The organism is Microbacterium dauci, assembly GCF_030065535.1.
GTDB lineage: Bacteria > Actinomycetota > Actinomycetes > Actinomycetales > Microbacteriaceae > Microbacterium > Microbacterium dauci.
The window spans coordinates 447,809-505,479 of the sequence record NZ_JASJND010000001.1 but is presented as its reverse complement, the minus strand read 5'-3'; the positions used below and the strand labels follow the sequence as shown (position 1 = coordinate 505,479).

The window sequence follows — 57,671 nt, the reverse complement described above, 5'->3', positions numbered from 1 at the left end:
CGGCGGCGAGCTCGGCTTCGCGGTCGTCATCGACGGCGAGGTCCAGGCCGGCACCGCCGACGAGCCGCTCAGTGCGGCCGGCGCCGCACCGGCATCCGGTGCACCGACCGCTGTCGACGGCTGGAACGTCGTCCCGCGCAACACGATCATCAGCGACCAGGCACTCCAGCAGCAGGTCGTCGACCTGCGCGTGCCGGTCTCGGACGACCCGAACGACGGATCGATTCGCACCCGCGACGGATCGAGCGGTGCCGTGTACCTGTCGACGATGACGTGGGATGCCGAATCCCAGACGATCAGCGACAGCGCGACCGGTCTCGTCTACAGCGCCACCGAGGGCGGCAACTTCGTCGCCGAGGACGGCACGGCCCTCCCCACCGGGTGGATGGTGCACGTCGGCTTCGACAACTTCATCGAGCTCTTCACGAACCCCGACATCATCGAGCCGCTCGCGCTCGTCGGCGGCTGGACGTTCGTGTGGGCGTTCCTCTCGGTCGCGATCCCGTTCGCGATGGGACTCCTGTTCGCACTCATCTTCAACGACCCGCGTGTGCGCGGACGGAAGATCCTGCGAACGCTGTTCATCCTTCCGTACGCGTTCCCGGCGTTCATGTCCGCCCTGCTGTTCCGCGGCATGTTCAACGCCGAGTTCGGCGTCATCAACGAGCTCTTCTTCGGCGGCGCGAACATCGACTGGCTCGGTGATCCGTGGCTCGCCCGCGGCGCGGTGCTCTTCGTGAACGTGTGGCTCACCTACCCGTACTACTTCCTGGTGTGCACGGGCGCGCTGCAGGCGCTGCCGCAGGACGCCCTCGAGGCGGCATCCATCGACGGTGCGGGCAGGTTCCGGCAGCTCCGCGCGATCATCCTGCCGCTCGTGCTCGTGTCGACGGCGCCGCTACTGATCTCGTCGTTCGCGTTCAGCTTCAACAACTTCACGATCATCTACATGTTCAACAACGGCGGTCCAGCCATCCCCGGCGCCCCGTACGCGCTCGGCTACACCGACATCCTCATCTCGGCGATCTACGACATCTCGGGCGTCTCGGGCGGCGCCGCCGACTACGGCCTCGCGAGCGCGCTGTCGATCCTCGTGTTCATCGTCGTCGGTGTCGTCTCGGCCGTCGCGTTCCGTCAGACCAAGAAGCTCGAGGAGTACCAGTGATGTCCGCTCCCTCCACCGCAACCGTCACGACCGCGACCGGGCGCGCGCAGCGCGCTCCCCGCACCACGGTGCCGCTTCGTCCCGGCCAGCGTCGCCGCTGGGTGCTCGACGTCGGCTGGAAGTACCTCGTCGCCGCCGGCATCCTCTTCTACGCGATGTTCCCGCTCGTGTACGTGCTGTCGGCGTCGCTCAACCCGAACGGCAACCTCGCCGCGGCGAACTCGCTGTTCGCCGTCTTCGACTTCGGCAACTACGCCTCGCTGTCGGGGACGAGCTACTGGGCCTGGTACGGCAACACCCTGCTGGTCGGCGGCGTCTCGGCGCTCGGCGCGGTCATCATGGGCGCGGCCGCCGCGTACGCGTTCTCGCGGTTCCGCTTCTCGGGACGCCGGATCAGCCTGACGGCCCTGCTCATCATCCAGATGTTCCCGCAGGCGCTCGCGTTCGTCGCGATCTTCCTCATGCTGCTGACCCTCGGCGAGGTGTTCCCGATCCTGGGACTCAACTCCAAGCTCGCGCTCATCTGCGTGTACCTTGGCGGCGCGCTGGGCGTGAATACGTTCCTCATGTACGGGTTCTTCAACACGATCCCGATGGAGATCGACGAGTCCGCCAAGATCGACGGCGCGACGCACGCGCAGATCTTCTGGCGCCTCATCATGCCGCTCGTGACCCCGATCCTCGCGGTCGTCGGCCTACTCGCCTTCATCGCGGCGTTCGGCGACTACATCATCGCGAAGATCGTGCTCGTGTCCGAGGACAACTGGACGCTCGCCGTCGGCATGTTCCAGTGGGTCTCGAACCAGCTCTCCAGCAACTGGGGACTGTTCGCGGCGGGCGCGATCCTCGCCTCGGTGCCGGTGCTCGCGCTGTTCCTGTCACTCCAGCGCTACATCGTCGGTGGACTCACGGCGGGCTCCGTCAAGGGCTGACCCGGCGTCGTCGCCCGCTCTGCCGATCGGCTCAGCGGGCGGCGAGCGCGGCGCGGTAGAGCTCGCGCGACGGGATGCCGGTCTCGGCGGCGACCTCGGCGGCCGCCTCTTTGAGGCGCACGCCCGCCGACACCATGCGGAGTACCTGCGCGACGGCATCCGCTTCGGACACGACCCGCACCGGGGCGCCGGCGACGACCACGACGATCTCGCCGCGCACGCCCTCAGCGGCCCAGGTCGCCAGCTCGTCGAGCGGCCCGCGCTTCACCTCTTCGTGGAGCTTCGTCAGCTCGCGGCAGACCGCGGCGCGTCGGTCTGCGCCGAACGCCTCGGCCATCGCGGCGAGGGTGTCGGCGAGCCGCGAGGGCGCCTCGAAGAAGACCATCGTGCGCGGTTCCGACGCCAGCGCACCGAAGACGGTCTTGCGTTCCCCCGCCTTGCGCGGCGCGAACCCCTCGAACGTGAAGCGGTCGGTCGGCAGTCCCGCGAGGGCGAGCGCCGTGATGACCGCGCTCGGGCCGGGCAGCGCCGTGACGTCGACCCCCGCCTCGACCGCGGCTGCGACGACCGCGTAGCCGGGGTCGCTGACGGTGGGCATCCCGGCGTCGCTCAGGAGCAGGACGTCTTCGGATGCCGCGAGCGCGGCGAGTTCGCCGGCACGGGCCTTCTCGTTGTGGTCGTGCAGGGCGATGAGCCGCGGACGGTTCTCGATGCCGAGGGCCTGCAGCAACCGCTGCGTGGTGCGGGTGTCCTCTGCGGCGACGACGGTCGCGTCCTCGAGCGCGGTGCGAAGACGCCCGGTCGCGTCGCCGAGGTTCCCGATGGGGGTCGCCGCGATGATGAGCACCGCACCAGCCTAGGTGTACTGCCACTTAGGCTGGCCTGCGTGACCTCAACCGCGGAACCGCTGCTGCCGGCGCGCCCGGACGCACGTCCGTCGCGGTACGACGCATGGCGCACCCGGGTCGCGGCCGACCCCGTGCTCGTCCGGCGCATGTCGTGGCTCGCGCCACTGCTGGTCACCCTCCTCGGCGCAGTGCTGCGGTTCTGGAACCTCGGCCACCCGCGCGCGATCGTCTTCGACGAGACCTACTACGTGAAGGACTCGTGGAGCCAATGGATCCTCGGGTACGCCGCGTCGTGGCCCGACGAGGCCGACGCGCGGTTCGTGGCCGGCAAGACCGACATCTTCTCGACCGACCCGAGTTTCGTGGTGCATCCGCCGCTCGGGAAGTACCTCATCGGCGCCGGGATGGCGCTTTTCGGCCCGGACTCGTCGTTCGGGTGGCGGTTCGCGGTGGCCGTCGCGGGCACCGCGATCGTCCTCCTCGTGTACCTCATCGCGAAGCACCTGAGCGGGTCGATCCCGTTCGCGACCGTGGCATCCCTGCTCATCGCCGTCGACGGGCTCGCGATCGTGATGAGCCGGGTCGCAATCCTCGACATTCTGCTGACCGCGTTCGTGCTGTTGGGGTTCTGGTTCGTCCTGCTCGATCAGCGCTCGCACGCGCGACGGCTCGCCACAGCGCTCGCCGATCGCGCACCGGATGCCTGGGCGTCATGGGGGCCGGTGCGGTGGCACCGCCCCTGGCTGATCGCGTCGGGCGCGGCGCTCGGCGCGGCATCCGCTGTCAAATGGTCGGGCGTGTGGGTGCTCGCCGCATTCGGGCTCTACGTCGTCGTAACCGACGCGGTCGCCAGGCGGCGACTGGGCATCCGCTTCTGGCCGCTCGATGCGCTCCGGCAGGGCGTCGCCGCGTTCGTGCTCCTCGTGCCGGTGAGCGTCGTCGTGTACCTCGCGTCCTGGACCGGCTGGTTCGTGACCGACGACGGGTACGGCCGGCACGCAGCGGATGCCGCACCCGCGACCGGCATCTTCGCATGGGTGCCGATGGCGTTGCAGAACCTGTGGAAGTACCACGAGACGATCTACACGGCCACGGCGGGCATCACGACGGAGCACCGGTACGCGAGCCCGGCGTGGCAGTGGCCGCTGCTGCTGCGCCCGACGTCGATGTACGCGAACAGCACCGCCGATGGCACCGAGGGCTGCGCGAGCGTCCGGGGCTGCATCGAGAACGTCTACAGCCTGCCGAATCCGCTGATCTGGTGGGGCGGCATCATCGCCATCGTGTGGTTGGCGATCCGCTTCGTGATGCTGCGCGACGGCCGGTACGCCGCCGTCCTCGTCGGCTTCGCCGCGACCTACGTGCCGTGGCTGCTGTACCCGGAGCGGACGATCTTCCAGTTCTACACAGTGCTCATGCTGCCGTTCCTCGTGCTCGCGCTCGCCTTCGCGCTCCGGGACGTCGCCGGCGCGCGCCATGCCGAACCGGAGCGCCGCTTGTCGGGGCAGCGGACCGTCGTGGTGATCCTCACCGTCATCGTCGCGCTCTCGGCGTTCTGGTACCCGCTGTGGGCGGCGATCCGGGTGCCGTACGAGTTCTACTACCTGCACTTCTGGCTGCCCGGCTGGGTGTAGCCGCACGGGGCTCTCAGCGTGGCGGCGTCGTCACCGCTGTATGGAGCTCGCCGATACGACACACGCGCTCCGTGCCGTCGGACCACGTCGCTGCCGAGGCCTGGACGCCTGGCGAGAGCACACGGCCGCTTGCACTCACCGGCCACGGCGCGCCGAGTTGGTCGATGACGAAGTCTTGGATCGCCGAGGAGATGTCGGCCAGGAACGCCGCGGGGTCGATCTCGTCAATGGCGGTTGCACCGTCCGCGATCCGAAGGATGTACCGCGTGTCACGATCGAAGCCGACGAGCCATGACGCCTGCTCGGCAGTCGCAGCTGCCACGTTCTCGACGATCTCGATGCGCGCATCCATCCTCCGCACGAGCTGCGATGGCACGTCGCGCAGCGCGATCTCCATCAGTTGCTGCGCCGTCGCGTCGCTGACCATCTCCACCGCCTTCGAGTCGCTCCCGACGCATGCGCGGACGGGCCGTCGCATCGCTGCGCCGTGGGCGACAGCCTAGGGTTGAACGCGTGTTCCGCTATCCGACTCCGCAGGATCCGGCCCATTCGGGCTATGCGATCGCGGGCGACCGGTTCGCCCTCCTCGTGGCTGCGGGCATCGACGAGCGGCTGCTCGCAGGACTCTGGGATGCCGCGGCCGACCCCGCCTCGCTCCTCGAAGACGTGCTGAGCGTCCTCGTCGCAGAAGGCATCCACACACTGCCCGATTTCGCGCTCGCAGAGTTCGCGCCCGGTTCGCCGGCGCGGGTCCGAGTCGCCGTCCGCGGTGCCGCGACGGCCGAAGACGGCGCCGGTCGCGCGGTCGAGGGCCGTGACGCGCGGACCTGGACCGAGACGTCCCTCGACGATGTCGACGGCCTGCGGCTCCGGCTCGGTGATCCCTCGGAGGGTGCCGGCGCCCTCCCGCTCGGGCTCGGGGTGGTCCGCACGAACGAACTCGCGTGGGGCAAGCCCGTCGCGGGCGCCGCCGTGACCGCCGCGGCAGGAGAAGCAGCGGATGCCGCTCCGGCAGCGGCGCCGCCCGCCGAGCCGACGACTCCCCCGACACCGACCCCGGTTCCCCCGCAGGCACAGCCCGCCGCCCCGGCACCGGCTGCTCCCCCACTCCCGCGGATCCCGACGGTTGCGCCCGCGGCATCCCTCGACGAGTCCGACGTGCTCGAGACCCTCTTCATCGACCGCAGTCTCTTCGCGAGGCCCATCGACGACGAGAAGCTCGAGCTTCCCGCATTCCTCACCGACGAGACCGGCGACATCGAGCTGCCGGACGAGCGGACGCTCCTCGGCGGCCGGCGCGCGTCCGCCGCGCCGACACCGTCGGCCACCTACGTCCTGCGCGTGCACCCGGGCCGCGATCTGCCGCTCGATCGGCCCGTCGTCCTCGGTCGCGGGCCCAGACCGGCGCGGCATCCGGGCGCGCGCATCGAAGTCGTACCGTCGCCCGCGAAGGAGATCTCCGGCGCCCACCTCGAGGTGCGCCTGGACGGCGACCACCTTGTCGCGCACGATCTCGACTCGACGAACGGCACCATCGTCCGCCCCCGCGAGAGTGACCCGCTGCTCCTCCGCGGCGGCGCCACGCTGCGCGTTCCCGCGGACACGCTCTTCGATCTCGGCGACGGCGTGACGGCCCGCTTCCAGATCGAATCCTGAGCGTCAAGAGCCGGAAATCGTCCGGCCGATCGCTTATCGTGAGAAAGCCCTCACCGTGATGGACCGTCGTCACTCGTGACGGCGGAACCACCATTGACGGGCGAATCGGGGAGCTGCGTGTCACACAGGCTCCCTTCGACGCCGCCGGGACTCTCGGGCTTCACCTACGTCCGCCCGCTCGGCGCCGGCGGCTTCGCCGACGTCTTCCTCTTCGAACAGAACCTCCCCCGGCGTCCGGTCGCGGTGAAGGTGCTCCTCGAGGACATCGTGGACGAGAATCTGCTTCGTATGTTCAACGCCGAGGCCGACGTTATGGCGCGGCTCAGCTCGCACCCCTCGATCCTGACGATCCACGAGGCATCCATCTCGTCGGATGGACGGCCGTATCTCGTCATGGAGTACTGTCCGACCTCGCTCACCGGCCGGTACCGTCGCGAAGAGATTCCGGTCACCGAAGTACTGCAACTCGGGGTGAAGATCGGCTCCGCGCTCGAGACCGCGCATCGCGCCGGGCTCCTCCACCGCGACATCAAGCCGTCCAACATCCTCATCACCGCGTTCGGCGCCCCGGTGCTCTCGGACTTCGGCATCGCCGCAGCCGTCGAACACCGCCCCGGCACCGACGAGGTCTTCGCGATGTCAGTGCCGTGGAGCGCGCCCGAGATCGTCGACGAGAAGGTCGCGGGCTCCGTCGCCGCCGAGGTGTGGAGTCTCGGGGCCACCGTCTACTCGCTGCTGGCCGGACGGAGCCCGTTCGAGCGGCCCGGCAAGGGTCAGAACTCGCGAGAGCTGCTCAAGGCGCGGATCCGCAAGGCGACGTACACCCCGATCGGCCGTACCGACGTGCCTCCGCAGCTCGACGCCGTGCTCGCGCGCGCACTCAGCCGCGATCCCGCCGCGCGACAGGCCTCCGCCGCGGAGTTCGCGCACGACCTGCAGGTGGTGCAGCACCAGCTCGGCGTGCCGCACACACCGCTCGAGGTTGCCGTCGACGAGTGGGCCGCCGCTGGTGCCACCGTGGACTTCGCCGACGATCGCGCCCGTGGTCCGGTACGCCCCTCCGTCGCCTACGAGTCGAAGCGTCCGGCTCGCGCACGCGCGTCGGTCGCGCGGCGACCCGACGAGGGAACGATCCTCGCCGGCGCCGAGCCCCGCCGACGCCTGTCGACGGGTGCGATGATCGGGCTCCTCGTCGGCGGTGGCGCACTGCTCGCCCTCGGTGGCGCGGTGACCACGTTCCTCCTGCTGGGCGGCAGCTGAGATGGCACGCACCGAGGGCATCCGCACCCGTGTGCGCCCGTCCACGTGGATCGGCGCGGGCGCGGTCACCGCGACGCTCGCGCTGGTAGCGACCCTCGCGGTCGTCTGGCCGGGGTACGACGCCCAGCAGACGCCGGTTGACGATCCGACCGTCTGGGCATTGCAGACCGGCACCGGCAGCGGGTACGCGCGCGTCAACCTCGAGCTGAACGAGGTCGACACGGTCAAACAGGTCGAGAACGGCACGCAGCTCGCGCAGACCGCCGACCGCCTCTTCGTCTACAGCGACGGCGGCACGCAGTTCTCCGACGTCGACCTGGCGACGCCCGCCGACCTCACCGCCGACGCCGAGGACGTGTTCGCGTCGACCCCACCAGGCACGGTCGACATCGTCTCGGCCGGCGACAGCATCGTCTACCGCACCGAGGGCGGCGCGGTCTTCGGCGCCACGCTCTCGAGCGGCGGTGCCGCCGCGCAGATCGACCCGTACGCGGGGGCCACCGCCGCCGAGGGCGAAGAGGCCCCGAGATTCGTCGCGACGAGTGTCTCGGTGGATGCCGCGGGCATCGTGTTCGCCTACTCCGCGACCGACGGCCTCGTCGTCCGCGCCGAGGCTTCGACCGGCCGGGTGCTCGATCAGGAGACGGCGCCGATCACGCCCGTCGACGCGCAGCTCACGTCGATCGGCGGTCGCTGGGTGCTCTACGACGTCGGCACCGGCGACCTCGCGATCGAGGACCGCGAGGAGGTCGTGCAGACGACGCCCGGCACCGGCTCGCTCGTGCAGCGGGCCGCCACAACGGGAGACGCGGCCTACATCGCCGACACCGACGGCGTCACCCGGGTCGTGCTCGACGGCGGTGAGGTCGACCGCGTCCTCGACGCCGGCGGCCTCGGCGTCCCCGCCGCGCCGACGCCGCTCGACGGCCGGGTCCACGCCGCCTGGCTCGCCGACGGCACCGCCGGCGGCGCGCTCTGGTCGAGCGACGCGCCCGACGAGGTCACCCCGCTGGACTACGGCGGCGCCGACATCGGCGACGCGGTCGACCCCACCTTCGTCGGCAATGGCTCGCGGCTCGCGCTCAACGACCGAGGCTCGGGCTGGGTGTGGCGCGTCCCCGACGGCGCCCTCGTCCCGTCCTCGCAGGAGTGGGAGCTCGACCCCACGTCCGACGTCGCGCAAGAGAACGATCAGCGCGCCGACCGCGTCCTCGACCCGAAGCCGCCGGTGGCCGTCGACGATGCGTTCGGGGTCCGCGCGGGCAGCGTCGTGCTCCTCCCGGTGCTCCTCAACGACCACGACCCCAACGAGGACGTCCTCAGCATCGATCCGGCATCCTTCGACGGACCGGATGCCGCGTTCGGTTCGGCGACGATCACCGGCGCCGAGCAGCAGGTCGCCGTCACGGTCGCACCGGATGCGACCGGCACGGCGACCCTGCGCTACCGCGTCACCGACGGCACGTCGAGCGCGGGGCTCCTGTCGGAGGTCGCGACGGTCACCCTCCGGGTGGTCCCCGAGACCGAGAACGCCGAACCGGAGTGGTGCGGCGTGGACGGCTGTCTCGCACCGTGGCCGACCCTCTCGGTCGCTCCCGGCGGGACCGTGTCGGCCGACGTGCTGAAAGGGTGGGTCGATCCCGACGGCGACCCGATGTACCTGTCCGGCGTCACCGTGCAGCCGCGCGTCGGCACGGTGACGACCTCGCCCGAGGGCGAGCTGACCTACCAGCATCCCGACCCGCAGGCCACCGACGCGATGAGCGTGCAGCTCGAGGTCGTCGTGACCGACGCCCGGGGCGCATCGGCGACGCGTCCGCTCACGATCGACGTGACTGCGGCCCCCGAACTGCACGCCGAGTCGTTCGCGGTGACCGGTGTCGTGGACGAGCCGCTCGACGTGTCGATGGCTCCGTACGTGACCGGGGTCAGCGGCCGGGTGAGCCTCAGTTCACTGGTCACCCTCGACACGACGCGCTCGACCGCGACCGCCAATCCGTCCGCGCTCAGCATGACGTTCTCAGCGACCGAGCCGGGTTCCTACCTCGTCCAGTACGGGGTGCGCGACGACGCGGGCGAAGTCGGCGCCACCGTCAGGGTGACGATGCGCGCCGCCGAAGACACCACGGTGTCGACGCCGCCGCTGACCGCGTTCGTGCGGCCGAACGAGGACGCCACGATCGACGTCGCGGCGGCCGCCGCGAACCCCGCCGGCGTCGTGCTGCTCCTCGACGACATCCGCCCCGAGAGCGACCCGCGCGCGAGTCTCGGCGTCGACCTCGTCGGTCAGAGTCTGCTCCGCGTCAGCGGGTCGACCGACGACGGACAGCCGGGGCTGCTCGGCGTCGTGCGGTATCGCCTCACGGACGGCGCCGCCGATGCGGCGACGACCGCGGAGGGCGCGCTCACGGTCATCCTGCTGCCCGCCGGCACCGCGCAGGCGCCGATCGCGGTCGACGACCTCGTCACGGTCCGCGCGGGCGCGCAGGTCGACATCCCGATCCTCGAGAACGACCACGCACCGGCCGGCGCGCTGCTCGCCCTCGACCCGTCTTCGATCGTCAACGAGACGGGCGGCGGACTGGCGTTCGCGTCGGGACGGATGCTGCGCTATCTGGCACCCGACGAGGCCGGGACGTACGCGCTCACCTACACGGTCTCCCCGCTCGGCTCCCCCGAAGTCGTCGACACCGCGCGCGTGACCGTCACGGTCGTCGGCGGCGAGGAGAACGCGGCGCCGCTCCCCCGCCCACTCCAGGGTCGGGTCGTCGCCGGGCAGAGCGTCACCGTCCCCCTGGACACGTACGCCGTCGACCCCGACGGGGACGCGGTCGTCCTCGATGCGATCGTCTCGCAGCCGCGCGTCGGCTCCGCATCGGTCTCCGCGGACGGCGAGTCGATCGTCTACACCAGCCCGGAGCGCTTCTCGGGACAGGTGCGGTTCTCGTACCAGGTGCGCGATGCCCTCGGCGCGACCGGCGTCGCCGACGTCCGCGTCGGCGTCATCGCCACCCAGAGCGATCCGAGCCCCGTGACCTTCAGCGACTACGTCCAGGTGCAGGCCGGCACGGACGGCACGGTGATCGTGCGTCCCGCAGACAACGACGTCGACCCGTTCGGCAGCGAGCTCGAGTTGGGCGATGTGGTGCCGAACGCGCCTGCAGGCAGCGATGAGTACGCGGCGCTCGCGGATCGTGTGGCATCCGTCGAGGACGGCGCCGTCACCCTCCGCGCGGGCGACGCGCTCGGCACCTTCTCGTACAGCTACACGGTGACGAACACCACGGGCGACACCGCGATCGGTCTCCTCGTCCTCAAGGTCGTCCGCGATCCGGTGCCCGATCACCCGGCCGTCCGCGACACGATCCTCACCCTCGAGAACCGCGAGGACTTCCCGACCGGCGTCGACGTCCTCACCGACATGGTCAGCTGGAACGCGGGCGACCCGTCGTCCCTCGAGCTGCGCCTGTGGGGTGACCCCGAAGGCATCGAGGCCGACGGGTGGCGGATCTCGGGAGACCTGCCCGAGTCCGCGCTCCTCGTCCCGTTCGAGGTGTCCGGCACGGCGTTCGACGGCACCGAGGTGACGACGTACGGCTTCCTCCGCGTCCCCGGCACCGCCGACATCCGTCTCACCCTCCGGGCAGGGCTCGATCCGATGCAGGTCGTCGAGAACGAGTCCGTCGACCTCGACCTCGCCGATGCGGTGGTCCTCCCCGAGGGGCAGACGCTCGTCCTCGGTCGGGGCGACGTGGAGACCGGCGGTGCCCGCGCCGAGGCATCCTGCCGGGTCACCTCCGGCACGACCATCCGGTACACGGCGGGACGCGGGGCGCCGTGGAACGACACCTGCATCGTGCCGGCGCGGCTCGCCATCCAGGACGAGTACACCTACCTCGCGCTCGTCGTGCAGGTCGAAGCAGAGACGCCGCAGCCGTCGCTGCGTAGCGCCTCGCTCGCCGTGCGTCCGGGCGACACCGCGACGTACGACCTCGCCCGGATGGTGCAGTGGGCCGGACGCGAGGCGTGGGACGCACTCGAGTACGCGACTGCCTACCGCGGCGACCAGTTCGAGGTCGAGGCATCCGGCGCGACGGTTACCGTGACGGCGAAGGATGCCGCCCGTCCCGGCCGCGAGGAGCCGCTGACCATCACACTGCCGAGCCACCCCGACGCGCCGGCGGCGAGCCTGGTCGTCACCGTGGGGCCGGCCCCGTCTGCGCTCCCGCGCGGCGGTTCGACGATCCAGACGTGTTCCCAGTCGGGCGGGTCGACCTCGTGCGTGATCGACGTCATCGGCACCGCCGGGGAAGTGAATCCCCTGCCGGGCACCCCGCTGCGAGTCGTCGGCGCGAACGGACCCGACAACTGCGCAGGCGTGTCGTTCGCGCGGGCGGGCGACACCTCGGTGCGGGCGACGTGGGCCTCGGATGCCGAGGGCGCCGCACGCTGCGTCGGAACGTTCACCGTAGAAGACGCGCAGGGGCGCCAGTCCAGCGGCGACCGCGACGGTCAGGTCGTGCTCGATCTGCGCGGGCTCCCCGCGAACCCCACCCGCCTCGAGTGGACCGCCTACAGCGAAGACTCGGTGACCCTGCGAGTGACGTCGGATGCGGGCTCGTACCCCGGTGTCGACAGTTACCGCATCACGACCGGCGGCCGCGAGGTCGCGACCTGCCCGGCGTCGGGCATCTGCGCCCCGATCTCGGCGCCCGTCGGCGAGAAGCGCACGTACGAGGCGCACGCCGTCAACGCCGTCGGCACGTCGCGCGGGAGCGTCCGCGTCGAGGCGTGGGCGTACCGCCCGCCGGCGCAGCCGCGCACGGCGACGTTCACCCCGGTTCCCGCCGGGAACGGCGGCGGGGTCGCGACGATCGTCGTCTCGGGATTGGATGCCACGACCGGCAGCGTGCGGCTCACCGGCGGCGCCGCCGGCGGATCGACGCAGTCCGCATCGAACGGCACCGCGACGTTCACGGGCTACCAGATCGGGGCGAACCAGCCGACGGCGCTCGTCGCCACCCCCCTGACGCAGTTCGACCTGCCGCCGATCGCGGGCGGGTCGAGCGAGGGTCGGTCGCTGGAATTCCGCGCGCACGGCATCGGCGCACCGAGCATCACGCTCGAGGTGACCCAGAACCCCGACGGATCGGTCGTCACCGCGCGGGCCACCGTCGCACCGAACGGCGTCGGCGAGGCGATCCTCGTCGGGTTCTCGCTCGGCGGGCAGAACTGCAGCCCCAGTGAGCAACGGACGGGCGGAGGCGGTGGCACGGTCACCAAGGAGTATCGCGACCTGCCGCTGTGGGAGCGCGTGACCATCCGTGCCTGCGCGAAAACCCTGAACGAGGGCACCCAGTTCGGCGATGGCGCGCCCGTCTCGCAGGAAATCACGCCCGTCGGCGAGATCGACGCACCGGACGGCGACGCGACGTACCGCATCGGGTCGAACGCCGATCGGTTCAGCGACAACGGGATGTTCGTCCACCGGTGGGATGACGTCCGGGCACCGAACCTGCGCGGCAGCGGCCGCTTCGACGTGCGCTACTCGGTGGATGACGGCGAGACGTACACCCGCGACTTCGCGAGTCTGTTCACGCTCGGCGTCCCGCCCGGCCGGATCATCGCGGCGCTCTGCAACGACTCGTTCGGCTGCGGGACGCCCAACGCACGAGAAGTGACCGCGGATCCCGCCGGGCCCGTCTACACCGCGCGCGTCCGCTTCCCCGACAGCTGCCGTGTCGGCGAGGCGCCCCGCGGCTCCGTCGAGGTGACCGCCGCGGAAACCGACTACACCATCCGGCCGGTGCAGACCGAGGACAGCCTGCTGTCTCGCACGTACACCTTCTCGGTGCAATGGGAGGGCGCACTGTCCGCGCTCGGCACGACCTCGCACTCGAAGACCTGTGCGCTCCCGCCGCCGGAGCCCGAGCCGACGCCCGACCCCACGCCGACGCCCGACCCCGAGCCGACCCCCGAAGAGACCACCGACGCTCCCGTCGAGCCGTAAGGCCGATGAGGACACCGAGAGGAACACGATGACGATCACCCAGGACCAGAGCACCTGGTTCCACGAGACCTTCACGAGGCTCGTCGACAACGTCGACCAGGTCGTGCTCGGCAAGCGCCACGTGATCGAGCTCGCGTTCACCGCAATGGTCTCGGAGGGGCACCTGCTGCTCGAGGACTACCCCGGCACCGGCAAGACGTCGCTCGCGCGTGCGATGGGGCAGTCCGTGCAGGGCACGAGCTCGCGCATCCAGTTCACGCCCGACCTGCTGCCCGGCGACGTGACCGGCATCACCGTCTACGACCAGCGTCGCGGCGAGTTCGAGTTCCACCAGGGTCCGATCTTCGCCAACGTCGTCCTCGCCGACGAGATCAACCGCGCCTCCCCTAAGACCCAGTCGGCGCTGCTCGAGGTGATGGAGGAGGGCCAGGTCACGGTCGACGGGGTCAGCCGACCGGTCGGCATCCCGTTCCTCGTCGTCGCGACGCAGAACCCCGTGGAGCAGGCGGGCACGTACCGCCTCCCCGAAGCGCAGCTCGACCGCTTCCTCATGAAAGCGAGTCTCGGCTACCCCGACCACGCCGCGACCGTGCGGATCCTCGAGGGGTCGAGCGGCGGACGCCGCGACGTCGGGCCCGTCATCACGCCGCAGGGAGTCGTGAGCATGGCCGACATCGCCCGCGGCGCGTACCTCGGCCCGCTCGTCCTCGACTACATCGCCCGCCTCGTCGAAGCGACGCGATTGGCGACCGAAGTGCGCCTCGGCGTGAGCGTGCGCGGTGCACTCGCGCTGACGAAGGCCTCGCGCACGTGGGCGCTCGCACACGGGCGCAGCTACGTGACCCCCGATGACGTGAAGGCGCTCGCCGGGCCCGTGCTCGCGCACCGACTCATCCTCGACCCCGAAGCCGAGTTCGACGGTGTCACCCCGGGCGCGGTCATCGGCCAGGTGCTCCTCGATGTCGCCCCGCCCAGCGCCCGTGAACAGGGCCAGGCGGATGCCGCTCGGAAAGAGGGGGCGTGAGCTTCCACACCGAGTCGCGACTCACGCGGACGGCGACGTCCACGGGATTCGCCCGCACCCGCTACGGCGACACCGCGAGGTCCACGACGGTCCTCGCGGTCCGTGGCGTGCAGACGTGGCGACGCGTCCGGGCGGTCGCTGAGCGGACGGGTCGGTGGATCGTCGAGACGGTCACGCCCGCCGGGTGGATCGCACTCGGCGTCGCGGTGGCGGGACTCGGGCTCGGCCTCGGATTCGGGCTGCTCGAGTTCGCGGTCGCCGGTGCAGCCGCAACCGTGCTGCTGGTGTGCTCGGTGCCGTTCCTGTTCAGCGCGCGAGCGTACGACGTCCGCCTGCTCCTCGAGCACGACCGGGTCGTCGCAGGAACGCCGGTCGAGGGTGAACTCGTCGTCACGAACGTCGGGCGGAGCACCGCTCTGCCTGGCCGTGTCGACGTCCCGGTCGGTGACGGGCTCGTCGACGTGCACGTCCCGCTCCTGCGCCCGACGCACGAGATCCGCGAGCCCGTCGTGATCCCCACGATGCGGCGCGGTGTGCTCACCATCGGGCCCGCCCGCACGGTGCGGGGCGACCCCCTCGGCATCCTGACCCGCGAAGCGACGTGGGAGGACACCCACACGCTCTACATCCACCCGATGACGACGGCGCTGCGCAGCACGGCCGCCGGCTTCGTCCGTGACCTCGAGGGCGCGGCATCCCGCACGATCGTCGACGCGGACTTCTCGTTCCACGCGCTCCGCCCCTACGTCCCCGGCGACTCCCCCCGCCAGATCCACTGGAAGTCGACGGCGAAGACCGGCGATCTGATGGTGCGCCAGTACGAAGAGACCCGGCGCTCCCGCATGGTCATCGCCCTCTCCCTCGGGGACGACGAGTACGAGAGCGACGACGAGTTCGAGCTGGCCGTCAGCGCCGCGGCATCCGTCGGGGTCCGCGGCATCCGCGACGGACGCGACGTCGACGTCATCGTCGGCGGCGACGTGCCCGAGTTCGCGCGCCGCGCCGTCCGCAGCATCCGCGAACTCACCACGGTGTCGTCGCGCACCCTGCTCGACGACCTCTCCGGCGTCGACCGGTCCGAGCGGGTGAATCCCCTGCGCGACGTGGCGGCGCTCGCCGCTGAAGCGCACCCCGACGTGTCGATCGCCTTCCTGATCTGCGGTTCGACGCTGACGCCGACGCAGCTGCAGACCGCGGCCCTCGCGTTCGGACCCGAAGTTACGGTCGCCGCGCTCGTCTGCGCGCCGACCGCGCAGCCCGGCATCAAGCGACTCGGCGCGATGACCGTCATCTCGATCGGCCTGCTCGATGACCTGCGGCAGCTCCTCGCGAAGGGGGCGCAGTCGTGAACGATTCGCGCCGGGCGCTCCGCGAGACCCGCACCGCGCGGGCGACCGCCGACCGCTGGCGGTTCCTGCTCGTGCAGGCCGCGCTCCTGAACGTCCTCTTCGCGGTCGGCGCCGTCGCCGCCTGGCCGATCTACCGCAGTCCCGTGTTCCTCATCGCGGTCGGGGCCGGGCTCGTCGCCGCGCACGCCGTCGCGGCCCTCGGCACGCGCTGGCGCTGGTCGGGCTGGTGGACCGCGCTCGCCGCACTCGGCGCGTATGCCGTGCTCGGGCTGCCGGTGGCGGCGCCCGGCAGCCTCGTCTCGGTGCCCACGGCGCTCCGCGCACTCGTGGGCATCCTCATCGCCCCGGCGACCGGGTGGAAGGACCTCCTCACCCTCGAGCTTCCGCTCGGCAGTTACCAGACCACCCTCGCGCCCGTCCTGTTCCTGTTCATCGCCCTCCCGACCGCGGCGCTCTCGCTGGCGTGGCGGTCGCGGCGGTGGTGGTGGCTCGCCGTCCCGGCCGCGCTCGGACTGACGGTGTTCGGCGTCGTGTTCGGTGCCCGCGGCCTGTCCGCCCCCCTCCGCTTCGCCGGGTTCGCCGTGCAGATCGAGACACTCGTCGGCGCCGCGGCGCTCGTCGCGGCGCTCGCGGTCGTCATCTGGCGGATGCGCGACGACCGCCGCCGCGCGCTGCGCCAGACCGCCGCCGCGAGCGGCGTGCGCACGACCGGCCGCGCGACCCGCGGCCTCGCCGGACGCGCCGCTGTCGCGGTTGCGATGGTCGTGGCATCCGTCGCCGGCGCCGCGCTCTGGGCGCCGTGGGCGCTCGCGGATCGTTCCCGCGACGTCGCCCGCGCCGCCGTCGACCCCTTCCTCGAGGTCGCGCAGACCCTCAGTCCACTCGCCGAGTACCGGGCGTCGTTCGGCGATGACGCCTACGAAGCGACGTTGTTCACGGTGGCCGCTCCCGAGCAGGTCGACCGGGTGCGCATCGCGACACTGCCGTTCTACGACGGTCGCACGGTCCGCGCCGTCGACCCCGACGCCGGCCTCCTCGACCCGACCACCGCGTTCACCCGGGTGCCATCCCAGATCGACACGGCCAGCGCGACCACCACGATCGAGGTCGGCGTCGGCGACCTCGGCGGGATCTGGGTGCCGACGGTCGGACAGCTGCACACGATCGCGTTCGACGGTGCGCGCGCATCAGCCCTCGCGGACGGGTTCTTCCACAACGCCGCCACCGGCACTGCCGTGGAACTCGAGGGCGGTGGCCTCGAGCCCGGTGATGCGTACCGGCTCGAAGCCGTCGTCGAGGCGGATGCCACGGCCGTGGCATCCCTCGTCCCCGCGCGCAGCGGACCGAGCCTGCCCACCGACCTCGTCCCCGAGTCGCTCACCGAATGGATCGAGGCGCAGGGGGCACCGACCGGTGGCGCCGGACTCGAGACGCTCATCGACCGACTGCGGGCGCGCGGCTACCTCAGCCACGCGCTGTCCGCCGATGCCGACGCCGATGCCGCGCCCGTCTGGATGCGCGATCTCGGCATCGAGGACTTCCAGCCCAGCCGCGCGGGGCACTCCACCGACCGCATCGGCGTACTGTTCAGCGAACTCCTCGCGCGCCAACGCGAGATGGGTGACGCCTCGGATGCCGCGCTCGTGTCGGGCATCGGCGACGATGAGCAGTTCGCGGTCGCCGCGATGCTCATCGCCGATCAGCTCGGGTTCGAGTCCCGTGTCGTCGTGGGGACGCGCCTGCGCGGGGACGACGGCCTGCCCGCGTGCGACGACGACGGCACGTGCCGCGGCGGGGATCTTGCGGCGTGGGTGGAGGTGCAGGATGCCGCGGGCACCTGGACCGCGATCGACGCGACGCCGCAGTCCGAGTCGTTCCCGTCCCCCGACCTCGAGCAGCGTCAGGATCCCGAGAACCCCACCGATGTCCGGCGGGAGAACGCCGAGTCGGTGCTCCCCGCCGATGCGAGTCCGTCGGACGGCACCGAGCGTGCGGAGGACACGACCGAGGAGCAGGCCGACCTCAGCGGCCTGTGGTTCGCGCTCCGGGTGACGGGGATCTCGCTGCTGGGCCTCGTCGTGCTGTTCGGCCCGCTCCTGGTCGTCCTGATCGCGAAGGCGGTCAGGCGCCGCTCGCGCCGACGCGCCGCGCACGTCGTCGACCGATTCACCGGCGGCTGGCAGGAGTTCGTCGACACCGCCGTCGACCACGGCTACCCGGTGCCGCAGACGCAGACCCGGCAGGAGCTCGCGGCGCTCTATGCGGGCGAGGGCGCACGACTGGCGACGTTGGCAGACCGCTCGGTGTTCGATGCGACGCCGCCCTCGGATGCCGAGAACGCGGAGTTCTGGCGGATCGTCGACGCCGAGCGGGCCCGCTTCGCCGGTGAGTTGGGCTGGTGGCGGCGGTGGCGCGCGCGCGCCTCGCTGCGCTCGCTCCGACGCCGTGATGAGCGCCGCGGCCGCCGGAAGGGGCGCGGACGACGTGGATAGGGTGTCGGAGACGGGCATGCGGGATCGGGAAGAACGGTGGGCGAGATGACGGAGATGGTCCAAGCAGTCGCGACGGGAATCGGCGGTGCCGCGTTCGACGGGCTCTCGATCGTGGCGAACCTCGTGCAACTCGTCCTCCTCGCCGGCGTCTACGTCTGGCTCGCGCTCGCCCTCACCGCGGTCTTCCGTAAGGTGGGGCAGCCCGCCTGGAAGGCGTGGGTGCCGGTCGTGAACATGTGGACCCTGTTCGAGCTCGCCGGCATGAAGGGCTGGTGGGCGGTCGTCCAGGCGGCCGCCGGGGCGGTGGTCCTCGTCGTGTCGGCGATCATGGCCGCGCTGCTCGCCGATGCCGTCGTGGATGCCGCGTTCAGCGGCAGCACGTCCGCCACCGGCGTCATGGTGCTTGCGACGATCGTCCCCCTCGTGCTGTGGACGGCGTTCGCGATCTTCGTCCTCATCCTGGCGGTGCGGATGTTCACCGCGCTGAATCGCGGCTTCGCGCTCGGCCTGCCGTTCACGTTCCTCGGCGTGCTGCTCTTCCCGGTGTGGGCGAGCATCGTCGGCTGGGGCACCGCTGCGTGGCACGGCCGCGGTGGCGCGCCGATCGTCCCCGGCGCACCGGCGACCGTCCCGGCCGCGGCGGGGTTCGCACCCGGCGCCGCCACCGCCGCGCTGCCCGTCCCGCCCGGCGGCGCGCCGCTCCCGACGCCGGCCGCCGGCGCGAACCCGTGGCTGCCACCGGCACCGGCTGCGGCGGCTCCTGCAGCGGCGGGACCTGCGCCCGCGGCTCCTGCCCCGGCCGCTCCTGCACCGGCCGCTCCCGCGCCGATGCCCCCGGCTGCACCTCCGACCCCCGCGCCGGCTCCGACGCCCGCGCCGGCCGCGGCATTCGACGAGGTCGAGGACCACACGATCCTCGCGGCGCACCGGCGCACGGCCACGACGACCCTCACGCTCCCCGGCGGTACGACCGTGTCCCTGCTCGGTGACACCGCCGTGCTGGGGCGCAACCCGGTCGCACCCGCCGAGACGCCCGGCGCGCAGCGGGTCCCGATCGACGACGTCACCCGCACTGTGTCGAAGACCCACGCCCTGCTCCGCCGCGACGGCGACCGCTGGCTCGTCAGCGACCTGGCATCCACCAACGGCGTCTTCGTCGGCGCGAGCGACGCCGAAACCGAGGTCACCGCGCCGACCGTCGTCACCGGCCGGTTCCTGCTCGGCGACGCCGAACTGCACCTCTCGGAAGGCTGACATGCGGGGACCGGAGCCGAGCACGCATCTCGAGGTGATCAGCGGCGCGCTGACCGACCCCGGGCTGCGCCGGCCGGTCAACGAAGACTCGTACCTCGCGAGCTTCCCGGTCTACCTCGTTGCCGACGGGATGGGCGGGCACGAAGCCGGCGACCGGGCCTCGGCCGCCGTCATCGACGCGTTCCGCCCGCTCGTCGGCCGCAGCGACGTCGCGCCCGAAGAGGTCTCGCAAGCGGTGTACGCGGCGCACGCCGCCGTCGCCGCGATCGCTGCCGGAACGACCCGTGGCGCCGGATCGACCGTGACCGGCATCGTCGCGGTCGTCCAAGACGGCCACCCGCGATGGCTCGTCGTCAACATCGGCGACTCCCGCGTCTACCGCCTGCTGTCGGAGCGTCTCGAGCAGCTGACCATCGACCACTCCATCGCGCAGGAGATGGTGGATGCCGGTCGACTCACCCGCGAGCAGGTGTCGGGGTACGGGGCGCGCAACGTCATCACCCGGGCCGTCGGCGGCGAGCGCAGCCCCGCCGATTACTGGTTGCTGCCAGCCGTCACCGGCGAGCGGCTGCTCATCTGCTCGGACGGCCTGTCGGGCGAGATCACCGACGAAGCGATCCGCGCCGGTCTTCTCGTGGGCGGCTCCCCCATCCATACGGCGGGGTCGCTCGTCGCGCAGGCGCTGGCGCACGGCGGCCGCGACAACGTGACCGCGATCGTGGTGGACGTCGTCGGCGGCGGCATCCATCCGAGTCTCGAAGACACGACCGGCGGCCTCATGACGAGCGGGTTGGCGACCGGCACGATCGAGGTGTCGACGGTGCCCTCGGCGCGGAGGCGGGCACATGACTGACCCGTTCTCGCCCGACGAGCGCACCACCCTGTCGGCCCGGCGCGCCGCGGAGGAGCCCGACGACCACACGACGCTGTCCGCACGGCGGGCGGCCGAAGAGGTCGACGACCGTACGAGCATCGCGGCGCCCCGGTTCGCGCCGATCACCTCGGACGACGTCCCGCTGACGGACGAGCACACCGTCCTGTCCGCCCGGCGATCCGAACTGATCGACGATACGGCTGTCCCTGACGCTGCCGACGCGGATGCCGCGGACGAGCGCACGACGCTCTCTCGCCGTCGCCTCGACCCGGTCATCGAGACGACCGACGTTCCCGAGGTGCCGGACGACCGCACCGCGCTGGTGGCCCGGCGCGTCGAGCGGCTGATCGAGGACACCGACGTCCCGGAGCGCACCGCCGATGCGCCGCAGGTCGACGAGCCACCCACGGCCGACGAGACCCCTGCGGCCGACGAGACGCCTGCAGACGACGAAACAATCGTGCAGCGCCGCGCCGTCGACGCCCGCAGCATCAGCGAGGTCGACACCGGCGTCGCGCACGGTCGCGCGGACACGCCGCGCGCGGCGACCGTCCCTGGTGTGGTCGCTGCGCGGGCGATCTACCGGCCGCGTGCCGACGCCCCGGCGCCGGTCACCCGCAATCCCGTGGCACCGCCGACCGCGCCCGAGGCGGTCGGTTCGTCCACTCCCCCGCCGCGACCGCGGCGCGGGGTGCTGTTCGCCGTGGTGGCGGGCGGTGTGGTGATCGCAGGAGGGGCGGTCACCGGCATCCTTTGGATCATCGGAGGGGGACCCGGATGACGGGCGACATCGAACAGACGGCCGAGCACACGACCGCGAAACTCGGGATCGAATTCTGTGGCGAGTGGTTCTACCCCGTGCCGGGCACCGTGTACTCGATCGGTCGTGATGCCGACCTCGTGATCGACACGAACCCGTACCTGCACCGGCGGTTGCTCGAGGTCGAGTCGGCGCAGGATCTGTGGTGGCTCGCGAACACGGGCAAGTCGATCTCGGTCGCCCTCGCCACCGCCGACGGCGCGTACCAGGCGATGCTCGGTCCGGGCACACGGGTGCCGCTCGTGTTTCCGGAGCTGCTCGTCATGTTCACCGCGGGCTCGTACACGTACGAGTTCACGATCCGCAACGACGCGGCGCGGTTCACCGGTCGTGAGCTGCCGGCCGACGACGCGACCGACGGCGGCACGACGATCGGTGCGGTGCCGCTGACGATCAGCCAGAAGCAGCTGCTTGTCGCACTGTGCGAGCCGATCCTGCGCGGCGGGATGATGGGTTCGAGCCAGATCCCGTCGTCTGCGGCCGCGGCGCAGCGGCTCGGCTGGCCGCTCACGACCTTCAACCGCAAGCTCGACAACGTCTGCGACAAGTTCGACCGCGAGGGCGTGCAGGGGCTCCGCGGCGGCGGCGGCAAGCTCGCCACCAACCGCCGTGCGCGGCTCGTCGAGCACGCGATCCTCTCGCGCCTCGTGACGGCCGCCGACCTGCCGCTCCTCGACGAGGACGCCGGCGACCGCTGACCCGCCCGGCGGAGATCCGGTCGTTGAGCGAGGGAGCAGAGCGACCGAGACGAAACGCCTGACGATCAGCGGATGCCACACCCTCGAACACCCGCCAGGACAGGGGCGATCGACCCACGAAGCATGAACGTTTTCTCATATTGACCTGGGGTTCACAAATCCGAATCGACCCCCTCAATGTCGTACCCCCTCACCAGAATGGAGGTATGACCAGCCCCGCAGAGACTCCCGGATCGGACGCCTTCATGGCGTCGCTCGCCGGGCTCGCGCACGGGATGGAGGGTCTGGCTCGGGATGCCGCGGCCGTGCAGATCCGCGAAGTCCGGCTCCTCGCCGCCGCGGCTGCGCTGGCCGAGAAGACCGCCGCCGGGTCCCCCGCGCGGGTCCGCGAACACGACATGGTGCTCAGGTCGATCGCCGCGGAGCTCGGCGGGATCATGCGGGTCGCCGACCGGACCATGCAACGCCGGATCGATGAGGCCCGCACGATCGTCGAGGACTACCCGAGCGTGGTCGACGCGTGGGAGTCGGGCCGGATCGTGCGCGGGCATGTCCTCACGATCGTCGCCGCCGGCTCGGTGCTGCCACCCGAGTTGCGGGGCACGTTCGCGGATGCCGCGATCCCGACGTGCGAACGCGACACCCCCAACCGGGTTCGCCCGGCGTTGGAGATGCTCGCGCAGCACCTGCACCCGCGGTCGTTCGCGGAGCGTCACGAAGCAGCCGCGGCCGGTCGGTGCGTGCGGATCGTGCCCGGCAGCGACGGGATGAGCGAGCTGATCGCGAAGATGCCGACCGCGATCGCGGAGGGCATCCACGACCGGCTCACCCAGATGGGCCGCGCGATCATCGACACGCGTGGCGAGCGCGCGGCCGGTGGTGGCCTGACCCTCGGGATTGACGGCAGTGACGAATCCCGCGCTGAGATCGTCTCCACCGACGCCCGCACCATGGACCAGGTTCGCGCCGACCTCTTCGCCGACCTGCTCCTCGCCGGAACGCCAGCGCTCGACGACACGCGCGACACCTCGGCCGGCCCGCTCGGGAAGATTCGCGCACGCATCCAGGTCGTGATCCCCGCGCACGCACTCGCCGGCGACGACCACGACGCGTGCGACCTCGTCGGCCGCTCCCCCATCGATGCGGCCGCCGCTCGTCAACTCGCGGCAGGAAACAGCCGGTGGGAGCGGCTCGTCACCCACCCGATTACCGGAGCCGTGCTTGCGGTCGATTCGTACCGGGCGCCGGAGAAGATGCGCCGATATCTGCAAGCTCGCGACCAGCACTGCCGTTTCCCCGGGTGCCGGCAAGCCGCCGTCCGGTGTGAGGTCGACCACAACGTGGATCACGCGCTCGGCGGCAAGACCCACACCTGCAATCTCTGTCATCTCTGTCAGCGACATCACTCGATGAAGCAGTTCACGTGTTGGAGGGTCCGACAACTGTCGGGTGGCGTCCTCGAATGGACCTCACCCCTCGGCAGGATCTACAGAGAAGACGCACCGGTACCGGCCGTCGCGTTCACCCCTGCCGACGTCACCCTCCCGCCGTTCTGACGGCCCACTCCGTTCGGGCGTTTCGACTCGCTGCGCTCGCGGGGCGAGCAGGGGATTCGATCGGCGCTCCCTCACCCGCGCCGCCGCGATACGATCGAGGGCTGTGTCCGCACCCGTCCCCGTCATCTCGTATCCCCCGGAGCTGCCCGTCAGCGCCGCGCGGGACGAGATCGCGCGCGCCATCGAGACCTCGCAGGTGGTCATCGTCGCCGGCGCGACCGGGTCGGGCAAGACGACGCAGCTGCCGAAGATCTGCCTCGAGCTCGGCCGCACCAAGATCGCGCACACCCAGCCCCGCCGCATCGCCGCCCGCTCCATCGCCGAGCGCCTCGCGCACGAAGTCCAGGTGCCGCTCGGCGGCGCGATCGGCTACAAGGTCCGGTTCACCGACGAGGTGACGGATGCCACCCAGGTCACCCTCATGACCGACGGCATCCTGCTGAACGAGATCCACCGCGACCGACTGCTCCGTCGCTACGACACGATCATCGTCGACGAGGCCCACGAGCGGTCCCTCAACGTCGACTTCCTGCTCGGCTACCTCGCCCGCATCCTGCCCGAACGCCCCGACCTCAAAGTCGTCATCACCTCGGCGACGATCGACCCCGAGAGCTTCGCGGCGCACTTCGCGTCCACCGCGCGCGACGGCACGCGCACGCCGGCGCCCATCATCGAAGTCTCCGGGCGAACGTTCCCGGTCGAAATCCGCTACCGCGCGCACGACGAGACCGAAGACGACGTCGATGGCCTCGTCGCCGCCCTCCGCGAACTCGACCGCGAGCCCGACGGCGACGTCCTCGTCTTCTTCCCCGGCGAAGCCGAGATCCGGGATGCCGCCGATGCCGTGAACGGCATGTACCGCGGCGACGCGCGCCCGACCGAGGTCCTCCCCCTCTACGGCCGCCTCTCTGCGGCCGAGCAGCACCGCGTCTTCGAGCCCTCGCGCATCGCGGGCGTCCGGCGCCGGATCATCCTCGCGACCAACGTCGCCGAGACGAGCCTCACGGTGCCCGGCATCCGCTACGTCGTCGACACCGGCACCGCGCGCATCTCGCGCTACAGCGTCCGCTCCAAGGTGCAGCGCCTGCCGATCGAGGCGGTGTCGCAAGCGTCGGCGCAGCAGCGCAGCGGTCGCGCCGGCCGCACCTCCCCCGGCATCGCGATACGCCTCTACGCCGAAGAGGACTTCCGCGGCCGCCCGGAGTTCACCGAGCCCGAGATCCTGCGCACATCGCTCGCCTCGGTCATCCTGCAGATGCTCGCGCTCGGCTTCGGCGACGTCACCGAGTTCCCATTCCTCACAAAGCCCGACTCCCGCGGCGTGAAGGCAGCCGTCGAGCTCCTCACCGAGCTCCGCGCCGTCACCGGCAAGACCGGCGCGCTGAAGCTCACGCCGCTCGGTCGGCGCATCTCACGCCTCCCGATCGACCCGCGCTTCGCCCGAATGCTGCTCGAGGCCGAGAAGCTCGGCGTCTCCCGCGACGTCCTCGCGATCGTCGCCGGCCTCTCGATCCAGGACGTCCGCGAGCGCCCCGAGGAGCGCCGCGAGGAGGCGGATCGGTTCCACGCCCGGTTCACCGACCCGACAAGCGACTTCCTCTCGCTCTTGAACCTCTGGAACCACCTCCGCGAGCAGCAGCGCGAGCTCGGTTCCAGCGCGTTCCGGCGCCTCTGCCGCAGCGAGCACCTCAACTACGTGCGGGTGCGCGAATGGTTCGACGTCCACCGCCAGTTGCACGCCCTCTCCCGGGCGAAGGCGGCCACAGGCGAAGGCTCCGCAGATCCCGACGCCGTTCACCGCGCCATCCTGTCGGGGCTGCTCTCGCACCTCGGCATCCTCGATACCCGCTCGGTCATCGCTGACCCCAAGAAGAAGGGTGCGCGCAAGCCGCTCGCCCAGTACCGCGGTGCGCGGGGTGCATCGTTCGCGATCTTCCCCGGGTCCGGCCTCAAGAAGGCGTCGCCCGACGCGGTCATGGCGGCCGAGCTCGTCGAGACCTCGCGCCTGTTCGGACGCACCGTCGCGCAGGTCGACCCGGCCTGGGCCGAAGAGCTCGCCGGCGACCTCGCGCATCGGAGCATCAGTGATCCGCACTGGTCGAAGGATGCCGGTGCCGCCGTCGCCGCCGAGAAGGTCACGCTCTTCGGCATAGAGATCATCCCGCGCCGCCGGGTGCAGCTGGCACGCCTCGACCGCGAGCTCGCGCGCGAGCTGTTCCTGCGGCACGCGCTCGTCGAGGGCGAGTGGAACGTCTCGCACCTCGACAAGCGCCTCACCGCGTTCGAGCGGCGCAACGCCGACCTCCGTCGACGTCTCGAGCGCATCGAGGAACGCGAGCGCCGTCGCGACATCCTCGTCGGCGACGAAGCCGTCTACCGCTTCTACGACACCCGCCTGCCGCGCGACGTGTTCGACGTCCGCTCGTTCGAGACGTGGTGGCGCGGTGTGCAGTCGCAGACGCCGAAGCTGCTCGACATGACCGAGGCCGATCTTCTCGGCGAGTCCGCCCGCACCGACGAAAGCGACTTCCCGGCGCGCTGGCGGCAGGGCGACCAGGTGCTCTCCCTCGCGTACCGGTTCGAGCCCGGGGCACCCGATGACGGCGTCAGCGTCGTCGTGCCGCTCGCGCTCCTGGCGCAGCTGCGACCGGACGGCTTCGACTGGCAGGTGCCCGGCATGCGCGCCGAGCTCATCACGGCGCTCATCAAGGCGCTGCCGAAGACGATCCGCCGCCACGTCGTCCCCGCCGCCGACTGGGCGAACACCCTCGGCGACGAGCTCGCCGGCACCGGCCCTGAAGACACCGACGGGCTGCCCGCCTCGACGCTCCGCGCGGCTCTGGCCGCACGCATCCAGCGCGTCGCGCACCAGCCCGTCACCGGTGCCGACTTCGAGCTCGAGCGCGTCCCCGGACACCTCCTCGTCTCGTTCCGTGCCGTCGACCACCGCGGCCGCGCCGTGGGATCCTCGCGAGACCTCGCCGAGCTCCAGCAGCGTCTCGCCGGCCGGGCGCGGGAGTCCGTCGCCCGGTCGGTGTCCCGCCCGCCAGCACCGGGACGCGGCCCGCAGCGGGCCGCGCCCGCGGCATCCGGAGCGGCCGCGCCCGCCGAGCGCACCGGGATCACGACGTGGGACGTCGGCACGCTTCCGACCGTTGTCGACACGAAGGTCGCCGGCGGCGTCGTGCGCGGCTACCCCGCACTGGTCGACGAGAAGGAGTCGGTTGCACTCCGCATCGAGGCCACCCCCGAGCGTGCCGCAGCCCTCACCCGCGCGGGCGTCCGCCGACTGCTGCTCCTCGCCGTGCCGTCGCCGGCCGCGTACGTGCTCGAGCACCTCACCGCGCCCGAGAAGCTCGCGCTCGCGGCATCGCCGTATCCGTCGGCGAAGGCGCTCATCGAAGACGCCCGTGTCGCCGTCGCCGATGCCGTCCTCGGCGACACCGTCGTCCGTGACGAGGCGGGCTTCGCCGCCGCCCGTGACGCGTTCTCTGCCCGGGTCGTCGATGAGCTCTTCCAGACGGTGTCGCTGACGGCGAAGATCCTCACCCTGCAGCGCGACGTTGAACGCGGCATCCGCTCGCAGAACTCGATGACGCTCCTCGCCGCCCTCGGCGACCTCAAGGCGCAGGTCGCCGGGCTCATCCACCCCGGGTTCGTCTCGCGCACCGGCACCGCGCGCCTCGCGCGCCTCCCTCGCTACCTGCAGGGCGCGCTCGAGCGGGTGACCACCCTCGCCGACAACCCGGGTCGCGACCGCCAGCGGATGACCGAGTTCGAGCGCGCGGCGACTGCCTTCGCGGATGCCGGTGGCGCGACGCCGCTCCCCGCGGGCGCGCCCGCCCGGCTCGTCCACGCACGATGGCTACTCGAGGAGTTGCGCGTGAGCCTGTTCGCCCAGCGCCTCGGCACCGCAGAGCCCGTCTCGCTGCAGCGCATCACGAAGGCCCTCGCCGCAACGGACTGAGACAGCGTCGTAAGCTGGCGGCACTATGGCATCCGCGATCACGTACCTCGCACTCGGCGGCCCGGAGGTCCTCACCTTCGGCGACATCGACATCCCCGCTCCCGGTCCGGGCGACGTGGCCGTCCGCATTCAAGCTGCGGGTGTGAATCCTCTCGACGCGAAGCTCCGCGCCGGCACCCGCCCCTCGCCGCCGATCACCTCGCCACGTCGTATCGGATTCGACGGCGCCGGCGTCGTGACGGCGCTCGGCGCAGACGTCGACGGGCTGCGCGTGGGCGATGCGGTCGCGATCGCGGGCGCGACAGGGCTGTATGCGACCGACGTCGTCGTCGCCGCATCCACCCTCACTCCTCGCCCGCCGCAGGTGAGCGCTGCGCAGGCTGCTGCGCTCGGCATCCCGGCCGGCACCGCCTACCAGACGCTCCGGTCGATGGCGGTGGGACCGTCCGACGTCGTCCTCGTGCACGCCGGTTCCGGTGCGGTCGGGCAGTTCCTCATCCAGTTCGCCGTCCTCTGGGGTGCGACGGTGATCGCAACCACGAGCGAGCGCCGCGCCGAGCGTGTGCGAGCACTCGGCGCGACACCCGTCGCGTACGGCGAAGGCCTCGCCGATCGAGTCCGCGCGGCTGCACCCCAGGGCGTCACCGTCGCGATCGACGCAGCCGGCACTGATGAGGCCCTCCGCACGTCGATCGAGCTCGTCGACGACCGCGGTCGTATCGTGACCCTCGTCCGAGGAGTGGATGCCGCGGGCCTCGGTATACGCGCGTTCTCGGGCGGCAGTCCTGAACCGCTCACCGCGCAGCAGCTGGCCCTGCGCGCAGAGGCGGTGCCGGTGAGCCTGCAGCTCATCGCCGCGGGCGCACTCGATGTGGAACTCGGCCCGACGTTCGCACTCGCCGATGCCGCCGACGCGCACCGTGCCCTCGCAGACGGCGTCGACGGCAAGATCGTGCTGGTTCCCTGAGCGAGCCGGCTCCGGCGGCAACGAGCGCCCAGTACGCGAACGAGCCGCCCGGAGCGACCCCCGCGAGGAGGATCGGCCGGACGGCTCGCTCAGCCCTCGATGAGGGCGAGAGTGTTACTCGTAGGACTTGACGATCTCGAGGAGGCTCGGAACGTTCTCGTACGCCTCGGCGGCGTTCTCCTTGGTGACGATGACCGGGTCGAGCAGGTAGGCCGGGACGACCTTGACGCCGTTGTCGTAGGACTCGGTGTCGTTGACCTCGACCTCCTCGCCCTTCTGCAACTGCTGGGCCATCTTGATGGCCTGCGCGACGAGAAGCGAGGTGTCCTTGTTGATCGTGGAGTACTGCACGCCCTCCATGATCGACTTGACCGACTCGACCTCGGAGTCCTGGCCGGTGACGACCGGGACCGGCTTGCCTGCCTGCTGCACAGAGGTGATGATGGCGCGGGCCAGCGTGTCGTTCGGGGACAGGACGCCGTCGATCACGGTGTCGCCGCTGTACGAGCCCGTGAGGATCGTGTCCATGCGGTTCTGCGCGTTCTCGGCCAGCCAGCCCTCGGTTGCCGTCTGGGCGATCTCGGTCTGGCCGGAGACGACGTTCAGCGTGCCGTCGTCGATCTTTGGCTGCAGAACCTCCATGGCGCCATCGAAGAACACCGCGGAGTTCGCGTCGTCCGGCGAGCCCGAGAAGAGCTCGATGTTGTACGGAGCTTCGTGGCCCGCGCGCTCGGCAAGACCGTCGAGCAGCGCCTGGCCCTGCAGGTTGCCGACCTTGAAGTTGTCGAACGCGGCGTAGTAGTCGACCGCGTCGGTGTTCTCGATCAGGCGGTCGTACGCGATCACGGTGGCGCCGGCGTCTTTCGCCGCCTGCACCTGCGTGGCGAGCTGCTTGCCGTCCTTCGCACCGATGATGATGACCTTGGCGCCGTTCGTCACCATCGCCTGGATCTGGTTCTGCTGCTCGGCGACCGTGTTCGACGCCGGAGCGTACTGCACGTCGGCCTGGAAGCCGGCCTCTGCGAGACCGTCCTCGAACAGCTTGCCCGCGAGGACCCAGTTCTCCGACGTCTTGTCGGGAAGCGCGACACCGATCGTCGCGTCGGCCGCGAAGCCCACTGCAGCCTCGTCGCTGCCGCCGGTCCCGGTGTCGCCACCGCCGCGCTCGGAGGAGCATCCGGTGAGGGCGAAAGCACCCACGGCGACGATCGCTGTCGCCGTCAGAAGCATCTTCTTCATGTGATCTCTTTCTATGGTGTGTGAAGGTCTCGTCACGCGTGCGAGCGCGACGAGGCCCCTACTGTCCGCTCGTCTTGTCGACGGGTGGGGCTTGGTAGGTCTTGTTGGGCTCGAAGGTCTGCGTCGCCGGGTCCTCCGTGCGGCCGAAGCGGCGCGTCATGAAACCGATGAGCGACGGGCGGCCCTGCTGCTTGTTCCAGACGTCGATCCCGACCGCGATCAGGAGCACGAGTCCCTTGATCATCGAGACGACGTCGGAACCCTGGCCGAGCAGCGCGAGGCCGTTGTTGAGGAAGGCCATCACGAGGCCACCGATGATCGATCCGATCACGGTGCCGATGCCTCCCGCGACGGCCGCGCCGCCGATGAACACCGAGGCGATGGCGTCGAGCTCCCAGCCGGTGCCATCGTTCGGACCGGAGGCCTGCGAGCGGGCGACGAAGATCATTCCGGCGAGGGCCGCGAGGACCGACATGTTCATCATCACGAAGAAGTCGACCCAGCGGTCTTTCACACCCGACAGGCGCGCGGCCTGCCGGTTGCCGCCGACCGCATAGATGTGCCGACCGAAGACCGTGTTGCTCGTGACGAACGTGTAGACGATGACGAGCGCGAGCAGGATCAGGCCGGGAACCGGGAAGCTGGTCCCGGGGCGCCCTGTCGCGAACATCCACGCCGCCACGAGCACGACGACCGAGAGCAGCACGACCTTGGTCACGCTCACCCAGAGGGGCGCACGGTCGGAGCCCATCTTCTTCTGGACCCGACGCGTGCGGATCTCCCAGAACACGAGCCAGGCGACCGCGACGAGTGCGAGCAGCATGGTCGGGATGTTGAACGGCAGCGGCAGCCCGATCTCAGGGAGATAGCCCGTGCCGATAATCTGGAAGCCCTTCGGCACCGGGATGGTCTGCGCGTCGCCGATCCACTGCTGCGCCCCACGGAAGAACAGCATTCCCGCAAGCGTCACGATGAACGCCGGCACGCCGACGTAGGCCACCCAGAAGCCCTGCCATGCGCCGACCGCCGCGCCGACACCGAGGCCGAGCAGGATCGCGAGCGGCCAGGGGAAGTTCCACTCGGTCATCGATTTCGCCACGATGATGCCGGTGAATGCGGCGACAGAGCCGACCGAGAGGTCGATGTGCCCCATGATGATGACCATCACCATGCCGATCGCGAGGATCAGGATGAACGAATACTGATTGATGACGTTGATCAGGTTTCCCGACGTCAGGGTCGCGCCGTTGGGACCGTTGCGTATCAGCGTCAGGATCTCGAACAGGACGATGATGACGATCAAGCTGCCGAGGATTCCGAACTGGCGCAGCGTCGATGTTCCGGCGCCGCCGAACATCTTCGTGATGTCCTTGAAGTGGAACCCGCGCTTCGCCGGGGTGGATTCGGTGGTCATGCGGTTGCTCTCTGAGTCGCGGAGGTCATGCTGCGCATGAGTGCCTCGGGTGTCGCCTGGTCGGCCGGGATGCAGTCGGTGACCCGACCTTCGAAAACGGTGTAGATGCGGTCGGAGATGCCGAGCAGTTCGGGCAGCTCGCTGGAGATGACGATGACGCCCTTGCCCTGCGCCGCGAGCTCGTTGATGATCGCGTAGATCTCGTACTTGGCGCCGACGTCGATGCCGCGGGTCGGCTCGTCGAGGATGAGGATGTCGGGATCGGTGAACATCCAGCGCGCGAGCACGACCTTCTGCTGATTGCCGCCGGAGAGCTTGCCGACGCCCTCATCGACGGACGGCGTCTTGATGCGGAGCGCCTTTCGGTACTGTTCGGCGATCGTGAACTCCTCGCGGTCGTCGACGACGCCGTTGTGCGCGATCTTCGACAGCTTGGCGGCGACGATGGAGCGCTTGATCGTGTCGAGCAGGTTGAGACCGAGCACCTTGCGGTCCTCGCTCACGTACGCGAGGCCGTGCTTGATCGCCGACGCGACGTCGGGCAGCACGATCTCCCGGCCGTCCTTGATCATGGTGCCGCCGAGGAACGTGCCGTACGACCGGCCGAACATGCTCATGGCGAACTCGGTGCGCCCCGCGCCCATGAGGCCCGCGATGCCGACCACTTCGCCGCGCCGGACGTTGATGCTCGAACCCTTCACGACCATGCGCTCGGTGACGGTCGGATGCTGCACCCACCAGTCCTTGACTTCGAAGAAGACCTCGCCGATCTCGGGAGTGCGGTCGGGGTACCGGCTTTCGAGCGACCGGCCGACCATGCCGCGGATGATGCGGTCCTCGTTGATCTCGCCGCGCGAGATGTCGAGGGTCTCTACGGTGCGCCCGTCGCGGATGATCGTGATCTCGTCGGCGATCTGCTCGATCTCGTTGAGCTTGTGGCTGATGATGATCGACGCGATCCCCTTCGCCTTGAGGCCGAGGATCAGGTCGAGCAGGTGCTGCGAGTCGTTCTCGTTCAGCGCTGCCGTCGGCTCGTCGAGAATGAGGAGCTTGACGTCCTTATTCAGCGCCTTCGCGATCTCGATGAGCTGCTGCTTCCCCACGCCGAGGGTCTTGATGGGGACGTCGGGATCTTCTGCCAGCCCGACGCGGGCGAGGAGCTCGGTGGCGCGGAGCTTCTGCGCCGGCCAGTCGATCCGACCGAACCGCTTGATCTCGTTCCCGAGGAAGATGTTCTCAGTCACCGAGAGCTCGGGGATGAGCGCAAGCTCCTGGTGGATGATGACGATGCCGGCCTGCTCGCTCGCGGCGATGTCACGGAACCGCTGCTCTTCGCCGTAGAGACGGATGTCGCCCGTGTACGTGCCGAAGGGGTACACCCCGGAGAGCACCTTCATCAAGGTGGACTTGCCCGCACCGTTCTCGCCGCAGATGGCGTGGATCTCACCTGCACGGACGGTGATGGACACGTCGGCGAGCGCTTTGACTCCCGGGAACTCCTTCGTGATGTTCTGCATCTCGAGGATCGGGCCGGACACGGTAGGCAACGTTGCTGTGGTGGTCACGAATCTTCCTTGACGTGCGGCCACCGTCGATGTGACCGTTCACATTGGAGTCCATAGTGCTCGGATGCTGAGGCGCTGTCAAGTGCGCCCGGCGAATCCGTGTCGCTACCGCGACGCGGTCGACTCGCGCGTGCGCAGCAGCGTCTGCAACGGCCCGAACTCGGGCACGGCCTCACCGCGGATCTGCGCGAGGAGGATGCGCACAGCGCGGCGGCCGAGTTCCGGGAAGTCCTGGTGAACCGTGCTCAGTGTCGGTGCGACATGTGCCGCGACGGGGATGTCATCGAACCCGATCACACTCACATCGTGCGGAACACGCACGCCGGCATCCCGGAACCCGTGCATGAGCCCGATCGCCATGAGGTCGTTGGCCGCGAACACCGCCGTGAAGTCGCGGCGGCGCGAGAGCTCCTGGCCGGCGAAATAGCCGAAATCGGCGGTCCAGTCGCCCCGGATGGGTGGGAACGTGGGCAGATCGGCCTCGCGCAGACCGTCGAGGTAGCCCCGCATCCGGGACTCCGCCTCGATCCAGTCCTGCGGACCTGCGAGGTGCAGGATGTCCGAATGTCCGAGCGAGATCAGATGCTCGGTCGCGGCACGCGCCCCGGCGACCTGATCGGCCGAGAGGGTCACGCCATCGGATCCGGACGCCGTCTGCAGCGACACGAAAGGCATCTCGACGGTCATGCCCCGCAGGACATGGAAGACGCGAACCTGCGGCGCCAGCACCACGATCCCGTCCACCTGCTCTCGTGCGAGTTGCCGCACCGCGTTGCCGATGGCCTCGGGGGTCGTCGCTCCGAGGTTCAGTGTCGAGACCGAGTAGCCCTCTTCGCGGGCGGCATCCTCGATCCCGGCGATCGAGGAGGTCGGGCCGAACTCGCCGATCGTCGCCGAGAGCACACCCAGGATGTTCGACTTGCTGGTGACGAGCGCCCTCGCGGCCAGATTCGGCCGATAGTCGAGGACCGATATCGCGTCGAGGACCTTGGCCTTCGTCTCGGGGCGGATACTCGGATGGTCGTTGAGCACGCGCGACACCGTCTGGTGCGACACCCCCGCGAGCCTGGCGACGTCACGGATGCTGGGCATCCTGACACGGTCGGAGGCGGTGGACACGGCAGGCCTCCTTGCATGTGCACGGTCACATCGTTACTTCATTATGGCGGGCAATCGACGTACCCGCACCCGCCGGCGCAGAGACCCGCCGGCGAAGCAGTCAGCTGAGGATGCGGGTGCCCGCGACGGCTCAGCCTGTGATGAGCGCCCGGTAGAACTCGATCCCCCGCAGCCACACCTGCACACGGATGCGCTCGTTGTGCGAGTGCAGCGCCTCGCGCTCCGACAGCGACAGGTGGAACGGCGTGAAGCGATAGACGTTGTCGCTGATGGCGCAGAACCATCGGCTGTCGCTCGCACCGAGCTGGATGTAGGGCGTCGCGACGACGTCGGCGCCGAGGGTCGCGCGGCCCGCGTCGACGAGGCGGCCCCAGGCCGGTCCATCCCACGCCGACAGGGGCGAGGCCTCGGATGCCGACGCGACGTCGACGTCGACCTCGCGGTCTGCGACGATCCTGCGGATACGACGGTGCGCGGATGCCACCGTGTCGCCCGGCAGCAGCCGGACGTTGACGGTCGCTCGGGCGGTCGTCGCGAGGACGTTCGCGCCGGCGGCACCGGCCATCTCGGTCACGACGGCGGTCGTCCGGACGAGCGCGTTCAGCTCGGGGCCGAGCTTCGGGAAGACTTTCACGAGCGCGGGACCCGTGTAGCGGATGCTGCGGAACACAGCCTGCAGCGGGCCGCGGGTATACGGCGCGACGGTCTCGAACATCGCGCGCACCGGCGCCACGAGCCGGGTCGGGAACGGGCGACGGTGGAGGCGCAGGACGGCGCGTGCGAGCCGGGCGGTCGCGGGGTCGGCGGGCGGCGTCGACGCGTGCCCGCCCTGTTCGCGGGCGGTGAGGTGCACCGTCATGACGCCGCGTTCGGCGACACCGATCATCGCGGTCTTCACGGTCACGCCGGGCACCACGCCGTCGACGACCGCGCCGCCCTCGTCGAGGACGAGTGACGGACGGATGCCGCGGGCCTCGAGAACCGAGACGATCGCCTGCGCGCCACCGCCCGCGGTCTCCTCGTTGTGCCCGAACGAGAGATAGACGTCATGCGCCGGCGTCACGCCGTCGGCGACGAGCGCCTCCACGGCCTCGAGGATCGCGACAAGCGCACCCTTGTCATCAACGGCGCCGCGGGCGTGGACCGTCTGCGCCTCGCCCTCGCCGACGAGGTCGGCTGCGAACGGCTCGTGGTCCCACTCGGAGGGGACGACCGGCACGACGTCCATGTGCGCCATGAGGACGAGCGGGTCCGCGGCATCCGCTCCACGCCAGCGGTAGAGGAGCGAGTGTCCACCGATGACCTCGCGCTCGAGCACGCGGTGCACGCCCGGGTAGAGGCGCTCGAGGGCGGCGTGGAACGCGTCGAAGCTGCTCCAGTCGATCAGCGATTCGTCCGCGTACGACACGGTCGGAATGCGCAGGAGTTCACGCAGCCGCGCGAGCGCGGCGGAGGCTTCGGGTTCCACGAGCCGAGCCTACGTCCCCCGCCGCTAGGCTCGGGAGCATGAGCGCACTTCGATGGGGAATCCTTGCCACGGGAGGAATCGCGCAGGCGTTCACCTCCGACCTGCTCACCGCCGGACGGACCGTCACCGCGGTCGGCTCCCGGCGCCCCGAGGCGGCCGAGGAGTTCGCCCGCACACACGGCATCCCGCGCGCGCACGGCTCGTACGAGGCGCTTGTGAGCGACCCCGAGGTCGACATCATCTACATCGCCACGCCGCACAGCGCGCACGCCGAGAATGCGGTGCTCGCACTCGGGCACGGCAAGCACGTCCTGATCGAGAAGCCGCTGACGCTCGACGAGGGGCAGGCGATCGCGATCCGCGACGCCGCCGCAGCTCAGGGCCTCCTCGCCATGGAGGCGATGTGGACCCGCTACCTGCCGCACATGGTGCGCATTCGCGAACTGCTTGCGGAGGGAGCGATCGGTGAGCCGCGCGTGCTCATCGCCGACCACACGCAGCGCATCTCGAGCGACCCGACCCACCGACTGAACGCGCTGGAGCTCGGCGGCGGCGCGCTGCTCGATCTCGGCATCTACCCGGTGTCGTTCGCGTGGGACATCCTGGGCGCGCCAGTCGAGGTCCGCGCCGTCGGCCGGCTCGGTGAGACCGGCTCCGACACCGAGGCCGCGATCTCGCTGACGCACGCGTCGGGTGCGGTGTCGTCGCTCGTGACGTCTTCGCGCGCGGTCGGCCCCAACACCGCCGAGATCGTCGGCACCGAGGGCCGCATCTCGATCGACCGTGTCTGGTACACCCCGACGTCGTTCCGCGTGTACGCCCCGGACGGCACCGTACGCGAGGAGTACACATCGCAGGTCGACGGTCGCGGTATGCAATTCCAGGCGCTCTACGCCGAAGAGCTCATCGCCGCCGGTCGAACCGACGGCGACCTGCTCGGCATCGAGGAGTCCGTCGCGATCATGGGCACGCTCGACGAGATCCGTCGACAGCTCGGGGTCGTCTACCCGGGCTGAGCGGTCAGGCCTGCTCGTCTGCCGCGCGTCGCCGGGCGATCTCGCTCCGCAGGCGGTCTTCCTCGATCTCGCGTTCGAGGTCGGCGAGCTGCTGCTCGGTGGATCGCGCGTCGCGCGGAGAGGGCGCTGCCGGCTCGGACGCCCACGGCGCGAAGGCCGACGGCCGCGGCGCGCGCCGCGCGGCGTACTCGCGGCCGATCGCGAACCACAGCACCGTGCCGAGGAACGGCAGCAGGACGACGAGGAACACCCAAGCCACCTTCGGCAGGTGCTTCACCTGACTCTGGTCGCGGATGATGATGTCGACCAGCGCGAAGATCATGCCCGCGAGCACGAGCAGGGAGACGGCGTAGGGCATGCCCGGAGTCTATGAGGAAGCTGAACTCCAGAACCAGCCCGGGCGCGTCGGCGGCATCCGCTGTCAGACTGGGTGGATGCCGGATCTGCAGACTCCCCGCGTCGCGGTGTACCTCGACTTCGACAACATCGTCATGAGCTGGTACGACCGCGTGCACGGGCGCAACAGCTACTCGCGGGACCGTCAGCGCATCGCCGCCGACCCGACCGAGGCCGAGATCGCGGGCCGTCTCGCCGCCGCGACGATCGATGTCGGCGCGATCATGGACTACGCGGCATCCTTCGGCACCCTCGTCCTCACCCGGGCGTATGCGGACTGGTCCTCGCCGGTCAACGCGCAGTACCGCGAGCAGCTCGTCGCGCGCGCCGTCGACCTCGTGCAGCTCTTCCCCGCCGCCGCGTACGCGAAGAACGGCGCCGACATCCGCCTCGCGGTCGACACGGTGGAAGACCTCTTCCGCCTCGAAGACCTCACCCACGTCGTCATTGTCGCCGGTGACAGCGACTACGTGCCCCTCGCCCAGCGGTGCAAGCGGCTCGGTCGCTACGTGGTGGCCGTGGGCGTCGCGGGCTCGACGGCGAAGTCGCTGGCGGCCGCGTGCGACCAGTTCGACGCCTACGACGCGCTGCCGGGCATCGCGATGCCCGAGCCCGAACCGGCACCCGAGGCGCCGACGTCGAGCGGACGCCGCCGTCGCAAGTCGGTCGATCCGTCGGCGCAGCTGCTCTCGCGCGCACTCAAGCTGGAGTACGTGCGCACCGACGAGGAGTGGGTGCACCTGTCGGCGGTGAAGAACCTACTCAAACGCATGGACCCGTCGTTCAGCGAGAAGGCGCGCGGGCACCGCTCGTTCAGCGACTTCGTGAAGGCCTACCCGAAAGTCGCCGAGCTCGACGAGTCGACGAACATCGTCCGCGTCCGGGCGGTCGACACCGACGACTGAGCGTCAGGCGCGCCCCCGCGACGTCGACCACAGCGCCCAGACGATCAGTACCGGCTGGAACAGCAGCCGCACCCAGCGAGCGCGGTCGCTGTCGAGGCCGAATCCGCTGCGCTTCCCGGTCGCCTGCGCGATGTTGCCCGGGAAGATCGCCACGAAGAATGCGGCGAGGATCACGCCGACCCGGCGACGTTCCTTCGGGAGCGCGACGAGCGCCGCACCGAGCATCATCTCGACCGCGCCGGATGCCACCACGACGCCGTCCTTGTCGATGGGCAGCACCTCGGTGACGAGGTCGGGCACTTGCGCCTGGAACTCCTTGCGTGCCCAGAACAGGTGACTGAGCCCCGCGAACACCATGCCTCCGGCGAGCAGCCACCGCGCGATCGTCTTCATGGTCCGAGTATGCCCCCGGCACGGCGAGGTGTGGGCCGTACCCTGGTGAGGTGAGTCCCGAAGCGCCGTTCCCGTTCGAGCGGTTGCGGCGGACCCCCGACGCCGAAGGACCCGGTCTCGTCGCGGTCGACGCGGCGGACCGGTTGCTGCTCGACGAGTCGGAGAATGCCCGATCGGATGCCGCGCCCGGCACCATCGTCGTCATCGGCGACGCCTACGGCGCGCTCGCGCTCGGCGCCGCCCACGACGGCGCGGTGGGCGTGCGCGTGCACCAGGACGGCCTCGTCGGCGAGCAGGCGCTCGCGCGCAACGCGGCCGAGGTCGGGCTCGACGTGATCTCGGTCCCGCTGGATGCCGACGCTGTGCGCGCCGCGCGTGTCGTGCTGCTGCGACTCCCCCGGTCGCTCGACGCGCTCCGCGACATCGCCGGGCTGATCGCCGCGTACGCCGACCCGGCTGTCGTCGTGTTCGCGGGCGGCCGCATCAAGCACATGAGCGTCGCGATGAACGACGTGCTGCGCGAGGTGTTCGACCGTGTCGACGTGACGCACGCCCGCCAGAAGTCGCGCGTCCTCATCGCCCGCGGTCCGCACGACGGCGGCGATCCCGTCCCCGCCGCCGGGCGCGACGGCGACCTCGAACTCCGCGCGTTCGGCGGCGCCTTCGCGGGGGCAAAGCTCGACATCGGCACACGCCTGCTCCTCGCGCACCTGCCCTCGACCCCGCCGGGTGGGACGCCCGACGACCCACTCATCGACCTGGCGTGCGGCACCGGCGCCGTGGCGGCGCACCTCGCGTTGCGGCATCCGTCGGCCGTCGTCTCGGCGTCTGACCAATCCGCCGTCGCGGTCGCGTCGGCACGGGCGACGATGGTCGCGAACGGCGTCGCGGATCGGGTGGAGGTCGTGCAGGACGATGCACTCCACCGGCTGCCGGATGCCTCGGTGTCGTTCGTCGCGCTGAATCCGCCGTTCCACAGCGGCGCGGCGGTGTCGGACCTCATCGCGCCGCGGCTGTTCGCCGACGCCGCGCGGGCGCTGCGCCAAGGCGGCGCGCTCTGGTGCGTGTGGAATTCCGCGTTGCGCTACCGCAGCGAACTGGAACGGATCGTCGGACCGACCCGGCAGGTCGCCCGCGACCGCAAGTTCACGGTCACGGTCTCGACCCGGCGCTGACTCAGCGGCCCGGCGGGCCGACGATCAGCAGGACGACGTACAGCGCCACGACGCCGACGACCAGCAGGGTGATGAGCAGTGCGGCGCGGCGGAGGAACCAGCGCAGCAGCCGGTCGATCGGTCGGGCGTCGCGGGGGTCGTCGGTGGCCTCGAGTCGCCAGGCGCCCGCGAGTCGACCCGAGCGGCGCAGCCACATCTCGACGGGAATGGTCGCGTACGGCACCACCGCTGCGCCGACGGCGAGCACGCCGACACCGACGCTCCAGCGGTTGTTGAGCGCGACGAGCAGCGCCGTCGCCGCGTAGGCGAGGAAGACGAAGCCGTGGATGCCGCCACCGATGGTCACCGCGACGGCGGGCCCACCGACGCCGCGGATGATCAGGCCGCCGATGAGGAGCGTCCAGGAGACGGCTTCGGCGAACGCGAGCGTGCGGTAGATCGAGACGGGGGCGCGAAACACGCCTTCAGACTACCTGAAGGGTGTCAGCCCAAATACGTCAACGCCGGGTCGACCAGAGCGCCCAGACGATGAGGATCGGCTGCAGCAGGATGCGGATGAACCGCTTGCGGTCGGTGTCGAGACCGGGTGCGTCCCGCCCGGTGCGCCACTGGTGGATATTGCCCGGCCAGACCGCGACGAACAGGCCGGCGATCGCGAGGCCGACGCGTCGCCGCTCCCCCGGCAGGAAGAGCAGGGCTGCGGCGAGCATGATCTCGACCACGCCGGACGCGACGACGATCGTGTCTTTGTCGGTGCGCAGCATCCGCGTCGCCCAGTCGGGCACGACGATGCGGAACCCGCGCCGCAGCGGCCCGAGGTGTGCGGCGCCGATGGCCCCGAGGGCCGTGGCGAGCACGAAGCGGGCGACCACGCGGAACGTCACTCGAGCACGCCCGCCCGGACACCGCCGAGGGATGCCGCAACATCAGGGAGCGTATGCGTGAGGGCACGGTCGAGGTCGCCGAGGCGCGCCTGCGCGTCTCGCAGCACGGCGGCGCCCTTCGCGGTCACGCTGAGGTCGCTGGCGGCGCCGGCCTGGGCGGTCGCGTCGGCGACGAAGCCGTCGTCGACGAGGGTGTGCACCGCGGCGTGGGCGGATTGCACGGTGATGTGCGAGCGTCGGGCGAGCTCGGAGAACGAGATGCCCGGCTCGGCACCGATGTGACCGAGCAGGGCGAACTTGCGGGTGGAGATCCCGAGGGTGCGCAGTTCGGCCGCCAGTTGCGCCTCCCACGATGCGGACACGGCCAGCAGCGCGATGACGGGACTGAAGCGCGGTGCGTCGCCGGACGGGGTATCTGCCACGGCACGAGTCTAGGAGTCCGTGCGCCGCATGGTGGGGAACGATGTCACAGGTTCCCCGCGGAGGCCGGGCTCAGCGGTAGAGCGGGTACATCTCCCCCACGCTGAACGCGGTCACGATCCCGACCGCCGTCACGATGGGGACGATGACATCGCGCGGGGTGATGCGCAGCCGGGCGAGGCGGAGGCGCCGGGAGGACCCGGCATCCGTCGAACGGGTGAAGCCGCGCGTCTCGAGCGCTTCGACGGTCGTGCGCACCGACCGGGCGGTGTTGAGGAAGATCGGATAGAACGACAGCACCGCCATCTGCACGAATTGGATGCCGCTACGCCACCCCAGCAGTCCCGGTCGTTCCGGCGGCGCGACGCGCAGGCGGTAGCTCTCGAAGACGTCACTGAACTGCTCGACGAGGATCGGCAGCATCCGGTAGCCGTAGCTGACGCCGAACGCGAGCATCTGCGGGGCACGGAACGCCAGCAGTGCGTCGGACAGCTTCTCGGGATCGAGCGACACGAACGCCGCCATGCTCGCGAGCGCGACGACGCCGAGTTTGAGGTTCAGTACGGCGAGGGCGATGAGGGTGTCGAGGTTGCCGCCGAAGAGCCACGCCGCGATGAACAGGTAGAGGATCTCGAACCCGGCACCGATCACGAACAGGCCGAGGATCAGGGGGCCGACGCGGGCGAGCGCGACGGAGATCACCCCGAGCACGAACAGTCCGGCGAGCACGGTCACGTTGTGGGTGAACCAAGGCACGAGCGCGAGGCCGATGTACCAGACGACCACCGCGCGGGGGTCCATGGCGGCGAACAGTCCGCCGCGGGTCGCGTACGCCGTGCGGATGAGTTCCAGTTTGATCCACTGGACCGACAGGACGTCGTGGTGCGCGCGAGCCATCAAGCGACCGCGGTCCGGACCGGGACCGACACGGCGGCGACGAACTCGTCGACCGACAGCGGGACGGGGTCGACCCGCAACAGGGTGCCGAGTCGGGTGATGTGCGGCGGGCGGAGTGTCTGCGCCAGCTCGGGGTGGGCGAACAGCTCACGCGGAGTCAGGTCGGCGCGCACCCGGCCACCTTCCAGGACGATCACACGGTTCGCCCACTCGGCGACGAGCTGCATGTCGTGCGTCGCGACGATGGCGCAGGAGATCGTGTCGGCGAGCTCCGCGAGCATCGCGGTGACGTCGTCGCGGCTGCGCACGTCGAGGCTCGCGGTCGGTTCGTCGAGGAGCAGCAGACGGGGGCGCATCGCGAGGCCGATCGCGAGCGCCGCGCGGCGCTGCTGTCCGCCGGAGAGCATCCGCCCGTCGCGGTCGGCGAGCTCCTCCAGCCGCACGCGCGCGAGCACCTGCTCGACGATGCGGTCGGCGTCGGGGGTTCTCCGTGTGCGCGGGGTCAGCGCGACGTCTTCGCGCACGCTGCTGCGCAGGAACATCGTCTCCGGGTGCTGCGGGAGGTACGCGACCGTCTCCGCCATGCGACGCGCGGAGACGGCCCGGGTGTTCCGCCCCTCGACCGTCACTTCTCCCGTCCGTGCGACGGTTATGCCGGCGAGCAGCTTCATGAGCGTGGACTTGCCGGCGCCGTTGCCGCCGACGAGCGCAACCCGATCGCCCTCGTACACGGTCAGATCGAGATCCTCGAGGACGGGGGTGATCCCGCCTCCCACCGAGCGGTAGCCGTGCGAGACGCCCTCGATGTGGGCGACGACGCGCTCGGCGGCCCGGTCCGAGGCGACGACAACCGCAGCCCCGTCGACGTGCACGTCGTGCGCTCGGAGCACGTCGGCCGCCTCCTCCGGTGTGCGCGGAGCGGAACGGATGCCGAGGCGGTGCAGCGCCGAGACCGGTTGCGGCGCAGGGATGCCGTGCTCCTCGAGCTCTGCCGAGCGCAGCAGCGCCTCCTCGACCGGGAGGTGCCAGACGGGAGTGCCGTGCGCCATGAGGAGCACGGTTTTGGCGTACCGGGCGATGAACTCGGCGTGATGCTCGATCGTGATCACGGTCGTGCCGTGCTCGCGGTTGAGGAAGGTGAGTCGCTCGTAGATCTCCTCGGCGCGCGCGGGGTCCAACTCGGCCACCGGCTCGTCGACGATGATGACGGCCGGGGCGAGGGCGACCGCTCCGGCGAGCGCGGTCAGGTGCGCCTGGCCGCCGGAGAGCTGCCAGATGAACCGGCCCCCGAGGTCGCCGATCCCCAGCGCGCCCAGAGCCGCCTGCGCCCGTTCGGCATGGTCGTCCCAGCCGAAGTTCAGCGGACCGAAAGCGACTTCGTCCGAGACGGTGGGACGCACCAGCTGATTCTGGAAGTCCTGGTACACGTACCCGACCGTGGTGGAGAGGTCGGCGACGCTCGAGGTATATGTATCGACACCGTCGACGTGCACCGAGCCCGCGAACTCGCCTGCCCAGTAGTGCGGGATCAGTCCGTTGAACGTCTTGCAGAGCGTGGTCTTGGCGGCCCCGTTACCCCCGACCACCGCGACGAAGTCGCCGCGGTGAATCGAGATCGAGACGTTGCGGAGCGTGTCCTCGGTGGCGCCCGGGTAGCGGAACGAGAGGTTCTCGACCCGGATGATGGGGTCGTCGGTCACGGACGGGTCCGGCGACGGTGTGCAGCGAAGAGCGCGATGGCGATGGTGGTCAGCACGACGATCGCGCCCACGCTCACCCAGAGGAAGCCGTCGCCGTACTGGTCGCGGAGCTCGGTGTCGACCGTTCCGATCGCGATGTCCCACGCTTCGAGGAAGGCGAAGAAGAAGGAGGCGATCGACAGCAGGATCGCGGCGATCACGAACCAGCCGGCCTTGGGGGCTGCTCCCGGGATCGGCTCTCCCTTGACGCGCGGTCGGATGCCGAGGAGCGGCTCGATCTTGCCGTGCAGCGCCGGGATCAGCCACATGGCGGGGATGGCTCCGAAGAGGATGCCGCTCACCAGCAGGTCGACACCGAGACCGATTCCCTCGATCGCGAGAATCGACTCGGGCAGACCCTCGACGAGTTCGGCCTCCTCCAGACCGACCCAGACCTTCGTGAGGTCGACGAGGGCGGACAGCACCTTGTCGATGACGACGACCATGATGGCGCCGAGCCAGATTTGACCGCGACTGCGCGGGTCACGGATAAGCGTGCCGGCGATGTACAGAGCGAGGAACATCTGGATGAAGCCCTCCACCTCCGCCAGGCCCGAGAAATCGCCCATGAGCAGGTCAGTGAAGATGATCTCACCGAGCGGCGCGCCCAGCGCTGCCCAGAACGGGCTGAACAGGGCCACCATCGTCAGCGGGACGAAGACGAAGTACGACACCGAGATGTCAACGGGGCCGAGCGTCACATCGGGAATGATCTCCAGGATGATGTTCGACAGCCCGAACAGCGACATCGATAGCACGAAGATCATGAGCTTCTGCGGAGTGGTCAGTTCTCCGCCGGGTGCGCCGATGCCGCGGAGCGTTCCGGCGCGTTCGTAGGTGCGGGTGTCGGTCATGGCGTCCTCTGTCTTCGGGGTCGGGTGAGGCGGTCGGGTCAGATGCGGGCGGGGGCGGCGAGCAGGTCGATGAGGTCGCCGGGTTCGGAGACGACGTCGGTGACGTCGCCGGAGCGGACCGCCGCGTCGATGGCGTCGTCGTCCGTCGTGCCGCCGCGGACGATGACGCGGCGGGCGATGCCCATCGATTGCGCCGCAAGGGCGTCGTTCTGTGGCTTGTCGCCGAGGAACCAGGTGCGGGCGGGATCTGCGGCGGTGATCCGCAGGGCCTCCTCGACGATGCGTGGGTCGGGCTTGCGGTAGCCGTTCTCGTCGGAGCAGACGTAGGCCCCGATGAGCGGATCGATTCCCTGCGCGGTGCACTCGGCACGCACCGCCCGACCGCTGACCGTGTTGGAGACCACGACGACCCGGACGCCTTCGGCGCGGCAGTGCTCGAGCAGCTCCGCCATGCCGGTGCGGAGGGTGCGGCGGCTCTTCGCGCGGCCGTACCGGAACATCAGGTCCTCGGCTTCGGCGGTCAGCACGGCGCGCGCGCGCACGCTGAGGTCGGCGCCGACCAGGTCGCGCCAGAACTCGCGGGCGCCGACTTCGCGGTTCGCGCCGCCGCCGGCGAGGTTCTGCCGTTGCGCGCGCTTGCGTTCGGCGTGCCGGGCCCGCCCCTCCGCGATGAGCAGGTGTGCGCGGGCGAGCTCGACAGGCTCATCGGGCCCGTCCAGCAGCCGGGCGAGGTGTGACGCGAACGCGTCCAGCAGCGCGGCATCCGGAGCTGTTGTGGAGATGACGCCGCCGTGGTCGATCATCAGGACGGGCGCCCCCGTGGGTTCGGGTTCGGTGGTCGCCGCGGGTGCTGCCGAAGCGGGCGCCGCCGCCGACCGCAGCAGCTCTGCCAGCCCCTCGGGCGTGGGGAACACGGCGTCCGCCGTCTCCGCGATCGCGAAGGGCGGATTGTCGGTGTGCCCGCTTGTCGTGAGGATCATGCCGCCGACCCCGGCGCGACGCCCGGCGACGACGTCGCGATCCTGCGTGTCGCCGACATACCAGCACTGCGCGGGCGTCACCCCGAGCGCGGTCGCGGCCAGCTCGATCATGCCGGGGTGGGGTTTGCGCATTCCCACCTCGTCGCTGTACACCTGCACGCCGAAGGCGGTGTCGAGACCGTGCTCGGCGAGGATCGCGCGATGGCTGCGTCCGGCGTGTGCGTTGCTCACGATGCCCAGGCGGATGCCACGGCCCGTCGCCTCGGTGATGACGTCGCGGATGCCGGGGCGAAGCGTGTGATCGGAGAGCGTCAAGTTCATCTCCTCGAGCACCTCCCCCGCCTCGGCGACCAGGAGCGCGCGCACCCGGCCCGGCAGGTCGGCCGCGAGGAAGTCCCCGATGATCTCGCGGTGGGTCATCTCCCGCGGCGCCCGGCGGCGGCTCGAGGCATGCTTCCAGTGCCGGAGCGCGGTGAGCGCCGCGTCGAGCGAGGCTCGGACGCGTTCATGCTCGATCTCCCACCCGCCACGGGCGGCGCGCTCGACGATCCGGGTGGCGAACTCGTCGCGCCCGGTCGGGCGCTTCTTCGTCTGGAAGATGACACCGCCGAAGTCGAGCAGGAGCGCGTGAGGGGCGACGGTGAGAGCGGAGTCGGGCACTGCGGGTCCTGTCTGTCGAGCGATGTGCTTCGACGGTAGGGAGAGCAGGTGACACGGCAGTCGACCGCCAGTGAACGCTTGTGGAACGCTCCAGCTGGAAGACGCTGGAGCGTTCCAGCGCTGCTATGACGGAGGGGTGACCGACTCGCCGCGCCGCCGCCCGACTCTCTACGACGTCGCCGGGGCCGCCGGCGTGTCGAAGTCGCTCGTCTCGCTCGCGATCCGCGGGCAGGCCGGGGTCGGGGATGCCACGCGGCAACGCATCCTGGCCGTCGCAGACGAGCTCGGGTACCGCTCGAATCCGTGGGCGCGGTCGCTGGTGCGCGGGCGGAGCGGATCGGTGGGGGTGCTCGTCGGCGACCTGCGCGGGTACGCGGTCGACGTCGTACACGGCATCGAGGCCAGCGCCGACCGCCACGGCGTGGGCGTCGTGCTGGTCGACGGCCGCGGCGACCGCGACCTGCTCGCGCGAGGTGTGGAGCGCCTCGGCGGATTCGGCGTCGACGGGATCATCGCGGTGACGGGTCAGATCCCCGTTTCGGCGGTGCGTGCCTCAGCCGCTCCGGTCGTCATCGTCGGCCGGCCCGATGAGGTGCCGGACTCGGCGTCGCAGGTGAGCAACGACGACCGCCTCGGTGCCCGGATGGCGGTGCATCATCTGCTGGGACTCGGTCACCGGCGCATCGCGCATGTCGCCGGATCGGGGCGCGTCGCCGCGCGCCAGCGGGCGAGCTCGTACGAGCAGACCATGACAGAGCTGGGGCTCACACCGCTCGTTCTGGGATCGGTGGCGGAACTCATCGGGTCCGATGTGACGGCGGTGTTCTGCGCGACCGACCGGATCGCGGCGGAGTCGATGGGCGCGATCATCGACTCCGGCAGGCGGGTGCCCGAAAACCTCAGCGTGGTGGGCTACGACGACACTCAGCTCGCGACGTGGGTGCGCCCGGCGTTGACGACGGTCGAGCAGCCGCGGCACCTCCTCGGCGAGCGCGCGTACGCTGCGCTCGCCGAGCTGCAGGACGGTGAGCCGCCGCGCCGGGAGGTGCTGCCGCCGAGCCTCATCGTGCGTGGCTCGACCGCTCCCGTTCCGGCGAATGCGCGCTGACGAGGTCGGGGCGAACCGCCCCTGCGTCCACCGATCACTTTTCGGCTGTGGGGCACAGTCAACCTGTCGCCAGCCGGCTCCTCACGCCCAGGCACGACGCGAACCTTACAAGGGCCTCAGAAGTCCCAGTTCTCGTCGTGACGTCGCGACCGAAACCATCCACGACCCCATGCTGGTGCGCGACGTCATCCCCAACCCAGCCACCACCGCCTTCCTGGTGCGTGCGCGCGAGCGTGGAGCGGACACGCTCGACGGGCGCGCAATGCTGGTGAATCAGGCCGCGATCAATGTGCGCCTTTGGACGGGAATCGACGTCGACCGGAGCGTCATGCGTGCGGCACTGGACCGCGCCATCATGCAATGACCCGCTGCGAGTCGCACTCGCCCTCCTCCGAGGAGCGCGGGCGGGATGTGACTTCACCGTTCCCGACTGGCAGTACCGAACGAAGGCGACGCCCGAGGCTTCCAGCCTCGAGACGCCGCCTTCCGGTGCGGGCGGTCTACTAGATCGCGCCAGGCGCCCCAGCTCTGTGGAGTAGTTCCGCGCGTCGCGGCGGGTCTGCACCCGGCCGCGAGACCGTCACCGCTGCGGCGATCGCCGCGAACTCCAGGATCGCTTCCAACTCGGACAACCCGATCCGCGAAAGCTCCGAGCGTGCGGCGGCGCCCGCGAACGACGAGCGCACCAACCCGTCGATGAGTGCCCCCATGAAGGTATCCCCGGCCCCCACCGTGTCGACCACGGCGGCCCGATCCGACGCAACGGCGACGACGCCTGCCCACGAGACGGCGGTGGCGCCACCGGCACCGGCGGTCACGATCACGACCGACGGCCCGCTCTGCAGCCACGTGCGAGCAACGTCGAGCGGCTCGACATCCGGGTACAGCCAGCGCAGATCCTCGTCGCTCGCCTTGACGAGGTCGGAACGCGCGACGAACGACTCGACACGCGTGCGCGCATCGCCGTGATCCGACAGCAGAGCGGGTCTGATGTTCGGGTCGTAGGTGACGAGCGCGTCGCACCGCAGCCGATCGATCATCTCGGTCACGTCGGCCGCGCCCGGCTCCAGGAGCGCCGCGATCGACCCGGTGTGGACGACGTCGGCCCGGCCCTCGGCCACTCCTGTCAGATTCCACTCCAGGTCGAACTCGTAGGTCGCCGAGCCCGAAGTATCCAGCCGCGCTGTCGCCGTGGAGGTGCGGCTCGCCGGGGCGGCCACGACATCCACATTGGACTCGACCAGCCATGCCCGAATGGCGCGGCCGTGCTCGTCGTCCGCGAGCCGCGTGATGAGCTTCGGAGCGTGTCCCAGCCGCCCGAGGGTCAGCGCGACATTGGCCGGACTCCCCCCGGGCGCCTCGTCGACGCTGCCATCGTCGCGGACGACGACATCGACGAGCGCCTCGCCGATGACAAGGACGCGCGCAGTGCTCTGATCGGCGGATGCGTGAGCGGTCACGCGCCCGCCGCCGCATGCAAGAACGTGAGCTGACTCGCGGGCTCGACGATCAGCGGCCCCAGCGCCGCGTTGAACACGCGTCCGGCCTCCGCGCCGATGTGCTCCTCGAATGCAGCCCGGTCCCGATACTCCTCGAAGACGAAGAACCGGTCCGAGTCCTCCGCGCGGCGGTAGACCTCGAAGGTGGTGTTGCCCGGCTCCGCGCGCACGGTCTCGGCGAACCCGACGATGAGCTCCGCGACGCTGTCGGCTGCCCCCGGCTTCGCGGTGAACTCCGCGAACAGAACGACGCCAGTCATGCCTGAGCCGCGCCGGTCATGATCGCGACAGCATCCGTCATCGAGTGAGACTGCGGGGTGATGGTCGCGGCGCGCTTGCCGAGACGCTGCACATGGATGCGGTCGGCGACCTGGAACACGTGCGGCATGTTGTGTGAGATAAGGATCACCGGCACTCCGTTCTCGCGGAGGCGAACGATGAGCTCGAGCACCTGGTTCGACTCGCGCACGCCGAGGGCCGCCGTCGGCTCGTCGAGGATGACGACCTTCGAGCCGAATGCCGCCGCGCGTGCCACCGCAACGGCCTGCCGCTGACCTCCCGACAGGTTCTCGACCGCGACGGTGACGTCCTGCAGCGTCGAGATGCCGAGCCTGTGCACCTGCTCGCGGGCTTCCCTGCGCATGCCCGACGAGTCGAGGACGCGGAACAGCGACCCCGCGATCCCGGGCTTGCGCCGCTCTCGGCCGAGGAACAGATTGGACGCGACATCGAGCGCGGGCGACACCGCGAGGTTCTGGTAGACCGTCTCGATGCCTGCGGAGCGGGCGTCCTGCGGACGCTTGAAGTGCACTTCCTCGCCGTCGAGCAGCAGCTGCCCTTCGTCGGGGATGTATGCACCCGTCAGGCACTTGATGAGCGTGGACTTGCCCGCTCCGTTGTCTCCGATGACGGCGAGCACCTCGCCCGCATGCAGCCGCAGGCTCACGCCGTCGAGCCCGACAACACGCCCGAACGTCTTCACGAGGCGCTTCGCCTCGAGCACGGGCGTGCCGGCCGGTGTGGGCGCGGGAGTCACCGCGTCTTCGATGAGGCTCATTTGCGTACCTTCCTGATCCACTGGTCGACGGCGACGGCGACGATAACGAGAATGCCGATCGCGAGGGTTTGGTAGAGGCCATCGACTCCGGCAAGGAACAGCCCGTTGCGGAACACGCCGACGATGATGGCACCGAGAAGGGTCCCCCAGATGACGCCCCGCCCGCCAAACAGCGAGGTTCCACCGATCACCACGGCGGTGATCGAGTCGAGGTTGAGGTCCGCACCGGCGTTCGGGCTCGCCGCACCGGAGCGGCCGATCTGGATCCAAGCGGCCACCGCGAGCACGGCTCCAGCTGCGACATACACACTCATCAGCACGCGACTTGTCGAGATGCCCGCGAGGCGCGCAGCCTCGGCATCGTCGCCGACCGCGTAGACGTGCCGTCCCCACGCCGTTCTCCCGAGGATGTACGCCATGAGCACATAGAGACCGATCATGATGATCACACCGACGGTCAGACGCACATCGCCGATCGGGAACGCGGTCGCGGTCCACGTCAGCAGTTCGGGCATCTCGGCCTTCCGGACCGTCTGCCCACCGCTGTAGAGCAGCGTCAACGCGATGAAGACGTTGAGGGTACCGAGCGTCGCGATGAACGGCGGCAGTTTCACTCGCGTGACGAGGAAGCCGTTGAGTGCGCCCGCTGCGAGCGCCGCAACGAGGCCGGCGAACAGGGCAAGCGGCGCGGGGAGTCCATTGTGGAATGCGGTCTGCGCCATCACCATCGACGCGAGGATCATCGACGCCCCGACCGAGAGGTCGATGCCGGCGGTGAGGATGATGAGGGTCTGCGCGATCGCGACGGTGCCGACGACCGACACCTGGTCGAGGACGAGCGACAGATTGGCCGGCGCGAAGAATCGCGGATTGACGCTGCCGAACACGATGATCGCGAGGACGAGCACGATCGCGGGGCTGATCGCCGGATATCGATGCAGGACACCACGAATTCGATCAACTGGGGTGCGGCGATCGAGGAACTCGGCGGCAAGGTCGAGGGTGGACGTGGGCGGGGCTGGTTGGGTCACGGGTTCACTTCCGTCGGATTGGTGGGATGCTGCGGCCCGGTGTCCGTGCGACTCTGGACCGCAGCATCCTTCGGTGTGTCTTACTCGCCCCAGCAGATCTCGGTGGCCTCCGTGGTGTCGATCGACTCCACGCCTTCCGCCGGCTGGTCGGTGACGAGCGCAACGCCGGTGTTGAAGAAGTCGAGGCCGTCACTCGTCTCTGGCGCTTCGCCGGTCTCGACGAGCTTGACGATCGCCTCGACGCCGAGCTCGGCCATCTTGACCGGGTACTGCTGGCTGGTCGCGTCGATGATGCCGTCGGCGACCTGCCCGACGCCGGCGCAACCGCCGTCGACCGAGACGATGATCACATCGTCGCCGCTCTTGCCTGCCGCTTCGAGCGCCTGGAACGCACCGTACGCCGCCGGCTCATTGATCGTGTACACGACATTGATGTCGGGGTTCTTTGCGAGCAGGTTCTCCATCGCGGTGCGGCCGCCGTCCTCGGCGCCCTGCGACGCCTCGTTGCCGACGATCTCGTAGCTGCCGCCGCCCGGGAGGGTTCCGGTGGGCTCCTCGTCACCGTTGACCTGGTCGTCGCCGAGCTCCACGCCCAGCCCGTTGAGGAAGCCCTGGTCGCGGTTGTAGTCAACCGTCACGGCCTTGTCGTCGAACAGGTCGATGAGACCGATCACCGCGTCGCCGTCGCCGAGCGTCTCAGCCGTCCACTGGCCGATGTACTGGCCGGCGAGATAGTTGTCGGTCGCGAACGTAATGTCGACGGCGTCGGCGGGGTCAGGCACCGTGTCCAGCGCGATGACGAAGAGTCCGGCATCACGGGCCTTCTCGATCGCGTCGAGTACCGCGGGGCCGTTCGGCGTGATGAGGATGCCGGCATCCCCCTTGGAGATCGCCGCCTCGATCGCCTGAATCTGCGTATCTTCGTCACCGTCTTCCTTGCCCGCGGCGAGCGTGAGGTTCACGCCGTTCGCTTCGGCGGCGGTCTGAGCACCGTTCTGCATTGCGATGAAGAAGGGGTTCGAGTTGGTCTTGACGATCAGCGAGACGCCGATCTCGTCGGAGTCGCCGTCGGGCGTCGCGTCGGAGTTGGATCCGCCTGCGCAGCCGGTGAGCGTGAGCGCTGCTGCGGCGGAGAAGGCGAACGCGGTCAGCATGGTCGACCGGCGTCCACGGGTGTTGTGATTCTTCATTGAATTCCTCTCGGGCTGTCGTTGCCGCGTCTGACAACGATGTCAAGAGCGGTTCTACCCCACGCCATGCGATACAGTCAAGCGGCAAAGAGTCCGTCGAGATGAAATTGTGACATCGATGTCAGAGGAACAACCGCCACGGCAACGACGCCCACGCGCGACGATGCGGCAAGTCGCGACCCTCGCTGGGGTCGGCACCAAGACCGTCTCGCGGGTGATCAACAACGAGCCGAACGTCGCCGCCGCGACCGCGGAACGTGTGTGGCACGCAGTGCGGTCTTTGGATTATCACGTCGATCTACAGGCCGGCAGTCTTCGCCGCGCAGACGGACGCACGCGCACGCTCGGTCTGCTCGTGGGCAGCGTCGACAACCCGTTCGCCGGAGCGATCCACCGGGCGGTGGAAGACACCGCCATCAAGCGCGAAGTCGCCGTTTTCGCCTCGAGCTTCGACGACGACCCCGAACGCGAGTTGCGCGCCGTGAACGCGTTCTTGCGGCGGCGCGTCGACGGACTAATCCTTACCAGCGTGAAGCGGCATCCGGACTACGACGCATCGTTGCGCGCCCAGGGCATCCCCGTGGTCTACGTCGACCGTCGACCGCTGGACGCGACCTACGATTCGGTCACGAGCGACAACCGGGAGGGCGCGCGCAAAGCGACGGAGCACCTCATCAGACACGGACACCGCAGGATCGCGCTGCTGACCGACCGACTCGACATCCAAACCGCCGCCGATCGACAGCAGGGCTTCTTCGAAGCCCTCGGCCACGCCGGTATCGCGACGACGAGCACCCCCGTGATCACCGAGCTGCACGACTCGGGCGCCGCCCAGCATGCGCTGGCGCGGCTGCTGGCATCGGATCAGCCGCCCACAGCGGTCTTCAGCTCCCAGAACCTGCTCACCGTCGGGGCGCTGCACGCCCTGCGCGATGCCGGGGCGCAGCGTTCGGTGGCACTCGTCGGGTTCGACGACCTGCCACTCGCCGACCTCGTCGACCCAGGCGTGACCGTGGTGGCCCAAGACCCGCAAGAGATCGGCCGGGTCGCGGTGACACGGTTGTTCGCGCGGCTGGAGGGTCAGGATCTTGCCCCCGCGCACATCATCGTCCCCACAACGCTCATCCCCCGCGGCAGCGGCGAGATCCCGGCGCGCGCATAACCACTCTCGGCCGCTCGATGCGATTGTCGAGGCACTCGCCGACACCGATGTCAGCGTCGCACGGGGCCAAGCATTGCGATGTCCTGCAGACACTCCGTATGATCGCCGACCGAGTGCTGACATCGATGTCAGTCGCTCGGGGGAACCCGAGCGCGCGCGAAGGAGGGCGAATTGACACATTTCCGGATGCACCTGCATGGTGCACGCGAACGGCGCAACGAGCGCCGCAGTCGGCGGGCGGCGACCCTGACGGTGGCGGCCTCGATGCTCGCGACCTGTCTGGTCGGTGCCGGCACGACCGGCGCCAACGGCGCAGAGTCGTCACCGGGCGACGAGCAGTACCGGCCGCTTGTCCACTTCTCCCCGGAGAGGAACTGGATGAACGATCCGAACGGGCTCGTGTACGTGGACGGCACGTATCACCTGTACTACCAGCACAACCCCTCAGGCAATCGCTGGGGGAACATGAGCTGGGGACACGCGACATCCACCGACCTCCTGCATTGGGAGGAGCAGCCTCTGGCGATCCCCCAGACGTTCGCCGAGGACGGCCAGGCGATCGAGGACATCTTCTCGGGCTCCGTGGTCGTCGACGAGAACAACTCCAGCGGCTTCGGCACGGCCGAGAACCCGCCACTGGTCGCCGTCTACACGAGCGCCTACACGCCCGCGCACCCGACGCACGCAGGCAAGCAGGCGCAGTCGCTCGCCTACAGTACCGACGGCGGACTCACCTGGACGAAGTACGACGGCAACCCCGTGCTCGACCGCGACTCGGCCAACTTCCGCGATCCGAAGGTCTTCTGGTATGACGGCCCTGCCGGCGCGTACTGGGTCATGGTCGCCGTCGAGGCGACCGATCACAAAGTCGTGCTGTACAAGAGCACCGACCTCAAGCAGTGGCAGCACCTATCCGATTTCGGACCGGCGAACTCGACGAGCGGGATCTGGGAGTGTCCCGACCTGTTCGAGCTGCCCGTCGACGGCGATCCCGACAACACCAAGTGGGTGATGGTCGTGAACCTCAACCCGGGCGCGGTCGCCGGGGGCAGCGGCGGACAGTACTTCGTCGGCGAGTTCGACGGCACCACGTTCACCAGCGAGACCACCGAGGGCGCCCAGTCGCTCCCCGACGGCGAGGTCTTCGCGGGCTTCGACAACGGCGACTACGAGGGCTGGACGGTTTCCAACGAGCCGGGAAACTGGAAGAACGGTCCGTGGGGCTCGGTTCCGGCGGCCGGCGCCATCGACGGCCAGCAGACGGTGACGGGGTTCGCCGGCGCCGGGCTGGTCAACGGGTTCAACGACGGAGACTGGCCGGTCGGAACGCTCACCTCCCCCGAGTTCACGATCGACAGCCCGTTCATCAATTTCCTCGTCGGCGGCGGCCGGCACCCGCACGTGCCCGACGCTCAGCTGACCAACAGCCCGCCGGCAGGTAGCACGGTCTTCGACTTTGAGCTTCCTGCGAACCAGACCCTCGCCGCGGCCGGGTGGGAGATCACCGGCGACTTCGCCACCGAGCCATCGCGAAACCCCTCCACCTCCGGCGGCGACTACTACCTCGGCGCGAAGCGCCTCAACACCTGGGAGGGCGGTCCACGCGGCGACGACAATGTCGGCACCTACACCTCGCCGGCATTCCCGCTCGACGGGGACTTCGTGTCGTTCCTCATCGGCGGCGGGAAGCGGTCCGACGGCACCCTGCAGGCCGAGCTCGTCGTCGACGGCGAGGTGGTCCGGACACAGACCGGGCCCGAAGCGGGCGCGCTGAACTGGCGCTCGTGGGATGTCTCGGACTTTCACGGACAGCAGGCCCAGCTGCGGATCCGCGACGAGGCGACCGGCGGCTGGGGGCATCTCACGCTCGACCACGTCGTTGTCGGCGACGAGCAGGCGCGCGTGCGCACAGACGAGACATCCGTGAACCTCGTCATCGATGGCGACGTGGTGCGCACGGCCACCGGCTCCGACAGCGAGACCCTCGACTGGGCGAGCTGGAACGTCTCCGAGTTCGCGGGACGCAAGGCAGCGATCCAGGTAGTCGACAACAACCGCGCCGGGTGGGGACACGTGCTGCTCGACCAGGTGATGTTCGCGGATGCCGCCGCGCCGACTCGACTCGAGAGCTATGACTGGCTCGACTGGGGTCGGGACTACTACGCCACCGTGTCGTACTTCGGCACGCCCGCCGGATCCCGCATCATGCAGGGCTGGATGAACAACTGGGACTACGCGAACGACATCCCGACTTCGACGTGGCGAAGCTCCATGGCACTGCCGCGCGAGGTGACGCTGGTGTCGACGCCCGAAGGGCCGCGGCTGTCGCAGCGGGTCGTGCCGCAGATCGACGATCAGCTCGACGTCGATCGGGCGCAGACGCGCAGCGACGTCGCGGTGGACGGTGCAGCGGACCTCGACCTGTCGGGCGAGGTCGTCAAGCTCGACGTCGTGCTGCGGCCGGGCGGCGCCGACCGCGCGGGGATCTCGGTCTTCGGCGATGACGACTCGGGGACGCTGATCGGGTACGACACCGAGCTGGGCCGGCTCTTCGTCGACCGCCGCGACTCGGGAAACACCTCCTTCCACCCCGCATTCGCGTCGATCGAGGACGCCCCCGTCGCGCTGAGGGACGACGGCACCGTTACGTTCGAGGTGTACCTCGACCGGGCGTCCGTGGAGGTCTTCGCTGCCGGTGGGCTCACGACTCTGACCGACCAGGTGTTCCCCGACGAAGGTGCATCGAAGATCACGGCATGGTCGGAGGGCGGTCAGGCGCGCATCGTGCGCATTACCGCCACGCCCCTCGTCCCGACGATGTGGCAGGTCCCGGCTCCGGTGTCTGCTCCCGACGTTCCACAGTCGGTCGCGGCGGCGCCCGCCGGCACCGACATCGAAGTGACCTGGGAGGCACCGCTGGAGGATGGCGGAGCCGACGTGAGCGATTACCGCGTCTACCTCGAGGGCACCGAAGCGCCCGTCGCGACGACGTCCGGGACGTCGAGCGTCGTCACCGGCCTCGTGCCAGGTTCGTCCGCCCGCTTCGCGGTGGCGGCCGTCAACTCGGCGGGAGAGGGCGCCCGCTCGGACTGGACCGCTGCCGTGACGGTGCCCGACGGCGCCACAGCGGCGCCCGGTCGCGGCATCCTGTCGCACGACAACGGATGGGATACGGGCCTCGCCGACGGCGACTATACGGTGACGATGAACCTCTGGTGGGGTCAAAACGCGACGACGTTCCGGCTCTACGAGAACGGCAAGCTCATCTCGACCGCACCGCTGATCTACGGCGGCGTGACGGCACAGCAAGCCAAGGTCCCGGTCGGCGGTCGCTCCAACGGTACGTACGTCTACACAGGCGAGCTCGTCAACAGCAAGGGCGTCACCACGACGGCTCCCGTAACCGTGAAGGTGACGCAGGCGAGTCCGGCCACACCGGTGCTGAGCCACGACAACCATGACGGCGACGGGAGCTACGTGCTCACCGCCAACCTGTGGTGGGGTACGAATGCAACGGCGTACCGATTCCTCGAGGGCGACACGGTCGTCGCGCAGGGAACGCTGACGGCGGCGACGCCAAGGGCGCAGACCGCGACGGCGACCGTCAGCGGTGCTGCCAAGGGCAAGCACACCTACCGCGTCGAGTTCTCCAACGCGATCGGGGCGACCCTCAGCGCGCCGGTGACGGTCACCGTCAAGAAGTGAGCAGAGTGGGTGGGATGCCGGAGAGGTCGGCATCCCACCCACGTCGTATGTCGTTGCGCGCGTCGCGCGGGTCTTTATAGCCCCGAGGAGAAGATCAGCATCCGCGGCGAGCTCGCCGCGTTCCGCTCCGGACAGGTCTGGCCCTCCCTCACCGTCACAATCCTCGCCTACGGCGGCATGTTCGGCGCCTTCACCTACATCGCCCACACCCTCACCGAAGTCAGCGGCTTCACCTTTGGCACCGTGCCCTGGCTGCTCGTGCTGTTCGGCGTCGGCCTGGTCATCGGCAACCGGCTCGGCGGCCGCCTCGCCGACCGCTCCATCGACGGCACCCTCCTGCGCTCTTCGCCCGCGATTCCGGTGGCGACGATCCGAAGCGATCCGTGCGGCGGGACGGCGATTTCGCACCCAGCCGGGGATGTAGTTGGCCCGGAGGGCGGCCAGCTACCCCGCGCAGAGCACGTGAGGCGCAGGTCGAGCTGACTGAAGCGCTGGCCCGGCTCACCCTTCCCGGGAGAACGTCGAAGCGCGCTCGATCTGCTCGCGCGTCGGGGTGACGCCGGTGTAGCGCTCGAACTGGCGCGCGGCCTGCAGGGCGATCACGTCGGCGCCCGTGATGACGGGCTTTCCGGCGGTGCGAGCGGCGCTGATGAGCGGCGTCTCGGCGGGGAAGGCGACGACATCGAAGACGGTGTCGGCGGCGTCGATGTGGGCCTGCGTGAACGACAGCGCGTCGGCGTCGGGGCCGTTCATGCCCAGGGGCGTCACATTGACGATGACGGCGTGGCCCGGTGCCGGATCCGCAGTCGTCGAGCGGTAGCCGTACTTCTCAGCGATGGCCGACCCTGCTGCCTCGTTGCGGGCGACCAGAGTGAGATCGTCGAAGCCCGCGCCTCGGAAGGCGGCGACGACGGCCTTCGCCATGCCGCCCGATCCGCGCACCAGCACCGACGCGCCGGGGTCGACCGAGTGCTCCTCGATGAGCTGTGCAACGGCCTCGTAGTCCGTGTTCGACGCGGTGAGCGAACCGCCGTCGTTGACGATCGTGTTGACCGACTCGATCGCCGCCGCGGACGGCTCGATCGCGTCGACGAGGGGGATCACCGCCTCCTTGAAGGGCATCGAGACGGAGCATCCACGGATCCCGAGACCGCGTACGCCCGCGATCGCGGCGTCGATGTCATCGGTCGTGAAGGCCTTGTAGATGAAGTTCAGACCGAACTCTTCGTACAGGTAGTTGTGGAACCGGGTCCCGAGATTCGAGGGGCGCGCGGCAAGCGAGATGCACA

The 57,671-nt window shown here is 70.1% G+C and carries 45 protein-coding genes and 1 pseudogene (2 of these 46 running past the window's edge); 24 read left to right on the top strand and 22 right to left on the bottom strand.

The window, feature by feature from the left end:
• Both QNI14_RS02455 and QNI14_RS02450 read left to right on the top strand, forming a co-directional pair.
• Positions 1–1,165, top strand: partial view of an ABC transporter permease subunit gene (locus QNI14_RS02455; RefSeq protein ID WP_283714596.1) — the 3' portion only. It extends 440 nt beyond the left edge of the window; the window shows 1,165 of its 1,605 coding nt (coding positions 441–1,605); its start codon lies off the left edge, out of view; the stop codon is at positions 1,163–1,165.
• Complete coding sequence (locus tag QNI14_RS02450; RefSeq protein ID WP_283714595.1) at positions 1,165–2,097, top strand: sugar ABC transporter permease; 933 nt, start codon at positions 1,165–1,167, stop codon at positions 2,095–2,097. Before QNI14_RS02455 ends, QNI14_RS02450 begins: the two co-directional genes overlap by 1 nt.
• 31 nt (positions 2,098–2,128) lie before the next feature.
• On the opposite strand, the gene rsmI is transcribed toward QNI14_RS02450, so the two are convergent.
• Positions 2,129–2,944, bottom strand: a complete 816-nt coding sequence (gene rsmI / locus QNI14_RS02445) for a 16S rRNA (cytidine(1402)-2'-O)-methyltransferase (RefSeq protein WP_283714594.1) — start codon at positions 2,942–2,944, stop codon at positions 2,129–2,131.
• Positions 2,945–2,983: 39 nt separating this feature from the next.
• Between rsmI and QNI14_RS02440 the strand changes: the two genes are divergently transcribed.
• Complete coding sequence (locus QNI14_RS02440) at positions 2,984–4,579, top strand: dolichyl-phosphate-mannose--protein mannosyltransferase (RefSeq protein ID WP_283714593.1); 1,596 nt, start codon at positions 2,984–2,986, stop codon at positions 4,577–4,579.
• A gap of 13 nt (positions 4,580–4,592) precedes the next feature.
• Here QNI14_RS02440 and QNI14_RS02435 read toward each other — a convergent pair whose 3' ends face one another.
• Positions 4,593–5,006, bottom strand: coding sequence for a hypothetical protein (locus QNI14_RS02435; protein ID WP_283714592.1), 414 nt, complete (start codon positions 5,004–5,006; stop codon positions 4,593–4,595).
• Positions 5,007–5,092: 86 nt separating this feature from the next.
• On the opposite strand from QNI14_RS02435, the gene QNI14_RS02430 reads away from it, so the two are divergent.
• The 13 genes from QNI14_RS02430 to QNI14_RS02370 all read left to right on the top strand — a co-directional run bounded on the left by QNI14_RS02430 (position 5,093) and on the right by QNI14_RS02370 (position 28,506).
• Positions 5,093–6,235, top strand: coding sequence for an FHA domain-containing protein (locus tag QNI14_RS02430; protein WP_283714591.1), 1,143 nt, complete (start codon positions 5,093–5,095; stop codon positions 6,233–6,235).
• Between the two features lie 117 nt (positions 6,236–6,352).
• On the top strand, positions 6,353–7,495 hold the full coding sequence (locus QNI14_RS02425) for a serine/threonine-protein kinase (RefSeq protein WP_283714590.1): 1,143 nt from the start codon (positions 6,353–6,355) through the stop codon (positions 7,493–7,495).
• Position 7,496: 1 nt separating this feature from the next.
• Positions 7,497–13,505 carry an Ig-like domain-containing protein gene (locus QNI14_RS02420; RefSeq protein WP_283714589.1) on the top strand — a complete coding sequence of 2,003 codons (6,009 nt, stop codon included), beginning with the start codon at positions 7,497–7,499 and terminating at the stop codon, positions 13,503–13,505.
• 28 nt (positions 13,506–13,533) lie between these two features.
• Positions 13,534–14,529, top strand: coding sequence for an AAA family ATPase (locus QNI14_RS02415; protein WP_283714588.1), 996 nt, complete (start codon positions 13,534–13,536; stop codon positions 14,527–14,529).
• Positions 14,526–15,878 carry a DUF58 domain-containing protein gene (locus tag QNI14_RS02410; protein ID WP_283714587.1) on the top strand — a complete coding sequence of 451 codons (1,353 nt, stop codon included), beginning with the start codon at positions 14,526–14,528 and terminating at the stop codon, positions 15,876–15,878. The genes QNI14_RS02415 and QNI14_RS02410 overlap by 4 nt, the downstream gene beginning before the upstream one ends.
• A complete protein-coding gene (locus QNI14_RS02405; protein ID WP_283714586.1) occupies positions 15,875–18,370 on the top strand; it encodes a transglutaminase domain-containing protein in 2,496 nt (831 codons plus the stop codon). Before QNI14_RS02410 ends, QNI14_RS02405 begins: the two co-directional genes overlap by 4 nt.
• 45 nt (positions 18,371–18,415) lie before the next feature.
• Entirely contained in the window at positions 18,416–19,624 is a 1,209-nt protein-coding gene (locus tag QNI14_RS02400) for an FHA domain-containing protein (protein WP_283714585.1), read from the top strand.
• A 1-nt stretch (position 19,625) separates the two neighbouring features.
• Positions 19,626–20,477, top strand: a complete 852-nt coding sequence (locus QNI14_RS02395) for a PP2C family protein-serine/threonine phosphatase (RefSeq protein WP_283714584.1) — start codon at positions 19,626–19,628, stop codon at positions 20,475–20,477.
• Positions 20,470–21,279 (top strand): hypothetical protein, encoded by an 810-nt coding sequence (locus tag QNI14_RS02390; protein WP_283714583.1) that lies wholly within the window; start codon positions 20,470–20,472, stop codon positions 21,277–21,279. Before QNI14_RS02395 ends, QNI14_RS02390 begins: the two co-directional genes overlap by 8 nt.
• Entirely contained in the window at positions 21,276–22,016 is a 741-nt protein-coding gene (locus tag QNI14_RS02385; RefSeq protein ID WP_283714582.1) for an FHA domain-containing protein, read from the top strand. Before QNI14_RS02390 ends, QNI14_RS02385 begins: the two co-directional genes overlap by 4 nt.
• Positions 22,017–22,222: 206 nt before the next feature.
• On the top strand, positions 22,223–23,572 hold the full coding sequence (locus QNI14_RS02380; protein WP_283714581.1) for an HNH endonuclease: 1,350 nt from the start codon (positions 22,223–22,225) through the stop codon (positions 23,570–23,572).
• 103 nt (positions 23,573–23,675) lie between these two features.
• Positions 23,676–27,539 carry an ATP-dependent RNA helicase HrpA gene (gene hrpA / locus QNI14_RS02375; RefSeq protein ID WP_430539228.1) on the top strand — a complete coding sequence of 1,288 codons (3,864 nt, stop codon included), beginning with the start codon at positions 23,676–23,678 and terminating at the stop codon, positions 27,537–27,539.
• A gap of 25 nt (positions 27,540–27,564) precedes the next feature.
• Positions 27,565–28,506: a quinone oxidoreductase family protein gene (locus QNI14_RS02370; protein ID WP_283714580.1), complete on the top strand. Its 942-nt coding sequence runs from the start codon at positions 27,565–27,567 to the stop codon at positions 28,504–28,506.
• A gap of 114 nt (positions 28,507–28,620) precedes the next feature.
• Here the strand turns inward: QNI14_RS02370 and QNI14_RS02365 are convergent, their stop codons facing one another.
• The 5 genes from QNI14_RS02365 to QNI14_RS02345 all read right to left on the bottom strand — a co-directional run bounded on the left by QNI14_RS02365 (position 28,621) and on the right by QNI14_RS02345 (position 35,311).
• Positions 28,621–29,745 carry a substrate-binding domain-containing protein gene (locus QNI14_RS02365; RefSeq protein ID WP_283714579.1) on the bottom strand — a complete coding sequence of 375 codons (1,125 nt, stop codon included), beginning with the start codon at positions 29,743–29,745 and terminating at the stop codon, positions 28,621–28,623.
• Between the two features lie 58 nt (positions 29,746–29,803).
• Complete coding sequence (gene mmsB / locus QNI14_RS02360) at positions 29,804–31,159, bottom strand: multiple monosaccharide ABC transporter permease (protein ID WP_283714578.1); 1,356 nt, start codon at positions 31,157–31,159, stop codon at positions 29,804–29,806.
• Positions 31,156–32,697 (bottom strand): multiple monosaccharide ABC transporter ATP-binding protein, encoded by a 1,542-nt coding sequence (gene mmsA, locus QNI14_RS02355; protein ID WP_430539234.1) that lies wholly within the window; start codon positions 32,695–32,697, stop codon positions 31,156–31,158. The genes mmsB and mmsA overlap by 4 nt, the downstream gene beginning before the upstream one ends.
• Positions 32,698–32,829: 132 nt before the next feature.
• On the bottom strand, positions 32,830–33,816 hold the full coding sequence (locus QNI14_RS02350; protein WP_184216457.1) for a LacI family DNA-binding transcriptional regulator: 987 nt from the start codon (positions 33,814–33,816) through the stop codon (positions 32,830–32,832).
• 157 nt (positions 33,817–33,973) lie between these two features.
• A complete protein-coding gene (locus QNI14_RS02345; protein ID WP_283714577.1) occupies positions 33,974–35,311 on the bottom strand; it encodes a M20/M25/M40 family metallo-hydrolase in 1,338 nt (445 codons plus the stop codon).
• Positions 35,312–35,349: 38 nt separating this feature from the next.
• Here QNI14_RS02345 and QNI14_RS02340 point away from each other — a divergent pair, with 38 nt between their 5' ends.
• Positions 35,350–36,327, top strand: a complete 978-nt coding sequence (locus QNI14_RS02340; protein WP_283714576.1) for a Gfo/Idh/MocA family protein — start codon at positions 35,350–35,352, stop codon at positions 36,325–36,327.
• Between the two features lie 4 nt (positions 36,328–36,331).
• On the opposite strand, the gene QNI14_RS02335 is transcribed toward QNI14_RS02340, so the two are convergent.
• Positions 36,332–36,685, bottom strand: a complete 354-nt coding sequence (locus QNI14_RS02335; protein WP_283714575.1) for a PLD nuclease N-terminal domain-containing protein — start codon at positions 36,683–36,685, stop codon at positions 36,332–36,334.
• Between the two features lie 76 nt (positions 36,686–36,761).
• Between QNI14_RS02335 and QNI14_RS02330 the strand changes: the two genes are divergently transcribed.
• Complete coding sequence (locus QNI14_RS02330; RefSeq protein ID WP_283714574.1) at positions 36,762–37,628, top strand: NYN domain-containing protein; 867 nt, start codon at positions 36,762–36,764, stop codon at positions 37,626–37,628.
• A gap of 3 nt (positions 37,629–37,631) precedes the next feature.
• On the opposite strand, the gene QNI14_RS02325 is transcribed toward QNI14_RS02330, so the two are convergent.
• Positions 37,632–38,021, bottom strand: coding sequence for a DoxX family protein (locus QNI14_RS02325; RefSeq protein ID WP_283714573.1), 390 nt, complete (start codon positions 38,019–38,021; stop codon positions 37,632–37,634).
• A gap of 50 nt (positions 38,022–38,071) precedes the next feature.
• Between QNI14_RS02325 and QNI14_RS02320 the strand changes: the two genes are divergently transcribed.
• Complete coding sequence (locus QNI14_RS02320) at positions 38,072–39,196, top strand: class I SAM-dependent methyltransferase (protein ID WP_283714572.1); 1,125 nt, start codon at positions 38,072–38,074, stop codon at positions 39,194–39,196.
• A 1-nt stretch (position 39,197) separates the two neighbouring features.
• Here the strand turns inward: QNI14_RS02320 and QNI14_RS02315 are convergent, their stop codons facing one another.
• The 7 genes from QNI14_RS02315 to QNI14_RS02285 all read right to left on the bottom strand — a co-directional run bounded on the left by QNI14_RS02315 (position 39,198) and on the right by QNI14_RS02285 (position 45,630).
• On the bottom strand, positions 39,198–39,656 hold the full coding sequence (locus tag QNI14_RS02315; protein WP_283714571.1) for a DUF3817 domain-containing protein: 459 nt from the start codon (positions 39,654–39,656) through the stop codon (positions 39,198–39,200).
• Between the two features lie 37 nt (positions 39,657–39,693).
• Positions 39,694–40,080 (bottom strand): DoxX family protein, encoded by a 387-nt coding sequence (locus tag QNI14_RS02310; protein WP_283714570.1) that lies wholly within the window; start codon positions 40,078–40,080, stop codon positions 39,694–39,696.
• Positions 40,077–40,502, bottom strand: a complete 426-nt coding sequence (locus QNI14_RS02305; protein WP_283714569.1) for a MarR family winged helix-turn-helix transcriptional regulator — start codon at positions 40,500–40,502, stop codon at positions 40,077–40,079. The genes QNI14_RS02310 and QNI14_RS02305 overlap by 4 nt, the downstream gene beginning before the upstream one ends.
• Positions 40,503–40,572: 70 nt before the next feature.
• Complete coding sequence (locus QNI14_RS02300; protein ID WP_283714568.1) at positions 40,573–41,397, bottom strand: energy-coupling factor transporter transmembrane component T family protein; 825 nt, start codon at positions 41,395–41,397, stop codon at positions 40,573–40,575.
• Entirely contained in the window at positions 41,397–43,097 is a 1,701-nt protein-coding gene (locus QNI14_RS02295; protein ID WP_283714567.1) for an ABC transporter ATP-binding protein, read from the bottom strand. Before QNI14_RS02295 ends, QNI14_RS02300 begins: the two co-directional genes overlap by 1 nt.
• Positions 43,094–43,990 carry a DUF8171 family membrane protein gene (locus tag QNI14_RS02290; protein WP_283714566.1) on the bottom strand — a complete coding sequence of 299 codons (897 nt, stop codon included), beginning with the start codon at positions 43,988–43,990 and terminating at the stop codon, positions 43,094–43,096. The genes QNI14_RS02295 and QNI14_RS02290 overlap by 4 nt, the downstream gene beginning before the upstream one ends.
• Positions 43,991–44,028: 38 nt before the next feature.
• Entirely contained in the window at positions 44,029–45,630 is a 1,602-nt protein-coding gene (locus QNI14_RS02285) for an HAD-IIIA family hydrolase (RefSeq protein WP_283714565.1), read from the bottom strand.
• A 136-nt stretch (positions 45,631–45,766) separates the two neighbouring features.
• Here QNI14_RS02285 and QNI14_RS02280 point away from each other — a divergent pair, with 136 nt between their 5' ends.
• On the top strand, positions 45,767–46,738 hold the full coding sequence (locus tag QNI14_RS02280; RefSeq protein ID WP_283714564.1) for a LacI family DNA-binding transcriptional regulator: 972 nt from the start codon (positions 45,767–45,769) through the stop codon (positions 46,736–46,738).
• A gap of 169 nt (positions 46,739–46,907) precedes the next feature.
• Positions 46,908–47,102: a hypothetical protein gene (locus tag QNI14_RS02275; RefSeq protein WP_283714563.1), complete on the top strand. Its 195-nt coding sequence runs from the start codon at positions 46,908–46,910 to the stop codon at positions 47,100–47,102.
• A 139-nt stretch (positions 47,103–47,241) separates the two neighbouring features.
• Here QNI14_RS02275 and QNI14_RS02270 read toward each other — a convergent pair whose 3' ends face one another.
• The 5 genes from QNI14_RS02270 to QNI14_RS02250 all read right to left on the bottom strand — a co-directional run bounded on the left by QNI14_RS02270 (position 47,242) and on the right by QNI14_RS02250 (position 51,515).
• A complete protein-coding gene (locus QNI14_RS02270) occupies positions 47,242–48,198 on the bottom strand; it encodes a carbohydrate kinase family protein (RefSeq protein WP_283714562.1) in 957 nt (318 codons plus the stop codon).
• Positions 48,195–48,497, bottom strand: coding sequence for a putative quinol monooxygenase (locus tag QNI14_RS02265; protein ID WP_283714561.1), 303 nt, complete (start codon positions 48,495–48,497; stop codon positions 48,195–48,197). Before QNI14_RS02265 ends, QNI14_RS02270 begins: the two co-directional genes overlap by 4 nt.
• A complete protein-coding gene (locus QNI14_RS02260; RefSeq protein ID WP_283714560.1) occupies positions 48,494–49,294 on the bottom strand; it encodes an ATP-binding cassette domain-containing protein in 801 nt (266 codons plus the stop codon). The genes QNI14_RS02265 and QNI14_RS02260 overlap by 4 nt, the downstream gene beginning before the upstream one ends.
• Complete coding sequence (locus QNI14_RS02255) at positions 49,291–50,325, bottom strand: ABC transporter permease (RefSeq protein ID WP_283714559.1); 1,035 nt, start codon at positions 50,323–50,325, stop codon at positions 49,291–49,293. The genes QNI14_RS02260 and QNI14_RS02255 overlap by 4 nt, the downstream gene beginning before the upstream one ends.
• Positions 50,326–50,405: 80 nt before the next feature.
• On the bottom strand, positions 50,406–51,515 hold the full coding sequence (locus QNI14_RS02250; RefSeq protein ID WP_430539227.1) for a substrate-binding domain-containing protein: 1,110 nt from the start codon (positions 51,513–51,515) through the stop codon (positions 50,406–50,408).
• Positions 51,516–51,678: 163 nt separating this feature from the next.
• Between QNI14_RS02250 and QNI14_RS02245 the strand changes: the two genes are divergently transcribed.
• From QNI14_RS02245 to QNI14_RS02235, 3 genes and pseudogenes are all read left to right on the top strand, one after another.
• On the top strand, positions 51,679–52,677 hold the full coding sequence (locus QNI14_RS02245; RefSeq protein ID WP_283714558.1) for a LacI family DNA-binding transcriptional regulator: 999 nt from the start codon (positions 51,679–51,681) through the stop codon (positions 52,675–52,677).
• Positions 52,678–53,055: 378 nt separating this feature from the next.
• Entirely contained in the window at positions 53,056–56,382 is a 3,327-nt protein-coding gene (locus QNI14_RS02240; protein ID WP_430539233.1) for a GH32 C-terminal domain-containing protein, read from the top strand.
• 96 nt (positions 56,383–56,478) lie between these two features.
• Positions 56,479–56,721: pseudogene (locus QNI14_RS02235) on the top strand (MFS transporter); the annotation flags it as partial.
• Between the two features lie 162 nt (positions 56,722–56,883).
• On the opposite strand, the gene QNI14_RS02230 reads toward QNI14_RS02235, so the two are convergent.
• Positions 56,884–57,671, bottom strand: the 3' portion of a protein-coding gene (locus tag QNI14_RS02230; protein WP_283714557.1) for a shikimate 5-dehydrogenase. It continues 28 nt past the right edge of the window; only the last 788 of its 816 coding nucleotides appear in the window; its start codon lies off the right edge, out of view; it ends in the stop codon at positions 56,884–56,886.

What these genes read in the sequence shown, in the direction of transcription:
- QNI14_RS02450 (WP_283714595.1), top strand. Translation starts at nt 1,165, where the DNA reads ATGTCCGCTCCCTCCACCGCAACCGTCACGACCGCGACCGGGCGCGCG.
- QNI14_RS02435 (WP_283714592.1), bottom strand. Translation starts at nt 5,006, where the DNA reads ATGGTCAGCGACGCGACGGCGCAGCAACTGATGGAGATCGCGCTGCGC.
- QNI14_RS02420 (WP_283714589.1), top strand. Translation starts at nt 7,497, where the DNA reads ATGGCACGCACCGAGGGCATCCGCACCCGTGTGCGCCCGTCCACGTGG.
- QNI14_RS02415 (WP_283714588.1), top strand. Translation starts at nt 13,534, where the DNA reads ATGACGATCACCCAGGACCAGAGCACCTGGTTCCACGAGACCTTCACG.
- QNI14_RS02400 (WP_283714585.1), top strand. Translation starts at nt 18,416, where the DNA reads ATGACGGAGATGGTCCAAGCAGTCGCGACGGGAATCGGCGGTGCCGCG.
- QNI14_RS02395 (WP_283714584.1), top strand. Translation starts at nt 19,626, where the DNA reads ATGCGGGGACCGGAGCCGAGCACGCATCTCGAGGTGATCAGCGGCGCG.
- QNI14_RS02390 (WP_283714583.1), top strand. Translation starts at nt 20,470, where the DNA reads ATGACTGACCCGTTCTCGCCCGACGAGCGCACCACCCTGTCGGCCCGG.
- QNI14_RS02385 (WP_283714582.1), top strand. Translation starts at nt 21,276, where the DNA reads ATGACGGGCGACATCGAACAGACGGCCGAGCACACGACCGCGAAACTC.
- QNI14_RS02380 (WP_283714581.1), top strand. Translation starts at nt 22,223, where the DNA reads ATGACCAGCCCCGCAGAGACTCCCGGATCGGACGCCTTCATGGCGTCG.
- QNI14_RS02370 (WP_283714580.1), top strand. Translation starts at nt 27,565, where the DNA reads ATGGCATCCGCGATCACGTACCTCGCACTCGGCGGCCCGGAGGTCCTC.
- QNI14_RS02365 (WP_283714579.1), bottom strand. Translation starts at nt 29,745, where the DNA reads ATGAAGAAGATGCTTCTGACGGCGACAGCGATCGTCGCCGTGGGTGCT.
- mmsB (WP_283714578.1), bottom strand. Translation starts at nt 31,159, where the DNA reads ATGACCACCGAATCCACCCCGGCGAAGCGCGGGTTCCACTTCAAGGAC.
- QNI14_RS02350 (WP_184216457.1), bottom strand. Translation starts at nt 33,816, where the DNA reads ATGCCCAGCATCCGTGACGTCGCCAGGCTCGCGGGGGTGTCGCACCAG.
- QNI14_RS02340 (WP_283714576.1), top strand. Translation starts at nt 35,350, where the DNA reads ATGAGCGCACTTCGATGGGGAATCCTTGCCACGGGAGGAATCGCGCAG.
- QNI14_RS02335 (WP_283714575.1), bottom strand. Translation starts at nt 36,685, where the DNA reads ATGCCCTACGCCGTCTCCCTGCTCGTGCTCGCGGGCATGATCTTCGCG.
- QNI14_RS02330 (WP_283714574.1), top strand. Translation starts at nt 36,762, where the DNA reads ATGCCGGATCTGCAGACTCCCCGCGTCGCGGTGTACCTCGACTTCGAC.
- QNI14_RS02325 (WP_283714573.1), bottom strand. Translation starts at nt 38,021, where the DNA reads ATGAAGACGATCGCGCGGTGGCTGCTCGCCGGAGGCATGGTGTTCGCG.
- QNI14_RS02300 (WP_283714568.1), bottom strand. Translation starts at nt 41,397, where the DNA reads ATGGCTCGCGCGCACCACGACGTCCTGTCGGTCCAGTGGATCAAACTG.
- QNI14_RS02290 (WP_283714566.1), bottom strand. Translation starts at nt 43,990, where the DNA reads ATGACCGACACCCGCACCTACGAACGCGCCGGAACGCTCCGCGGCATC.
- QNI14_RS02275 (WP_283714563.1), top strand. Translation starts at nt 46,908, where the DNA reads ATGCTGGTGCGCGACGTCATCCCCAACCCAGCCACCACCGCCTTCCTG.
- QNI14_RS02265 (WP_283714561.1), bottom strand. Translation starts at nt 48,497, where the DNA reads ATGACTGGCGTCGTTCTGTTCGCGGAGTTCACCGCGAAGCCGGGGGCA.
- QNI14_RS02260 (WP_283714560.1), bottom strand. Translation starts at nt 49,294, where the DNA reads ATGAGCCTCATCGAAGACGCGGTGACTCCCGCGCCCACACCGGCCGGC.
- QNI14_RS02250 (WP_430539227.1), bottom strand. Translation starts at nt 51,515, where the DNA reads ATGAAGAATCACAACACCCGTGGACGCCGGTCGACCATGCTGACCGCG.
- QNI14_RS02245 (WP_283714558.1), top strand. Translation starts at nt 51,679, where the DNA reads ATGCGGCAAGTCGCGACCCTCGCTGGGGTCGGCACCAAGACCGTCTCG.
- QNI14_RS02240 (WP_430539233.1), top strand. Translation starts at nt 53,056, where the DNA reads ATGAACGATCCGAACGGGCTCGTGTACGTGGACGGCACGTATCACCTG.